This is a genomic window from Indibacter alkaliphilus LW1 (assembly GCF_000295935.2).
GTDB lineage: Bacteria > Bacteroidota > Bacteroidia > Cytophagales > Cyclobacteriaceae > Indibacter > Indibacter alkaliphilus.
In genome coordinates, this window is record NZ_ALWO02000044.1 from 1 (window position 1) to 43863 (window position 43863).

The window sequence follows — 43863 nt, forward strand, 5'->3', positions numbered from 1 at the left end:
CTTAAATATGCCTTCAATTAATGTTTTCCCAACTTCACTAATAACTACTCACTATTCACTTTTTCATCCCTCATCCCTCATCCTTCCTTCATAATTCGATATTATCCACGAAGAAAAGTAACAACCATCTTTAGGCAATGACACCCTTTAACCTTTAACATTTAACCCATAACTTTTAACTCTTCACTATTCACTACCAACTCACCTTATTTATCCAACAGCTTTTTTAAAAGTTCCACCTTCTCCTTCTCGGACTCCAACAAGCGCTCGTACAACTTTTTGTTTTCTTCGAACACTTCAATCAACTTATCTAATGGATTAAAATTAGGCTGATAGTTTACTGAGCTAGCTATTAATGTGGATTGGTCATTACTTTCATTATTATAAGTATTTGAAATAATATTGAAAGCAGCTTCCTCAGTAAAACTCTTGATAGCCTCAGCAGGAACTTTGAGCACTTCTGCTACTTGGCGGAGTAATTCCTCCTCGATCTGTTCTTTTTGCTCCAGAAGACTGACCTTTTTTTGAGTCCAGTCCTCTCCCAGTTCAATGGCCAGTACCTCTTGCTTGATACCCATCATTTCTCTAAAACGCTTGATATTTCTTCCGTGATGAATGCTTTCTTTCATGGTGCTGATTTATGTATGACTAAGTTAGTGATTTCTCTTGGATGTGTCCATCAAAAAAAACCGAATTACTCAGTTAAACAAAGATATTTTATTGCTTTTACCCTAGAAGATCGGAATAAGATATCAATGTCGTTTAGTTTAAGGTAACTTTTCCAAAGTTCGGATTTGTAAACAATGTTTGCTTTTACTTTTAACCCAACTTTGGAAAAGTTCAAAATTCAACTTGTAGTCTTATCTAAACGACATTGAATAATATATTCTCATTTTTAACTACAATATGCTGTTTTAGAATATTTTATCCCCTACTGTTTCCCAAAATTGGGGGTCTGAATAAATGAAAGTAAAATGGATCAACAGCAAATTCAAAATATCGATGAAAAGAGGTTCTTCAGGCTACCATTTGAAAAAAATACTTTTCGACTTTCTTTAAATACATTGAATGCACATTCAAATTTCAGAAAGCCTGCTAACTTCTATCAAATTGAAACAAAAATATTGAGCTTCAAAAATGAATTACTGACGGTTTCAGTGAAGTTGCCGGATGAGCCAAAAAAACTAGTCTATCTAAAAGTTACAAGGGAAGAGCTTCTTGTGAGTTGTAATTTTGATACAGACCAAACCTACTTAAGCAGGTATGCATATTATGCCATATTAGGCAAAATGGTTTATTCTGAGACAGCCAACTTTAAAGAGTACTATTGGCCAGACTTCTTTGATCCCAATACCGGAAGGAGTAAGTTTTTGAAAATTTTCAATGATCGAAGAGGGTTTGACATCAACTTAAAACCTAAATACCCATCATTCTATAAACCAGGAGATACCTTGCTAGAATTACAGCAAGATCAGGAAGTTCCAAAAGCTGGCAAACCTCTCAATAGCTTACCGGAAGAACTGCCAATCTCTGACAAGGTCATGGGATTTGCCCTAGCGGATACAAACCTGAGTTCTATTCATTCCAATCACTATCCATTTTTAGTGCCTTTCCATGGAATTCTTACCAAAGACAGAAAAAAAATCAAGTACTATTCTTCTTTTCATTTGAATGAACATGATAGCAGTGAATTGATATTAAGTGAAAATCAAAAGCAGCTCACAAACATCTGCTTTAAAATGCGGGAATTAGCGCCAGTCAGGAACTTAGGTTGGCAGGATAAATTTGTTCCAAATAAAGAGGAGTTAGAAAACGGAAAAAAACTTTTCCTATTGTGGCACCATGCCTTTGAGCTCATCCAATCTCAAAAGCATTTATACTTTGCCTGTACTATGGGGTTGAAAAATTTAAAGCGGAAACCCAGTAGATCGTGGATGAATCCATGTGAGTTCAAAAAAGAAAGACCTCAGTTGGTTATCAAAAGAATAGACAAAGGAGATTATTTCCAGATAGAGTTGGCCTTTAAGATCAATGGAAAACTAAAAACCCTATATTATCCAGACCTGGCTTTTTTTGTAAGGCCAAAATCAAATTGGCTGCACAAGTACCTCTTAGGCAGTTTCAATGACTACTTATTGACATCCTTCTTTAGAAAAACATGCAACAAATTGGCTGTATTAAAGCCACACTATGCAGGTGACTTCGAGAGTTTTATGAATAAACTGGAAGAAAAATATGAAATTATTGATTTTTGAAACCTTCTCCGATATTGAAAGTGAATTTTAAATAGACCACCAAATGATAATTGGAAAATCAGATTTCATCTTGGACAATCAGACCGTAGGTAGGAACATCTCCCAATTCCGGAACTTAAGGCAGAAAAAAGCCCTTGAAGTAGCCGATCATTTGGGTATCAAAGAAGCTGCTTATACCAAATACGAGCGAGGTGAAACCAAGATCACCATTGATTTTATCCAAAATGTCGCGGAGTTCTTAGAAGTAGATCCGGTTCATATCCTTTTTTCCAACCCCGAAAAGCTTCTGGAGGGCCTGTACCAAAGTTCAACAAGCGTCGATTTAAAGTCAAACCCTGCTCATTCGAATAATTGTAATCAAACTGTGCTTCAACTATTAGAATGCATTTTGAGTTTGAACCAATCCATCAAAGAAATTTTAACGGCTGGCAAATAAATCTCCTTTAATTCCTTTCAAAACCCCAACAGCTCTTTTTCCAACCAGCTCATTCATCTTCCCATTTACCTCCTGCAAAAAAACAATTCCCATAACAATAAAAAGGATTTCTTCTTCCCGAAGCTCGCTGCCAAAGTCCAGTTCCAGCATTCCAATGAGCTCAAGAGAAGCGTCTATGCCAAAAGCCTTCCCTTCATACCTTTTATTTGCGGTTTTTGCGCTGACTTCATTCATCCTGCAGCATACAAAATCCACCCGGTAATGGGTTGCTCCTGCTGGAATGCAATTTTTAACCAAGCTTTTAGTCCCGGTAAAGTCTATTTGAGCAATTTGGCCTTGTTGGCTTAAAGTTGGGAGGCTTATTAACAGCCTCTTCAAAGGCATTGCTTCAAAATCAAAGCCTACCATCAAATCCAAATTACCAAACCGAAGTCTCCTGGATCCATATTCACTAACAGGATCCGTTTGAAGCACTTTCTGCAAACTCGCCGTCATTCTCCCGTGCAGCCCGTCATGCCTACCCGGATTGAGAAGGCCAACACAGGAACGGGAAAGCTTTGCAGCGAATTTTGAAGCATGTCCGAACTCAGAACTTACCCTTCTTGAGTTTTCAAATTCTTTTCCATGTTTTAACTTTTTCCTGCTGGGGCTTCCTTTTGATCTGCTGTAATACTTACCATTTCTCTTGTAGAAGATCACATTTCCTATTGTTCCTTCAAGGTTAAAAGGTCCGGTTTGCTTTGCCATCTTTCTATTTGTTTTATTGACCTTAAAGTAATGATAATCTATGATTTACACAATACAAATCAGTATTAACTCCGTATCATACACGTATCAAGCCAGTATTAAATATGTATCAAAGTTTATGCTTAAACAGTGCTATTGGAGATTTGAGATGTGAGAATCTAAAGACATAAGACGCTAGACATAAGATGAGATCCCTACTTCATTATTCCTGCCCGAAGCAGGCGGGCATTGTTCGATATTCGAAACTCGATATTATCCACAAAGAAAAGTAACAACCATCTTTAGGCAATGACACCCTTTAACCTTTAACAATTAACATCTCCCATTCCTCAGTTAAACAGTTAATCAATTACACAGTTAAACTTTTTCCCGCAGGAGGGATGTGGATTAGTAATCTTAAAAAGGAGACCAATTTTTGCCACGGAGGCACGTAGAAGCACGGAAGGTGTTTGATGAATGTGATCAGTTGATACCTCACCAATTTGTTCATGATGGGAAATTGATTGCTATGTGTTTTTCAATCTAGAATCTTAAATCAACAATCTAAAATCCTCTTGTGCCAGAGGCACAACCCATTGGTAGAAAAAAATAACGGTTGAGGGTCCATTCCGTCCTGTAGGGACGGCCCAGCTTCGCACTTATAAAAAGGATTGAATTGGTCCAATATCCATAAGTATCTATTAGTATCCAATTAAACTATTTCAGGCCTCTTGTTTGGTTTGTGTAATGTTCTGTGAGGACACAGAACATGGCTTTGGCATTTAAACCCCAGATTTCCGTGAACTCCAGTCCGGGCTATCACAGAACAGCCTTTCAGGCTTAAATATGCCTTCAATTAATGTTTTCCCAACTTCACTAATAACTACTCACTATTCACTTTTTCATCCCTCATCCCTCATCCTTCCTTCATAATTCGATATTATCCACGAAGAAAAGTAACAACCACCTTTAGGCATTGACACCCTTTAACATTTAACCCATAACTTCTAACTCTTCACTATTCACTCCACACTCCTCACTCTTCACTTTTTTCTCCCGCAGATATCGCAGATGACGCAGATTTCGACTAAAGTCGAAGGGGACTGATCCCAATGAGCGAGACCGCCGGCTAAAGCACGGCGGAAATTGGTAACCACCATTATCAATTAAAATTAACCGCAGATCCTACAGATCTACACAGATAAAGCTTCGCTTTTGGATGAAAGCAGATGCCTCACTGCGTTCGGCATGACAAGGCAAAGCCTTCTTCTCTTTTGCCCATCAAAAATCATTATACCCAATCCTATACCTTAAAAATCCAATCCTTCAACTTAGTCTAACCCATATTTCAATCTTATCTCCACCATATTTCCACCATATTTCAATTTAATATCACCCCAAATCAGTTAATCAACTCCTCAGTTAAACAGTTAATCAATTCATCAGTTAAACCTTTCATCCAAAAAAAAAAACCGCCTTGCGGCGGTCTCTGTTAATTTTCGTTGATCTTTATTTTCCTCAGCATCTTGGGATGTACCTGAGGCTTTTTCTTTTCTCTTTTTACCAATACAGGAGGACTTTCTGCATTGATCTTTTTCACCCTTCTGAGGGTAACAGTATCCAGCCTCAACCCTATCAATACCGCCATGATCAAAACAGCAGGTAATAAAATATTATCCCCCCAGCCTTGGGCAAGGAAAATAATCCCAATAAAGAAAAGCTTCACTCCTACCAATAACAAGGTGACCTGATCGTGCCTTAAGCCCATGCGCAACAGAAAATGATGTACGTGACTTTTATCAGGGGACATAGGGGATTTTCCTTTGGCCGCTCTTTTCAAAAACACCCTAAGGGTATCATAAATCGGAACAATCAAAAGTGCAACACCCGTAGCTATTGGCGCGGCAAACTTCATTCCTTTGGCACCAATCATGGTTCCATCAAGATCAATAAACAAAACGGTTAAAATTGACAGGGCAAACCCCAAACTCAATGAGCCTGTATCTCCCATAAATATCTTGGCAGGATGCCAGTTGAATATCAAAAAGGACAATACCCCTCCTACCAGGGCAAAAGAGAAATAAGCATAGGCATCATAACCTGAATACATAAACCACCAGCCTAAAAACACGAAGGAAACCAGACTGATTGATCCGGCCAAACCGTCCAGTCCATCAATCAGGTTGAAAGCATTGGTAAGTCCTATGATGGTAATCAAAGTCAGTCCATAGGAGGTGTAAAGCGGTAATTCGTGAACGCCCATAAAACCGTACAGTCCGGTAATCCTGATATCTGACATGATGATCACCATCAATGCTGCAACCACCTGGGCTCCCATTTTCTGTAAAGCCGAGAGATTGACCATGTCATCCCTTAAGCCCACAAAAAACATCAAACCAAAGGCAGCCAAAAGATACCTGACTTCGATGAGGTTTTCGTAGGAAAACCAGATCAGAATAGATATAAAAGCTGCTGCTACAAAACCTATCCCTCCCATGGATGGAATGTAACCTGTATGGATTTTTCTTCCTCCAGGTGTGTCCATCAATTTCATTCTAACCAATAATTTGATCAAAACCGGATAAATCAAGAACCCAATCAGGAAGGATGTTAGTATTATTTGAAAAACAAGCATAAAAATTTAATTATTCGTCAAAGTTAAAGGTTAACGTTTTGAAAAACCAATTTTCGAAGTGAAATTTATTACAATAATATTATATATTTTTTTAATTGCACTTTAACAGGAAGCAAGCGATTCTATTTTATTCAAAACAAATTTCTGTTTCCCGACAGTTATTTGCATTTGTTAACAAATGTTAACACAAAATCAGTGCCTTGATGGTTTTGGGTTACTAAAAATGTTTATATTTTCTTAATTGCTGTTTAACTGAGGAATTGTTTAAAGATTAACTGAAATCCAAACCCTAATCTGAAATCTTAAATCTACAATCTTAAATCCACAATTGTGTAACTGTGTAATTGTTTAACTGATTAACTGGAAATCAAACTTTAAACTCTAAATAACCTATAATCTGAAATCTTCAATCTGCAATTGTTAAAGGTTAACATCCAACCCTTAACGTTTAACCCTTAACCCTTAACCTTTCCCTTAACGCACTCCTCACCCTTCCTCCTTTCTTTCAGTTCCACAAATACACCAAACTCACCTGTCCGTGCAGGGAGTTAAGGTTTTGGCCACGGGGAAACTCAGGGGTGGAGCTAGGGTCTAGCTGCCACTGATAATTGCGGCCATGGATAAACTGCAGCTTGGAACTGAACAAGAGCCTCTCCCACTGATGGTCAAAAAGCAGGCCTAGGGATAAGTCCACCCAGGGGCGGTGTTCCGGATCGTCTAAAAATGCACGATAAAAGAAATCCTGCTGGTTTTCAAGCCGCTCGAAAATCAGGCCTATTTTGTTGTAGTTTTCCACCATAGCCAGTTCCAGGGTCTGTACATTGGAACTTAAGCCTAAGCCTACTCCCATGGGCATACCATAGTTACCAAAACCCCTGGCACGGGTATGGGTATGCCAAGTCAATCCTCTATTGCCCCTATTTCTGACATAAGTATTCACAGATTCGGTCTGCTGCACCATTTCACCTCTCACCTGAACAAATTTCCCAGTTTGATCCAGTGGAAACAATTTCTTGAAACCCATTAAATAGGCTCTGGCATGTTCGGGACTGATGGTCAGGTCCCTCCAATTGAATGGATGGTCTCTTCTTCCATATTCGGTGTACAATTCAAAATTGGCTTTAGGGAAAACCAACCTCACATAAGCAGTAGCTTGTTGATCAACACCTTCCTGATCAAATTCAACGGTAGATCCTGTTTCATCAAAAAACTGTTCCTTTTGGAGTCCTTCAAATACCCGAAAATAATCTATAAACTCGTTCCCCATATTTTCTCTGTAAACCTGAGCTGTGCGGGTAACACCTATCGTCAACCCTGGTATCCACTTGGGAGAATAGATCAGATTGATCGCGTTTAAATATCGCCAGTCCCCTGAAAATGGTCTGGCAAAACGATCATTCAGTTCACCCTTCATCGAAGGTAAAATTCCTGAGTCTTCTACCCTTCCCATGATCAATTGGCCCTCAAAACTTCCCAGAAAAGTCTTTGCAGGTTTATGGGTATTCAGTGTAAGGTGTGGGAAACCCTGTGCATTGTTAGTAAAAATGAGGGCATTCCATTGGCCTGGCCCCCACCAAAGATTCCTGCTGGAAACCCCAATTTCAAAAGCACCCAAGGCTGCTGTCAGGCTGCTTTGTCCCCATGAGAGTCCAGCCCTTCCCAAGGCAGATAAGTCTTCGGGATAGTCCCCATTGTTCCAGAAAAAGAACTTTGCCCTGTTTACAGGATCAGGGAAATCCGAAGGAAATCCTGAATATGGCCTAAATTGACTGGCCCGGAACTCCGGCTGGAATTGAAATCTCAAAAATCCCAATTTGACAAATACCCCCGCAGAAGCATATTGCTGAAAGCCCCTATTGGTCGGCAGGCCATAAGCCCCCCATCCATAAGGTCTGCCTCCATTAAATCTGGTCATGGCCAGAACCGGTAGTGCTGCAAACTCAAACCCCAGTTTGTTTAAGAAAGAATCACCAACATCTGATTTCCATAAAAGGTCATCCCCAAAAGTAAGCGTCCGGTTCGCAAAAGATTGAGGGACTGAGTCCAATCCAAAAAGCAACTGGGATCTTCTTGCGTTTTCCTCAAGGATTGGATAACCTACAGGTAAGAATTGTGCCTGTGCCTGTAAAGCAAAAAAGATAAGCACCAGGCTTATCCATTTACAATTCAATAATTTGCACCATTCAACCATCTCAATTATACTAATTTTAATTCATCCAAGAGGCTTGCTGCTATTTTTTTCCGCTGAAAATCCCAGGCCAACTTCCGGCATCCTTCGATATAAGGTTCTAAATCACAAGTCACCCCACATAGCCTTTCCAAAGCTTCCATAAAGGAATCCTGATTTTCCGGTTCAAAGACCTCTCCCGCATGATATGCTTCTATCATTCCTTTTGTCTCTCCCTCCAAACCAAGTAGAATGGGCTTTTCAACAGCTGCTGCTTCAAATATCTTGGAAGGAATTACCGTCTTGAAGGTATCGGATTTTTTCAGGTTTACCAAGGCTATATCCATCAAATTTAAGTAATCCAATACTTCCTCTTTGGGCACTGAATCTACGAAGATTACATTGGTAATAGATTCCTTTCCGGCCTTTTCCATCAACTCATTTTTCTGAGCGCCATCACCCACAAACATGAAAACCAGGTCGGGACGTTTGAGTTGAAGCGTGTTGGCACAGTCCAAAATAAAAGAAAGACCATGAGCCATGCCATGCGTACCGATGTAGGATATCACCCTTTTCCCTTCCAAATTGTATTGCTTTACCAGATCGGGATTTTTTGCGGCGGGCCTGTATTTATCCAATATCACTCCGTTTTTGTAAACCTTGATCTTTTTTGCAGGTATGCCTTTTGCTTTGATTTTTTCTTTAAAAGTGTCCGTGACCACCACTAATTTATCAGCGGACCGGTACATGCGGAGCTCCATCCATTCCAAAACAGCAATCACCGCCCTATTGCTCATTGCCCCTACTGCAATGATTGACTCCGGCCAAAGATCCCTTACTTCCATTACCCATTTTTTCCCTTTGAAAAAGGATAACTGCCAAGCTGCCACAGCAGTAAAAAACTGCGGGGAGGTACCTATAATCAAATCAGTTTTCTGAAATAAACCTGCCCAAAAAGCCGAAAAACCAAAACTGAGGTAATCCAGTATCCTTCTAATAGTGCCTGAATTTGCAGAAATATAGGACCAAACCCGGATCACCTGAATCCCATCTATCTCCTCTTTTTGGTAAAGTCTGTTTTTGTATCCTTCAAATACAGCTCCTTTAGGAAAATTTGGCGCACAGGTAATGATGGTGACTTCTGCCCCTTTTTTCACCCATTCCCTACAATGCTCATAAGTCCTGTTGGCAGGTGCATTGATTTCCGGTGGAAAATTGTCTGTTAAAAATAAAATCTTCATGGATTTTTATATATCCTCGTTTCTAAAACATTACTCTCTAATCTGATCACAAGCTTTTGGGCTTTTTTCAATAAATTATACCCCAAGGCTTGTTCGTAATTGTCCAGGGTAATACTGGATGCTCCTTGTACCTCAAGCAATACACTTTTATTTAATAAAAATCTATGCTCATCCACAGGTTCCAAATCCACTTCAAAGTGAAAATGTAAATGTGCCTCCGCTTTTTGAAAAGATCCCTGAAGCTCATCCCGAACAACAAAAACCAACTCATTACATTGAAAACCCCTCTGATGAAGGCATTTGCCATAGCCGTCATGAATGCCAATAACTTCATCGGGACTGTCTTTTACAAAAGTCACTTTAGCCCGCTTGCCTACCCTAAATCCTGCCCAAACCTCAGAGGAGTTTTGGTCATCTATACAAACCGTATTATGGGCTGCTGTAGATCGCTCCCAATCTCTTCTTGGAGAAATATTGTATGTTGAAATGCCGGGATCCACTATCAGCGGATTTTCCCCGTCCTGCAATACAAATGAAAAGGTATCCGCATGAGCATGACCGGGTTGATAGCTGGGTTGAATGCCTTCCACATCTGCAATCAATACCATATTTTCTACCTCCATTCTTCTATATCCTGAAGCTCCAAGCAATAGTCTTTCGGTTGCTTCTATTCCAAGTACATCCGCTTTCCTCTTCAAGTGCTGTGGTGGGAGAGCAATCTTTTCCGTGCTGTCATTGAAATAAGGAAAACTCCCATCCTCAAAAGTCATCTGCTGCATCCAGGCCAACATATTTCCGGCACAGGTTTTCAAAGTCTGATTCAACACAAAACTTACCGGAGTGTAGTGATAGGCTTCCAGCACCCTAAAAAGAATGATCTGATGATACATGGGGGCCAATTCGTAATGGGCTCCGTCCGGTAGGATCTGCTCCTCCAACTCCTGGGACAAAAGCTTTTGGGCTTTGGCAATCCAGTTTTTGTTGTCAAAATAATGGGCTGCCATCCAAAGGGCAAAGGCATTTTCCAGAAGGTGATTGGCCAAGAGGTGGTATTCCAGGTTCTGGGAGAGGTAGTTGGCTTCTGCCTGCAAGTACCGCTTAATCGCAGCTGCATCTTCATTTTGAAGTTCATGGCTTTCCAAAAAGCGGATGATATTCATGATCCTCAAAGAAGCCGGATAAGGTTCCAAAGGAAGCCTCCCATCCCAAAGCCAGGAATACAAGTCCAAAATCACCTTGACTTTTATGGAAGTATCCAGGGATTCCAACTTCAAGTAATCCAGGTACTGAAGATTATAATTCCAGAGTTTGCCATGGCTTTGGTCGTTCCAATCTACCTGAAGTCCGTATTTCTTTCTCAGGTTCAGAAAGTGAAACAAGTAACCATCAGGCTCCACATTCAGCTGCTCCTCATGGGGCATTACTTTGAAAAAAGGCAGTGCATTTGTCTGCTTTTCTTCCATCGAAAAAGCCTTCAAAGGTTTCTTGGGAAGTAACCTGTTCTTTACCTGGTAAACCGCCTGAATGGGTTTGAGGTAAGAAAGGGTATGGAGTAAGGTTTTAATTTTCGGCAATTTGAATCTGTATAAAAAAGTGCTATTCTTGGACTTAGAGTTTTTTTTCTAGATACGGTTCTTTATTTCTCGCGGCGATCGCAACGTTTTTACGCAACGAGCGCAAAGAATTTTCTATTTCACGCAGCGGGCGCAGCGATTATTCGCAAAGAGCGCAGCGTGAATTATTTTTTTATTTCTCGGGGCGTGGGATATTTTTATTTTCCGTAGCGTTCGCTGCGTGTTATTCTCTGCGTTCGCCGCGAGAAATTACGTTGCGTGCGCTGGGTGAAACCCACTAAAGCCCATTTGCCAGACGATGTATCCCGTCTTTGAGCATCTTAGTATTGAAGTTTAGAAGGAGTCCAAGTTTGTGTCCTGAGAGCTTAAGGTAGGTAAGTGTCTGGGCAAAGTGAACAGGAGCAAGTGTTTCTACGGCTTTGACTTCGACGATGACCTTGTTTTCGACTAATAGATCAAGCCTAAACCCTGCTTCGAATTTGATTTCTTTGTAAACCAGGGGCACTGGCAACTGCGCATCCACTATCAAACCGGCCTGAAGTAATTCGTATTCTAATGCACGCTCATACACTGATTCCAAAAGTCCAGGACCGAGGTTTCTATGAATCTCAAATGACTTATCTAAAATGATGGTTGCGATCTCATTTTCAGTCATAAACTCATCAGTTTTTTAAATTTCTCGCGGTGAGCGCAAAGATTTTTTTACACGCGGCAGGCGCAGTATTGATTGTTTTTTTTTCTCGCAGCGGTCGCAGCGATTATCGCCGCGCTCACTGCGTGAATTATTTTTTTATTTCTCGCGGTGAGCGCAAAAGGCCTCGCGGCGAATGAAATGATTTTTTTCACGCGGCGGGCGCAGCGATTATTCGCAACGAGCGCTGCGTGAGTAATTTCTATTTTCCGTTGCGTTCGCTGCGTATTATTCTCTGCGTTCGCCGCGTGAAATTGCGTTGCGTGCGTTGCGTGAAACAACAAATCAATCAACCGCCACCCAAGCACCCGTCTTCAAGCTCTCAATCGCAGCAAAACTGGCTTTAGTAGTATTCACCAATTCATCCATTGGGATTATGGCTTCCCCTCCCTTTTGAACCGAATTGATCAATAAATCAAACTGATTCTGATGCCCTTTATCCTGTTTGGATGAGGCAGAACTGAAATTCTTGAACCCATAGCCCTTCAGCTTTCTCCAATTGTCCATCACCAAAGTCCTGTCCTGATGGAAAACCTCCACCCTTTCCTTGGAATAAGCTTTGGATCCATTGGCGAAATAGTTGATCACCGCATTGGTTCCGTTTTCATATTTTAAAAGTATGCTGGCATTATCGGTATTTTCCTCCGGATCGGTGCCCATGGCATTCATGCAAACCGCCTTCACCTTGGACCCACAAAGCGAAGTGATCAGATCAATAAAATGACAGGCCTCCCCAATGATCCTTCCCCCTCCTACTTCCATGTCATGCACCCATACATTGGCAGGAATAAAACCCGCATTCATGGTAGCCGTGATGTTCATAGGAGTATTCCCTGAACCCAAGGCCTTTTTCATCTGCAAGGCCAAGGGAGCAAAGCGCCTATTGAATCCCACAGAAACTGTCTTACCCGATTCCACATAGGCCTCCAACACTTTATCCAGTTCATCTTGAGTCAGCGCCAATGGCTTTTCCACAAAAACATGTTTCCCTGCATTCAGCGCTTCCACTACCATGCTTGCATGGGCATTGTGTCTGGTAGTCACCATCACCAAATCTACTTCCGGATCAGAAAAAATCAGTTTGTTATCCGTAGTAGACTGGGCCACATCAAATTTCTTGGCCAAGGTAGTCCCAGAGAGACCTCCTGAGCTTGAGATAAATTTCAGATTAGCGGGTGTCTTTTTCAGACAGGGCAATATCATAGCCGAAGTGAAATTCCCGGCACCGATGATCCCCACTACCCCTTTACTTCCAGCAAAGGAATGGCTAATCAGAGCAACCGAACGCTGAGGGTCTGTATTTTTCTCAGGGTACACCAAGATAGAGGCAATGGACTTGCTGTTCCCCATGTCCCCATATATCTGCTTGTATTCTGACAAAGGTACCCGCTCAGTAATCAATGGGCCCACCTGTATGGACTGAGTGGAAATGGCCTGAAGGATGGCTTCGAAGTTTCTTTTTTCTGTCCATCGTACATAAGGCAAAGGATAATCCTGACCCTTCTGCTCGTAAGACTCATCATAGCGACCTGGGCCATAGGAACAGGAAACCTGGAAAGTGAGCTCCTTTTCAAAAAAGTCTGCACGGGATATATCGAGCCCGATCACTCCCACCAAAACAATCCTTCCCTTCTTTCTGGACATCTTAGCAGACTGGGAAATGATTTCATTGCTTTTATTGGAGGCAGTGATGATCACTGCATCAGCCCCAACACCCTGTGTGGCATTGGTAACATAAGCCACTTGGTCAGTCCCTTCACCTGGATTTACTGCATCTATACCCAAAGACTGGGCAAGGGCCACCTTGGAGGGGTCAAAATCAAAGCCTATTACCTGACATCCATTGGCTTTCAGAAGCTGTGCGGTGATCAAGCCTATCAGGCCTAATCCAACCACGACCACAGATTCCCCAAAAGTAGGATTAGCCAATCGAATGCCTTGCAGCCCAATGGCTCCGATAACGGTAAAGGCCGCTTCTTCATCACTGACATTATCAGGGATTTTGGCCACGAGATTCTTGGGAACAGATACATATTCCGCATGATGCCCATTGGAAGCGACCCGGTCCCCTACCGAAAACTCCGCCACTCCTTTTCCTACGGCGATGACCTTACCTACATTACAGTATCCTAAGGGAAGGGGCTGTCCCAATTTATTAAATACCGCATTGATGGTAGGCTGTAAACCATCCGTCTTGACCTTATTGATAACTTCCTTAACCTTATCCGGCTGCTGTCTGGCCTTTTCCAAAAAGTTAGCCTTTCCAAACTCCACCAACATTCTCTCCGTACCCAAAGACACAAGGCTTCGTGTAGTCTGTATCAGCACCTGCCCTGCCTTTACCAAAGGCGCCGGTACTTCTTCTAAAATGGTATCTCCGTTTTTAAGGTCTTGTATGATTTGTTTCATTTATTTTTTGATTTCCTCCTAGTTCCTTAATAAATTTCAAAGTTTCATCAGCTGTTTTTTTCCACGAAAATCCTTGTGAGTACTCGTAAGATCTTTGAGCTATTTTTTGCCTTTTTTCTGGATCAATTAATAACATTTCTAAATTCATGGTAATACTCTCCACATCAATTGGATCAAAATATATACCTCCATCTTTTAAAACTTCGGGCATTGGACCATAATTAGAACACAATATCGGAAGTCCCGCAGACATCGCCTCTACCAAAATATTTGGCATATTTTCACAAGTAGATGCGAAAATAAAAGCGTCAGCATTTTTATAGGTGGATTCTATTTCTTCATATGGCAACGCCCCTTTGTAATAGATAAATGAATCGGTACCATTTAAAACTTTGGCCATTCTTTTATTTAAACCTTTATAGATTGGTCCAACTAATTCTAAAACAATTGGAAATCCTTTTACACGTAATCGAGTCACTGCTTCAATAACATTCCATTGGTGCTTGTAATAGTTTATTATCGAAACGTATAAAAGTTTAAAGGGCTTTTCTTGAGAATAAAATTCTAATGGTTTTTGCTTTTTTGGTTTTTGTCTAAAATCATTTGAAATACCATGGTAAATCACTTTAGACTTTTTTGACTTCAATTCAGGATACTTTGTTTCTACATATTTTTTAGCATATTCAGAGATATAAATAATGCCTTTTGAATTCAAGTAAGACCTCAATTGAATCCTTTCTAAAAACAGATATCTAAGCCAAGTGAAAGAAAAGGGAAATCTATTTCTTTCTACTTCTTCAAAAACCAACATGTTTCTACACATTGTAATATATGGGGTTTTTTTTGAGTAAAAAGATCCACCTGGTGCAAAAACTATATCAAAATTTGCTAATAATTTAGGTAGTTCGAACCTTTTGAAATACTCTTGTTTAAAAATTGATGAAAATTCTTCTCTAAATACATGTTTATTTTCAGATTGTACCTGCTTTATCCAATCCCCACCGAACAAATGAATCTCAATATCTTTACTATTGTAAATTTCCTTAGAAATTTGTTTTAAATGTGATAAACCACCGCCTGATTTAAGGTTTGTGGCATCTATGGCTATTTTCATTTTATTTTTCCCTTGACAAATACAAAGTCTCTAACATGTGTTTCGAGTCAAAATATTTCCTTATATTTCCTGTGAGTAACTTCCTCGTTCTATAAAAAAATTATATTGATCAATTGTTCCTTAGCTATAATTTTTTTAAAAAAATTGATGCAACTTTCGACCTACTAATATTTTGAAGTAGTTAGGAATTAAAAAACACATGATCGTCTGCTTTCTTACCAATAGAATATACAAACGGTTTAAAGCCAATATCTTTGTATCGGGTTTATAAAAGGCCCTTTTTAAATTGATTAGTGGTCTAATTGCGGATATAGATGAAAAACATTTTTATTTACAGTTTTCCAAAAAAAAATTTAAATATTGATTAGCAATTTTCTCACTATCAAGCCTTTCAATAATTGATTTCGAATTTCTACCCAGAGTAGTTCTTAAATGTTCATTTTCTATTAATTCTTTTAATTTTTCTGTATAACCATTTATATCTTCAACATTTACTAAAAGTCCATTTATTCCATTATCAATTATATCACTTGGTCCCGCATTACAGTCAAAACTAATGCATGGCAATCCAGAAGCCATAGCTTCTACTAAGGAATTAGGGAACCCCTCTGAAACAGATGAAAAAGCAAATATTGAAGCTTTTGAATACCATTCATCAACATTTTTAACTGAACCCTGTAATGAAACTTTGTTATCCAGACCTAAGCATTTAATTTGACCTTCTAAATCCTCCTTAAGTGGTCCTTCGCCCAGAATTACAATTTCCCAACCTCCTTGGTCATTTAATTGCGAAAATGCATCTAATAAAAATTTTTGACCCTTCTCAGGAACTAGTCTACCTACATTTAAAATAATTTTTTCCTTAGTTTTTTTTAAAATATTTTGATCTGATTTTAATGGATTTGGTATAACCTTAATATTTTTATGATTTATTCTACATTCTAGTACTGATTTCGCAAAATGAGTTTGTGCAATTATTCCAGTTGCAAAATTATAGGTTAATTTTTTTAAAATTTCCGTGGATTTTGGGATCTTCTTTAAAGGGTTACTCCTGTCTGAAACAAATACTTTTAAATCAAGAAAAGCAGAGGATAAAATTGTAAAAATATTATACTTATCCATAAAACTTAAAATAATATCTGGCTTATTTGATTTTAATAATTTTCTGAGTTTTACAAAAGTTGTAAATTCTGAGAAAATCTTACCAAACCTTCCATTATTCTGATATCCCAATCTATGAATAGTCACATTATGATTTATAAAATAAAAGTCTTCGGACTTAGCAAGTAAAATAAGATGAACTTCCAAAAATTCTTTCTTTGCAAATTGATTACTCAATTCAGCCATAACTCTTTCAGAGCCTCCTTGTTTTAAGGTAGGTATAATAAGATAGATCTTCATATTTACCTAAAAACAAATTTTTTACTTATTATAAAGTAGATTAGAAAACCCCATAAAATTGGCCGATACATCACAAAAAAACCTGCTCTACTTAAAGTTAAAGTAAAACTTGCGACAAAAACACCTATTAATAACCATTTAAAATTAAGGTTATGAATTAGAGTACTATAAATTTTTTTAAAAAAGCAACCTAATAAAAACATAAAAGAAAAAACGCCTATGGAGCCAAAATTTAAATATATATCAGCAATTAAACTAGTGCCTTCACCTGAGTGTGGATTGTTTCCAAAGGTAAGAAATGTAATGAAATGAGAAGAAGATATATCTGAATTAGTTAATCCTGAGAATTTCAAAAATAAAGATTGCGCAAAAGGAATAGGGCTTAAAAAAGAACTTAACCATAATTGGCCATAAAAAAAATCATAGTTAGACGGAACTTCTGAAACAGATTTAAATAATGTTCTAACACTGTTTGCCAAATTCAAAGTAAAATCATATCCTGAATCCAATTCAAAATTTTCAACCCCTGCACTAAAAATTCCAATACCAGAAGATTGGCTTCTCCCTAGGCCTATTATTGTCAATAATAAAGCTCCAAAAATCAAAATAGAAGTAAATTCAATGAATTTAATTGGGCGTACCAAAATTGAAATTAAAAAACCTAATGAAATTATTAGGGATAAAGGCCCGCCTCTATCACCTATTAAAAAAAATAAAATAATATAGGTTAAAATTAATGAGAGATATAGTTTGTCTAATCCAAGAAACCAAGAAACTATATTTCCATTATATTTTTCCCTCGCATTATAAATTACTATTAGAGAAAGTAAAATTATAGAAATTGAAAAAAGTAACTGAATATATGCTGCTACCCCTTCACCTACAGAACTTCCTCCCGAACCTTTATAGACACCGCCTGATAGAAAATCGGAACCTGCTGTCAAAAGAAATAAAATAAAAAGTAGCCAATTAAAATATGTGAAATTTTTCCATTTAGAAATTACATAAAAATTCGTTGTTTTAAGTTTCTTCCCTTTGAAAAAATGAAAACCAAATAACCAAGAAACTCCTCCAATCACACTTAGCCATAAACTATAATTCACGTAGAATTCATTCACCCAGATTCGATCAAAATTATCTGGAACTAATCCACTTACAGAAAACATTAAAGGCCATTGAAAGTGAACAATAAAAAAACCAATTAAAAATATAATATCAATCCTGAAAAAATTTTTATCAAATTTACTTACATAAAGAACATGAGTTACAATTGAAAATAAAAAAAGAAGTGATAATACTTGTACGAAATATGTATTCAACTCCGAGTGGGTACTTGGTTTCACTGCCATCAATATTAATAGAATAACAAAAAAATATATACTTAATTTTCGGTTCATAGAACTTTTATAAGAATATTAGCTGAAAATTTCTGAATAGACATACATAATCTTCCCTGTTGAGGTTAAGTTAATTTTTTCTACAAACTTAACTTCTATTTGAGTATTAGGTAATTCTTTATTCAATCTAAGAATAATATCATTTAACTCTATTTCGGAAAATTTATTAGATTTTACTATAAAAAGATGGCAGAGAGTTTTCGTTTTTTGAACTAATTGAAAAGAGCGAATGCCTTCTTTACTAAAAAATAAAGTTGTAAAAAATTGACCATCTATTGAAGTCCCATCCTCCTTATAAATAACCCCTAGAGTTCTTCCAACAACTTTTTCTAACCTTAAAGTTCCAAAATCTATATTATCACCTTTAATGGCACGATCCCCTATTTTATATCTTATCAATGGCATATAAAAATTATTCAAAGTTGTAATATAAATTTCTCCTTCTTCACCTTCTTTAACAGGTATAAAATCATTATTTAAGATCTCTACAAATACATTATCGAAAAGAACATACATACCTTTTTTATCTAAAACTTCTGTAGCTATAGCAGATACTTCTCTTGACCCATAGAAACTATAGATATGACAATAATTAAAGGCTTTTTCGATTTCCAATTTCATTTCTGGATATAATGGTCCTGTGGAACAATGTATTATAGGTTTAAAAGAAATACTGACTTTATTTATGTTAATAAACTTAGCAATTTCATAAATTGAATGTACATATGCTTTTATAAAATTTGGTTTAATCCTATTTAAATAAAATATATATTTTTTAATAATTTCATTATTTAAAACAAATGTATTTAATTGAATTTTGTTATGTAACAATTCACGGATATTGAATTTTAATTTACTATTATACATATCCCTTTCTGCACCCCACAAATCAACGGACTTATCTAAAAAATCCACATTATTTAACTTTAACGCATATAAATAATTTGAATGACCTGACAGCTTTTGAAAATCTGTTTGAAAAAACTTTACAGGCTCTCCTGTTGAACCACCAGAAGTATTTGCTTTAACTGAAGCGATATCTTTATAATTTTTGCTGATTAATTCCCTTACCTCATCACGAATATTATCCTTAGTAAGGATAGGAAGTTTTGAGAATTCCTCGTAGGAAAATTTTTTTAAGCTGATTTTACAGTTACTGTAGTAAGGTACATTTTTAATAGCAGAAAAGACTAATTTTTGAAGCTTCCACTGTTGATAAGCATGGTTAACTTCAAAATTAAGAATTTCAAATTTTGACAAGTCTTTATAATAATTCAATATTTTCTTTGAAAATAAATTATAATATATAGTTGATAAAATTTTAAAATTCATATTTTTAATAATGTTTAGAACAAAATTCTATAATTATATTTATAAATTATTTTAACTATTGAGATAAAATCAAAAGACTTTGCACAACTCAATACTTTCATTTTTAAAAGTTTCCTTTTATATTTTTTTTCAGAGTTGGTACAATTTTGAAATCTTAAAGAAAGAATCACGGAGTTCTCAATTTTGAGATTCTTTTTCGTCAGCTTATTTTCAGAACTTTGATTGTAAATTGCTGTTATGTCATATGACCTGATAATTTCAAATTTCTTCCCAATTCTTATCCATAAATCTAAATCTTCCCCACGAACTAAATTGGGATCGAAATTACCTGTAAGCTGAAAAACGCTTTTATTAAGACAAACCACTCCCGTCCAAAAAAAATGATAATTAATAGCTTCAACAAAATAATCTTTTATGATTTTTACACCTTTTAAGGAGTTATTTAAATCAAATTTTCTATTCGAACGCACATACGAGGTACAAAAAGCTTGATACTCTGGGTATCTTAAAATCATCGCATTCAAGGAAACCAAATGCCTCTCCATCCATAAATCATCTGCATCCAAAAAGGTAATCCATTCATTCTTAGCTTCTACAATTCCTTTATTTCGAGCTGCTGAAACCCCTGCATTTTCTTGGTGTATCAAACGGATTCTTGGATCTTTAAAGGCTTCAACTTTTTCTACGCTTTTGTCCGTAGAGCCGTCGTTGACAATTACTACTTCAAAATCTTTGAATGTTTGGTTTAAAACCGATCGTAGCGTATTGGTAATGCTTAATTCTTTGTTATATAGGGGTATGACTATGGAAAACATTATAGATCTACTGTACTAAAGTTTAGTAATGCTTTGTTTTTCATTTCTTCTATGAATAACGGTGCATCATAACAATCAAAATTATTCATTATTGTCAAAATTCGATTTGATGTTTTTTCAATATCTGTTTCCATATCAAAAACTCTTAGGTTTTCATTATATCCTACATCTTCAAGAAAATCGCTGCATTTTTTATGATATTCGACCAACATAAATGGGGTTTGTGCAAAACACGCAAAAATAGCACCATGTAACCTTGTAGAAAGCATAAAGTCACAACTTGCAATGCTTTGCCACATTACCTTAGTTTCACTATTATATTCAACAACTTCAAAAGTATTTTTAAAATTTGCTTCTTTAATTGTTTTTAAAGTCAACTCACGATCACCATTTCTTTGATTCCCATTAATGACTATAAATTTAAAATGAAGATTATCATTTTTATCTAGTTGTTGAATTAATTCAGAAAGTCTTTTAATTCTCTTTATTTCATTTTGGATGTTTCCTTTTGTAAACCTTTCTGAATAGCAAAGACTAATGCCTATTGTTTTTTTATAATTTTTGTATTTCTCAATTACATATATACTAGGAAGCAACGCTGCCATATCAAAAGATTCAACTGGTTTACAACTCAAATCTAGAGATTTAACATATTCATAAGAACTTTTATCTCTAACCGTTAAAAAGTCTAATTTTTTCAAGTATTCAGTTATACTTTTTTCTGCAACTTTTGATTTAAAAGGTCCAATAGATACACCAATTGCCCCAATTTTAAAATTATTATCTTTCAACTTTTTTTGCAAAGCATAATATTTTGGATTAGTTACTTGTAACTCACTGTGAAATACCGAGCCTCCAGCAGAAATAAATGCTTTAGTTTGATTAATTAATATTGTTTGTTGGAAACTATATGATTTTGGAAATGAAAAAGGATATCCTCTAATTTTATATGTAGTCTGTGGAAGATTCTTCTTTATTGCAAGGTATTTTATATTTTTCTTCCGCCAAATCGTGTTTGCAGCCCAAGATGTTACTTCCACAAAAGCATCGTCTCCTGTATTTTTTTGACCATAATAACCGTTAAAAAGTATATCTGAATTTAGCATAGAATTATTATTTTTTCAATAAAGATATGGCAGTTCTAACGAGTGATTTTTCAAAAATTAGCAAAGCCACAAAATAAACGGCAAGAAATAAAGTTGTGACACCCAATATATTGAGAAAGTTAGAGTCAACTTTAAACAAAGGGAAGACCAAATAGGTCCCAATACTAATAAGAATTCCAAGGAGATAAAGTAGGCTAATATCTTTTAACTGCTCTGCGAACTTATAATTAATTAGTCTTCCTGATGCAATCATATTGCTCAATACAAAAGTGTATGAAACTACTGTTAATGAAATCACCATTGCCATAATCCCAAAAGGAAGTGCAACTGCAATGGCTATGACACCAAATATTTTTTTTATTACTTCTACTTTTAAAAACAAATCACTTCGACCTTTTACTTTTAAAATATTGAGGTTATAGCTACTAATTGGTCTAACAATAGACGCAATAGAAAGAATTTGAAAATATGGTACCGCTGGTAACCATTTTTCCCCAAATAATAACAAGAAAAAATCTTCAGCTACAATTATTAATATGAGCATCATTGGTATTACAATACTCAATACGAGTTTCATTGTTTTTTTATAAGCATTTTTAAGTTCTGCATCCGTTTTGATATTCGCAAAAAGCGGATAGGTTACTTTACCAATTACGGAGCCTATCTGTCCTACCGGAAATAAACGCATTGTTTCCGCTTGCGTAAAAAAACCAACTTGGGCAGGAACAAAAAACTTACCGATAATAATGTTATAAGCGTTGTTATATATCCTATCTAACAAGCCAGACAATGTCATTTTATAGCCAAAGTTAAAATGATATTTCCATTTACTTTTATCAATTTTAAAACCAGGTCTCCAACTAGAAAAAAGCCAATATTGTACGCTTAATGCCATAGCTTGTGATATGTTAAGCCAAACCAAACTCCACACACCATATCCTAAGATAGCCATTATAACTCCTGTTGCTCCACCTATAAGCGTTGAAGGAATTTGAATGGTCATCTGTTTTTTGAAATTCATTTCTTTAGTCAGCTTAGCTACGTGTACCGCCACAAAAGCATTTATGACAAAACTAAGGGCAAATACCCTTACTAAATCTGTTAAGATAGGTTGTTCATAAAATGTACTGATAAAAGGAGCTCCCAAGAAAATTAAACCATATAGCCCTAGACTTACTAAAATATTCGTACTGAAAACTGTAGAGTAATCTAGGTGATCGGGATTTTCAGTTCTTATGAGAGATGTCGTCATACCACCATCCATTAACAATTGGCCAATAGCAATAAAAACATTGATCATTGCAATAAGTCCAAACATTTCAGGCAATAACAACCTAGCAAGAATAATTTGGACACCAAAACTTATAATCTGAACTCCAGATTGCTGCGCAAAAGTCCAAACTATTCCGCTTAACGCTTGCTTTTTTAAACTCATTTAAAAAAAGTTGAATAAGAGGCAGTAGTCTGCACAATACCAACTTGAAAGGAAAAAATTGGCTTATAGTTTAAATGTTTGTTAGCCTTTTCAATACTCGCCAAAGAATGCGGAACATCCCCCTTTCTATTCGGGCCAAACTTAATTTCTAAATCCTTGATTTTCGGATCGTATTCCGCTAAGTATTTTTTTAATAATTCAACCAATTCTAAAAGTGTTGTCCTCTCCCCAGCGGCAGTATTATAAACCTGATTCAGCGCCTCTTGATTCTCTGTAGTCAGGCACAGCAAATTCATCAAAATCACATTATCGATATAGGTAAAGTCTCTGGAATAAGATCCATCCCCGTTGATGACCGGACTCTCATGATTCATCAGTTGCTTGACAAATAATGGAATAACAGCTGCATAAGCACCATTGGGATCCTGCCGTCTTCCGAAAACATTGAAATACCTTAATCCAATGGTATCCAGGCCATAGGCTTTATGAAATATATCTGCATACAATTCATTCACGTACTTAGTAATAGCATAGGGTGAAAGTGGCTTTCCAATTTCATCTTCTATTTTTGGGAGTTTTTCAGAATCTCCATAGGTAGAAGAACTCGCTGCATAAATAAAGCGCTTCACCCCATTATCTCTTGCCGCTACCAGCATATTCAAGAAACCGGAGACATTTACCTCATTGCTTGTGATGGGATCATTAATTGATCGAGGTACTGAACCTAAAGCCGCCTCGTGCAGTACAAAGTCTATATCCTTGCAGGCTTTTTGGCAAGTTTCCAGATCTCTGATATCTCCTTCGATAAGGGTAAAGTTATCCTTCGATAAAAACTCCTCTATATTATGCCTATGTCCAGTCGCAAAATTATCCAGACAAACTACCTTGGCTCCCAAACCTAAAAGTGCTTCACATAGGTTGCTTCCTATAAACCCGGCCCCACCAGTCACCAAAATTCTTTTGTCTTTTAATTGCTGGAATTGGGGATTGGTACTAAAGTCGTGCATGGTTTTTAATTATGGTTAATGATTAAAGATGTAAGACAAAAGACGTAAGACATAAGATTAGAAGCGAGAGGCGAGAAACCAGAAACGAGAAACGATAATTAACGCGCAAGAAGCATCAACTTCACTCTGCCTCTCGTAAATCTTCAATCGTAATTCGTAAATGAGACACAAGACATAAGACGCTAGACATTAGACTTGAAGGGATAGTTTAACGCTTAACGCTTAACTTTTAACAATTCACTAATTTTGCTTCCCTGTTTTTGGCGAGATGCACTATTTACTCTCACTCTTTTTGCGGCCAAAAAACAATTCAACTTCGCAATTGGATCCTCGGGTTGAAACCCGAGGCTATTATATCTGCGCCCTTACAGGGCTACAGGCCACTCCTCTATTTTAAATTTTTCAATTTAATTTCCTTAATGCCCAATATTAATCCTTAACAATTAACTTCTCCCTTTTCTTTCATTTCCGCCCGGATGACTTGGTCGGACAAGAATGGTAAATTGAAATGAGGTGTGAGCCCCAATAACTATCTAAGGAGAAGCATTAAATTAACTCTGCCCCTTGTAAATCGTAAGTCGTATTTCGTAAATGAGATGTGCGACACAAGACGCTAGACATAAGATTAGAAGGGATAGTTAACGCTTAACGCTTAACATTTAACTATTAACTAATCACTATTAACTAACAACTAATCACTATTCTCTACTCTCCCCCTCAATACATCAATCCAAAATGCCAGAGCGGTATGGTATTGTGATAGCCGCTTTCTATATCGTCTTTGACCAGGTATCCCTTTTGGGCTGATTTGATCTGTTTGATGCCTTTGTCTTTTCCTCCAAGCTCAAATTCCATGTCATTCACCCTAAAATCACCCAAGGATGAAGTCCAGACTTGGTGGCTTACTTTCAGTTGATTGAGGAAAAAGGTCTCTCGGATATTCCCCGTATTTTGGTTTTCTCCTGCCAGACTGTACACCAGATTGGTATTTTCCAGGTACACTTTATCGACTTTGCCCAATGCGCGAATGCCTGCTGTTTGGCCTCTCAATTGTGCAACCATTCCTGCATCTTCCATATATAGCAGGTAGTCGGCTAACTTGAAAACACTATTTCGCACTATGACAGTGCATTTTTTGCTGAATTTTGCACTATAACAGTGCGTTTTTTTTTTTTTAGATTAGATATGAGACACAAGACATAAGACTCGAGACGAGAAGCTAGAAACGAGAGACGATATTTATCGGGGAAAAAGCATCAACTTAGCTCTGCCCCTCGTAAATCGTAATTCGTAAATCGTAAATGAGATGCCAGACATAAGACCCTAGTCATAAGACGCGAGACCTAAGATTAGATGGAATAGCTTAACGTTTAACCCTTAACGCTTAACATTTCACTATTCACTCTCCTTCATCCTTCCTCCCTCATCCTTCATCCCTCATCCCTCATCCTTCATCTTTCCTCTCCCTCATCCTTCATCCTTCTCTATCCACTATTCACTTTGTGCTAGAAACTCATGTACCGGCATCATAATAACAGTTAAACCGTCCTTTTCTAGGATATCACTTTGATTCATGGTCACAATATAGCCAAGGCTGATTTTCAAATCCTGCATGGCTTCCATCACTCCAAAAAGCTCTCGGTTAAAGTTCTCTTCACTGACGTTTAGGCATACCTGTATCGCTTCCTTTAATTGGCCTCTTTCCATAGTGACAAAGTCACATTCACCTTTATTTTTGTAATAAAACAGCTGTTTGTATCGCCGACGAAGATCCAGAAAGACTAAATTTTCCAATCGCCTCCCCATATTATCACTAGTAGAAACTGATACCTCTGAATAGATTCCCAAGTCCATAACATACACCTTTTTGGGATTTCGGGCCTGTACTTTCAAGGAATGATCAAATAGAGGCACAAAGTCCAGTAAATAAGCATCTTTCAGGAATGAAAAGTACTCTAAAAATGTGGTTGCCGATTTGATTTCAAACATTCCCACTAGTTTATTGGCGGATACCAAATTACCTATGTTACTGATAAGGTAAGCAGCCAATTGCCGCAAGGAATTGATATCACGCACAGAATGCCTAAGCGCAATATCCCTAACCAATATATCATCCACTAAAGTATAAATGACCTCAGAAAAAGATGTTTTAATAAATTCGGGTATGCCTCCTGTTTTGAGATAGGATTCGACTGCTGTTTCAGAACTCTTAATGCTTTTATAGTTGATATATTCAGAATAGGAAAATGGGAATAACTCCATAGATAAGTGTCTTCCAGTCAAATGAGTCCCTAATTCCACACTCAACATCGCTGCATTTGATCCGGTAACAAAAACTTTGTATCCCTCCCTTAACAGCTGATTTACAAAAGTTTCCCAGTTATTAATGACCTGTATTTCATCAAAAAAAAGGACTTGAATACCACGCTTTTCTATTTCCCGATGAACCCGTACAAAATCACCTGTTTCAAATGCTGAAAAACGGATATCATCAAAATTGAGATAAAGTGCATCCTGATAATCTTTGCGAAGTAACTGTAGTAATAAAGTACTTTTCCCACAACGTCTAATACCAGTAATGATGGTTGCAAATGAATCTGCTATAGGAATATGATCCAGGGCATCACGTTTAAAACCGCTTTCCTGTTTGAGAAACACTTCCTTTTGTGAATTTATCACCAATGCTATTTCCTCTTGCCTGATCATGCAATAAACCTTATTCCTATATACCTTTCATTACAAATGTAAGATAATTTACAGTACGATGGAAGATTTTATTCTGATGTTTCTTTTTGAAGATGTAGGATTAGAGGCAAGAAGCTAGAAACGAGAAACTAGAGACGATAATTATCGGGGAAGAAGCATCAGCTTAACTCCGCCCCTCGTAAATCGAAGTTCGTAAATCGTAAATGAGATGTGAGACATAAGACATAAGAAGCTAGACTTAAGATTAGAAGGGATAGTTTAACGTTTAACTTTTAACTTTTTAACATTTAACCCTTAACAAATCCATTTCATCATTTGATCAATTAAACAATTCCACCTTTCATCATCATCCTCGAAGCCATATATCCCAGGTTTTTAATCCATTTCCCAAAAAAATCAAGATTGAGCCTTCAGTTTCCATCGCATTTATGCGGTAGTTTTTTGCCCTGTATAGAAGGGTATGGGCTTCAGCCGAAAATATTTCGACTAAAGTCGCTAAGCATTCCGTTTCCGCCTCCGGCCACCGGCTAAAGCACGGTGGAAATTGATTTGGAGCACAACTCACTATTCACTAATCACTATTAACTTTTAGTAAGAAATTCATGTACCGGCAACCGCTATTCTACTTGCAATAGCCACAACCATACCGGCATGATGTTTATGACCTTATCATCTATCGTCAACTGATCACTTTCATCTTCAGTTAAAATCAGCCCCTCTTTGAGTTGATAAGCTGTCATGGCATCCAGCAATCCATTGATCTCCCGCTGTTTTGTTTGGTCATCGTAAATAGACCAACAAACCTGAATGGCTTGAGTGATGCTGTTTCTTTCTTTGATCACAAAATCACATTCCCCTTTGTTATGATGATAGTAAACCGTTTTTGTTTGTCGTTTCAACTCTAAAAACACCAAGTTTTCGAGCAGTCTCCCTTGATTTTCACTATGCTGAAAACTGAGTTGCCGCATTAATCCTAAGTCTATTCCATATACTTTTTTGGGATTATGAAGCTGCTTTTTTACAGATGCATCATATTTCGATACCAAGCTCAACATATAGGCATCTTGTAGGAATCCCAGGTACTGCTTTACGGTGGTGGCATTTTTAACACCGATTACTTTTGCCAAGCTATTGTAAGAAATTAATTTACTCGTATTGCTCGTAACAAAAAACATCAGTTCCAAGAGTTCTTGTTCATTTGTTATGCCATTTCTCACCATAACATCCCGATATAAAATACTTTCATAAAGAGATTTTAAGTATTCAGTATGCTTTGATTTTAAAAAAGCAGGGAATCCACCTAATTTAAAATAGTCATTAAATGATGCTTTGAGTAGGGCTTTATTGTCTGTATTGAAATAGTCCAGTGAATTGGGTTCAATTTGATTTAGTTTCAGGTATTCTCGAAACGAGAACGGGTAAAGTTCCACTTGCTGATAGCGCCCTGTTAAATGGGTGCCTAACTCTTTGCTCAACATAGAAGCATTGGAACCCGTGATATATACTTTATTCCCATAGTCATGCAGACGTCTGACAAAACGCTCCCAACCGCTAATATTTTGTATTTCATCAAAATAAAAGGTGGTTTGCTTACCAAAACGTTCTCCAAAAAGTTCTAAAAGCAGTTGGAAATCCTCTACCTTAAATTGAATTAACCGATCATCATCAAAGTTGAGGTAGTAGTCTTTTTCTTTATTTTTTGCACGTATCGCCTGCAATAAGGTGGATTTACCACAGCGTCGAATCCCTGAGATCACAACCACACTATCATCCTTTAAAATAGATACATGCTCTCGGTCAATAGAAGATGGTTCCCATTTTAAAGCATTTTGATCACTGATTACTGCTTGAAGTAATGATTTTTGCATGCGTATTTTTTTATTACAAATCTAACAAGTTCCTATTGATAAAAGAAATTTAATAAAAATAGTCACTATTTGTAATAGCAAACACTTGTTATTATCGGGGAAGATGTGCTCTCCCGGTAGCTATCGGGAGAGCCATAAGACTCAAGACATAAGATTAGAAGGGATAGTTTAACGCTTAACATTTAACTCTTAACTCCTCACAAATTCCGCTTCCCTGTTTTTGGCGCGATGCACTTTTTACTCTTACTCTTTTTGCGGCCAAAAAACAATTCAACTTCGCAATTGGATCCTCGGGTTGAAACCCGAGGCTATTATATCTGCGCCCTTACAGGGCTAAAGGCCACTCCTCTATTTTAAATTTTTCAATTTAATTTCCTTAATGCCCAATATTAATCCTTAACAATTAACTTCTCCCTTTTCTTTCATTTCCGCCCGGATGACTTGGTCGGACAAGAATGGTAAATTGAAATGAGGTGTGAGCCCCAATAACTATCTAAGGAGAAGCATTAAATTAACTCTGCCCCTCGTAAATCGTAAGTCGTATTTCGTAAATGAGATGTGCGACATAAGACGCTAGACATAAGATTAGAAGGGATAATTTTACGCTTAACGCTTAACATTTAACTCTTAACTAATCACTATTCACTCCTCACTATTCACTCTCCTTCATCCCTCATCCTTCATCCTTCATCCTTCATCCCTCATCCCTCATCCCTCATCCTTCATCCCTCCTCCCTCATCAAAGTCTCCCATCCACCTTGCTCTTCTCCAACACCGATTTCACATCAAATACGACCTGATTGTCGGAGGCGGCTACAGGCCAGTCTTTGAATTCTTTGTGGGCTACGGCAAGGATAATGGCTGAATACTGATCAAGCTTGTCTTTGGTATTTCCATTGATCACCTCAATTCCGTATTCATGCATGACTTCCTGAGGATCTGCCCAAGGATCATATATATCCACGTCCATATCAAAGGTCTTCAGCTCCTGAAAGATGTCAATCACCCGGGTATTCCTTACATCCGGACAGTCTTCTTTGAAAGTGAAACCCAAAATCAAGACTTTGGCATCTATCACCTTCAGGTCCTTGCGCATCATAAGTTTAATGACTTCAGTGGCCACATGTTTGCCCATGGAATCGTTCAGCCTTCTACCGGAAAGGATGATTTCGGGATGATAACCTACTTCCTGTGCTTTTTGGGCCAGATAATACGGATCTACACCTATACAGTGACCCCCAACCAATCCAGGACGGAAAGGAAGGAAGTTCCACTTGGTTCCCGCTGCTTCCAATACTTCTTGCGTATCAATGCCCAAAAGGTTGAATATTTTGCTCAACTCATTCACAAAGGCAATGTTGATGTCCCTTTGGGAGTTTTCTATCACTTTGGCTGCTTCAGCCACCTTGATGCAGGAAGCTTTGTGTGTACCTGCGGTAATCACAGACCTGTACAATTCATCCACATAGTCTGCTACTTCAGGGGTGGAACCGGAAGTCACTTTCAGGATTTTGGTTACCGTATGTTCCTTATCTCCCGGGTTGATCCGCTCCGGAGAATATCCGGCAAAAAAGTCCCTATTGAAGCTCATACCGGATACGGATTCCAGTACCGGCACGCACTCTTCCTCTGTTACCCCAGGGTAAACGGTGGATTCAAAGATCACCACATCACCTTTTTTCAAAAGTCTGCCTATCATCTCCGATGCTTTGAGCATTGGTGTGAGCACAGGCTTATGGTGTTTATCTGTAGGGGTAGGAACGGTGACAATAAAGATATTGCAATTGGAAATAGCCGCCAAATCATCGGATACCAAAAGGCCTTTACCGGCATCTTCCAGGGCGACTGGGTTCTGAATTAGCACTTGCTGCAATTCAGCATCAGCCACTTCCAGGGTCCTGTCCTTTCCTTTTTGGAGTTCATCCACACGCTTGCCATCTATGTCATAGCCTACGGTTTTATATTTTTCCGCAAAAGCCACTGCCAAAGGAAGACCCACATAGCCAAGGCCTATGATTGCGATTTTGGATTCTTCAAGAGGCAGGAGATTTAAAGACTGATTTTTCAAAGCTTAAATAGTTTAAATATGTTTAACTGAGTAATTGTTTGATGAAATGTTTAACTGTGGAATTGTTTAATTGATTAACTGAGTAGTGGTTGAATTGTGGAACTGAGTAGCGGTTGAATTGTGGAATTGTTTGTTGAAAGTTTAATTGGTTAATTGTTTAATTGATCAACTGAATGCCTCAATTTGTCGATTCCCCAGTTCATCAGTTCATCAATTATTTAATTTTAAGTTTTGTTTTTAGATTATCAGATTTTGAAATTTGATATTTGTATAAAGCATTTAACTTATTGATAATTTCACCCAGCTTTTGCCTTAAAGTAATATACAATTCCTCATTGAGATAAGTCATGTCGAATGCGTAAATGAGATGATCTATAGTTTCCAAAGCACTTGAATAGGATATATTTGTAAAGTGTGCTTGATCATTAGAACTTGCTCTACCAGAACCTTCCGCCAAATTCGTACCTATACTTGAGGATGATCTTCTAATTTGAGAAGTCAGTTCAAATTTTTCGTCCGATGGAAAACTGAGTGTAAGTCATTTAATTTCAACCCTAAACTTCCTGGCCAATTGATAAACATCCAACTTCTCAAAAGCATATTGATGAAACTTATTATCCATACAATCAAATTAAAGGCCTACTACCCATATCAGTTAAACAATTAACTAATTACACAATTAATCTGTAATTCAGTTAAACGATTAATCAATTACACAATTAAACCGCTATACAATTTTCAGTTAAACAGTTAATCAATTAACCTTTTCAACCCTTATCCTTCCACCTTCATCTTTTCTTGTACTTCCCTGTTTTTGGCGAGAGGCCTTATTCACCTTTGACCTTATTGCGGCCAAAAACAAATCTAACTCCTCATTTGGGATCCTCGGGTTAAAACCCGAGGCTATTATATCTGCGCCCTTACAGGGCTTATGGCTACTCCTCGATTTTTTATGTTGCTTTCAACATTCAGTCCTTCGGCAAGTAAATACGGATAAATTATGAATAACAATTTACGGGAATCGATGTACAATGAACCAAGTACCTATTACTTGTTTTAGAAATCCAACCCTTCAACTTAATCCAAACCAATATTTCTATTTATCCCGAATCGTTTCACTCTCGGGATCTCCGCTTCACTTAGATTTCGCGAAGCATATTTCTACCATATTTCATTTTATCTAACCCTTAACATTCAACCTTTAACAATCTTTACCTCATCAGTTAAAAATTAAACTCTCCATCCTTCCCACAGCTTCGCCCTTTCAGTCCCATTTCAGGAACCTAAGAGGTATTATTTGTCAGAAAGTATACAGGTGATTATTTTTTTCAATCATTGGCAGCCCAGGTAGCACCAAAAAGATCACTTGTACAAAAAGGGTCAAATTGCAGGCACAAAGATAGGACTTACATCTCTAATAAAGCCCGTGATTTTTACAATTTATTAGTGGAAAAAACATAATTAAACTTTTATTATTATCAAATGCTTTTTCCTGTTTTTATAATGCTCCTAGCCGGATTTGAAACCTGGCTAAAAGGAAAAGAAATTTGAAAATTAAATCCCTTTCAAATTTTCAGGACAAAGAGTGATATTTTCAAAAAAACGCTCTTATCCTGTTTCTTTTTGCAAACAAAGCGTCATTTCCTTACAAACCTTCTTGTAGCCTTGTGTATCGTGGATATAGAAAATATGGCTGTGTACAAACTTCTCTATAAAACAGGCCTCTTTTTGGGAATTATAAAAAAGACATCCTGCATTTACCAATTGCAAGTCAGGGTATTGACTCTTTTCAATTCCATGCAGTACATTTTCAAGAATAAGAGCTTGAATATTATTCCCATAGTCATACTTTTTATTGAGAAAAGCCAAGGGTTTTTCGTCTAAAAAGATGACATACAGTGAAGTGGTTCTTTTTTCTTCTCTCAAAACCAATCTTCTGATTTCAATCTCACCGGCATCCAAGCTGAATTTCACAATTACTTTGGGCTTTTTATCCCTTGCTTGATCTAGAATGCCCTTAACATGCTGAAATTGGGTATCAAGTGTAAACTGAGATGTTTCCGGTACCTGTTCGATTTTGTAATAATGATCCAGAATCATTTTGAAAGGATCAAAAATCTCGGTGTCATGCCTGTAAGTGAAATATACCTTTTTGCCGTATAGGTTTTTTCTTTTCCTCACATAGCCGGTAGCTACGAATTTAAAATAATTGAGAAGGTTCATAAATATAAGAGTTGTGGTTGCTGGTTGACTTAATAAAAGTCATTGGTCAAAAAAGGGCTTATTGGTATAATTGTATTATTTCTTTTTTTTATGTTACTACTATTTTTTTCACATGTACAAAAACTATTTTTTGGTAATAAATCATTGGAACTGCAATGTACATCAAAATAAATCAACGTGTAGAAAAAATGTATATTCGTATGGATTTTACAATTATTCGTGGCTTTTTGTAGGACGCTTGCAATTTTTTGCGCTTCGTGTCATGGTTTTTAGTTCTTATTTTTAGATCACACAACAAGTAATTTGAACCAAAGAAAGTACTTAATTCTAATGATTTTCCTGGCTGAACACCATAAATCCCAAACCCTGATAATGCTATATATTCTATGAATTATTAAATTAATTACACCTTCTAAACATAGAATAACTATAAATACTGCGCTGGTCGAGCGCTGGCAGGTCTAATCGAAGCTGAGGTCAATCCCACTTTGTCAAAGTAAAGGGTTCGGCTAAATCTGTCAGATTTCCCCCTATCATTTGCTAACCTGATATAGCGAGGTTAATAATTGATTTTATATATTTTCTGAAGTTGTTGACAAATATTATTATACTGACTCAACCGGGTTACATAAAAGACATGGGAATGAATGAACTTCTCTAAATATAAAGCATGGTCAGCAGATGAAACGAAAAGCACAGGCTCTTCTTCATGTTGCAAAGCAGGGTTACTCTTCAGGTTGGTACCGAAAATTTCATTTTTGATAATGCTGCTGCGTTCTTTTCCATAATCATACTTTTTATGCCAAAAGGCCAAAGGTTCTTCATTGAGTAAAATAGAATAAAAAGAGGTAGTTCTGTACTCTTCTCTAAGCACAAAGTACTGCACATTCAATAAGCCCAAAGGCAAATTAATCAGACAGTCCAATTTAGGTTTAAGTCCTGCTAATTTTTCAGAGAAATCAGAATGTTCAAAATTGTATTGATCTACCTTGACTTTAAAAGTATCACTGACCATATGAATCTTAAAATATTGGTCAAGAATCATGGCAATGGGGTCAAAAAGTTCTGCACCATGGTGGTATTTGAAATGCACCTTGATCCCATTTAGGACTTTCTTTTTTCGGATATATCCGGAAAAGATAAATTTAAAATAATTGACCAGGCCGCTCATGGTTGTTGTGGTTTTAATTGCTTTAGCTGCTGCCATACCTATCATCAGGCATCGCAGACATATCTTAACATAACTTAACAATAACCATACCCGAAACAATTATAATGCACGATTAACATTTTAATTATATATTATCAATATTTCATATTATTTATAAATGATAACATAAAATTGATTTGAAGTTCAGGGAATTGATTTTTGTACAGGGATTACTGGCATTGGTAGAATGCGAATTTTTTAGAAAAAAGTGGATAGTTGAATGTTAAAAGTTAAATGTTCAATAGTTACCCGGATTTTGGTCGGCAAGATAGAGGAATGCTTCACTTTGTCATGTTAAGCAAAGTGAAACATCTGATTTCCTCCAAAAACGAAGCTTTATCTGTGTAGATCTGTAGGATCTGTGGTTAATTTTAATTGATAATGGTGGTTACCAATTTCCGCTGCGCTTTAGCCGGCGGTCTAGTCCATGGAGATCAGCCCCTTCGACTTTAGTCGAAATCTGCGTCATCTGCGATATCTGCGGGAGAAAACAAAAACTGGATATTGGCGGATACTTAAGGATATTGAACTAATTCAACCCTACTTTTCAAAGCGAAGCTTTATCTGTGTAGATCCGTGTCATCTGTGGTTTTGATTTTTTCGATATTGAAAAGTGTAGATAGATACTTCCTTCCTCAGTATGACAAGGTGAAGCTATTCTTAGTCCTTTACCGTGGCTTTGTATACTCTACTCCAGCCTTTTTTAAAAAAATCATAAAAATCTGAGATATCTGCGGGCAAATAAAAAACCCTCGAGGATTGAAATACCTCAAGGGTTTGCGTATTCTAAAACCTCCTTGCCGGATGGTAGGCCTAAGATTTAAAATCTTGTATGGGCCGTCCCTACAGGACGGTATAGAACCTCAACCCTTATCTTTTCTACCAATGGGCTGTGCCTCTGGCACAAGTGGATTTTAGATTGTTGATTTAAGATTCTAGATTGAAAAACACATAGCAACCAATTTCCCATCTTGAACAAATTGGTGCGGTATCAACTGATCCAATTCATCAAAACCCTTCCGTGCTTCTCCGTGCCTCCATGGCAAAAATCGGCCTCCTTTTTAAGATTATCAATCCTCACCCCTCCTGCGGGGAAAGGTTTAATTGTGTAATTGATTAACTGTTTAACTGAGGAATGTTAAAAGTTAATTGTTAAAGGTTAAATAGTTACCCGGATTTTGGTCGGCAAGATAAAGGAATGCTTCACCTTGTCATGTTAAGCAAAGTGAAACATCTGATTTCCTCCAAAAACGAAGCTTTATCTGTGTAGATCTGTAGGATCTGTGGTTAATTTTAATTGATAATGGTGGTTACCAATTTCCGCTGCGCTTTAGCCGGCGGTCTAGTCCATGGAGATCAGCCCCCTTCGACTGTAGTCGAAATCTGCGTCATCTGAGATATCTGCGGGAGAAAAAGTAAAGAGAAATCTGATTTCTCTGCTATCCTTGGTCTCTTCACTGCCTCCATTTCTGATTTTGTTGAACGGGTATTGGGTAAAAGTTAAAAGTTAATGGTTAATTGTCCGTACCCCTTAAAACTTAACATTTAACCCTTAACAGTTCATCAATTCATCAACTCTTCAGTTAAACCGTCAATCAATTAATCAAAACCCTTCCGTATCGTCTCCGCAATTTCCGCCAGTTCCTCCTTGCTGAGCTTGAGCTTTTCTCTGTTGAAATTGATGTCATCCATACTTCTCAAAGGAACCAAGTGAACATGCACATGTGGTACTTCCAAACCAATCACTGCTACACCTACACGTGTACATTTGATAGTTTTGTCCATTGCTTTGGCCACTTTTTTTGAAAACAAATGCAAACCTGCCAGTATTTCATCCTCAAGATCAAAAATGTAATCGACCTCCACTTTCGGCACTACCAGTACATGCCCTTTGACCAAAGGCATAATATCTAAAAACGCAATATAATTATCATCCTCTGCTACAATATGTGCAGGGATCTCTCTGTTGATGATTTTTGTAAATATGCTTGCCATAGCGATAAAAATAAAAAATCCCGATTGGTATTACCATCGGGACAGAAAATTTATTTAATAGGTAATGTCCAGTACCTCAAATTGGAGGGTACCTGCTGGAGCTTTGATTTCAGCAACTTCACCAACAGTCTTTCCCAGCAATCCCTTTCCAAATGGCGATGCCAAAGAAATTTTCCCTGCTTTGAGGTCAGCCTCTTCCTCCGATACCAAGGTATAGGAAACAGTCATCCCGTTTTTGACATTTTTGATTTTCACAGTACACAGGATCCCAACTTTGGAGGTATCCATTTTGGAATTGTCCATTACACGTGCATTACCTACTACAGCTTCCAGCTTGGCGATTTTCAACTCCAACAATCCTTGCGCATCCTTGGCAGCATCATATTCCGCATTTTCACTGAGGTCACCTTTATCCCTTGCTTCTGCAATTTGCTTGGCAATGTCAGATCTGCCTTTTGTCTTCAGCTCATGAAGCTCATCCTTCAGCTTCTTTAATCCTTCTTCGGTGTAATACTGTATTTTACTCATGCTTATTTATTTTACTATGGCTATGAAAAATAAAAGAACGGTCTCATTGCTGAAACCGTTTCCTTGTCCTTGTTTTCTATGTAACTCTGCAAAAGTAACAATTCTTATCAGACAAACCAATCTCAGGTGGTTAAAAGAAATATTTATCCTTCTGATTAATTGTTCAAAAAAGTGATTTTTTCAAAAATTAAAACCTCATAACAGGAGGAAGATACTTTGCTACCAAATCTTCATAATAGGGCATCAAAGCTTTGACATCAGGTGCCACAGGAACTTTGGAATACAGGTCGTAAGGATTGAATTTGTCCACCCATTTGAACATTTCCCTATCATGCGCATTCAATAAGTGATCATAGGCCCCTTCCCTATGCTGCGCATAAAAAGAGTGGTAGCGGATCATGTACAGTGCCGGTTCGGGGAGGTAATCTTTTACTATTTGATACAGGTACTCATCATGCCCCCAAGACATCATTACCTTTTCCAAACCACATTGTGATTCATAGATACCGTACTTTGAATTGTACCGCTCATCCTGACTGTCCGGGTTGAGATCAAAAAACTCAGGGTACACAATCTTATCAGAATGTCTGCAACCTACAGGGAAAGTATCTCCGACTACTGCCCATTGGGGTTCTCCAAAAAGACATAGCACCTTTCCCATATCATGGATAAAACCGGTAAGTACAAACCAGTCCGGATGCCCATCTGCCCTAATGGCTTCTGAGGTCTGCAAAAGATGTTGCAACTGGTCCAAGTCTGTATCCGGATCTGAATCATCCACCAAAGTATTGAGAAACCTGATGGCCTCCCAAAAAGGCATTTCCCTTTTGTCAAATTTTAAATACTCTTTTTCTTTGGCACAGACAAAATCATAAGTTTGGAAGGTATGGTTCAGCCTGTAAAATTCCCTGACTGTGTCCACCCGCTCCGAATCCGTATAATTTCTGTAAGCTACTTTGGTTTTTGATTGCTTTCCTTTTGGTTCGGGATACCTGACCAAGAGATCGTCTTCCCATTCTTCCAAGGATTTCAATGGCTGATTGCCTTTATTTTCAAATTGAGCCCCCATGACTGAAATTTAGTTTTCTTCAATTTAGAAAAAAATATATAAATAAGAAAATAACTGTTTGAGGATTAACCTTTTAATAGGCTTATCATTGATCGGAAAAGGCCTCTTTGATTTTTTGGACCAGCACCTGATTGATCTTTTCATAAGACTGAAAAGTCCAGCCAGCTATATGCGGGCTGAAAATCACATTTTTTCTAGCTGCCAATCTCTCAAAGGAGTTTTTTTGCTCCGAAGTGAAAGTGTCAAATTTCTCATTTTCCAGCACATCCAAAACTGCCCCCTTGAAAATCCCTCTGTCCAAGGCTTCATTGAGGGTGTCAAAACTGATGATTTCCCCCCTTGCAGTGTTGATGAAATATATGGGTTTTTTGAATCTTTCCAGGAGATCCATATTCAGAAAATTCCTGGTTTCCAAGGTTAAAGGCACGTGCATGCTTAATACATCAGTTTCTTCCAGCAGCTGTCCCAAAGAGGCTTCTCTGACATGAAAATTACCAAAGCCGGATTTATACTTGTCATAGGCCAAAATATTCACATCAAAGCCTCCCAATTTCCGTGCAAAAGAAGAACCCATATTGCCATAGCCAATTATTCCTACAGTTTTGCCCTGCAATTCCTCTCCTCTGTTTTCCTCTCTTTTCCAAATCCCTTTCCTTACCTCAGCATCAGCTTTGCTGATATGGTTAAACAAAGACAAAAGACCTCCAATTGCCTGTTCGCCCACAGCATCCATATTCCCCTCAGCTGCATGGAACAGTTTAATATCATGCTGCTCCAAATAGTCCAGATCTATTTTGTCCAAGCCTGCTCCTGCCCTTCCTATAAATTTGAGTTTCTTTGCTTTTAGGAGCAATTCACGGTCTATGGGTGTTTTGGATCTGATGATAAGGCCTACAAATGCCTCTATTCTATCCAGAATTTCATTTCTACTTATTTCAGGACTGTACTCCACCTCATATCCAGCTTCTTCCATAAGCGAAAGGATAGAAAGATGCATTTCGTCTATAATCAGTACTTTATTGGGGGTCATTGAAGGGTGATTTAGATAATTTAAACTGCTTTTTGTCTAAAGGTTCAGCAAATACATGGCAACTGCAAAATATACAGCCAGTCCCAAAAGATCATTGGCTGTTGTAATAAATGGCCCTGAGGCTATTGCAGGGTTGATTCCGAATTTATCCAATACCAAAGGAGTCACTGTACCCATAAAAGAGGCCATCAGGACCACAAAAAACATAGATAAACCAATGGTAAATCCAAAAATAGAATCAAAACCATAAATAAATTTGACTACCGTAAAAACAAATAATCCCAAGACCAGGCCATTGACCAAGGCAATCAGCAGGCCCTTTACAAAACGTTGCCAAGGGGTATCGTCAAAAACAGATTTTGAGGCGAGGGTCTGTACCACCAAAGAGGAGGATTGTATGCCCACATTTCCCCCAGTTGCAGCTACCAAAGGAATGAAGGAGGCCAGAGCAATGTACTTGCTCAAACCTTCTTCAAAAAAGGTGATGATCTGGGCACCCATCAGCCCGCCAACAACACCGATCACCAGCCAAGGCAGACGGGCTTTGGAAATCCTCCAAATACTATCCGATTCCTCCACATCTGCCGAAATACCTGTCATGGCCTGAATATCCTCTTCTGATTGCTCACGGATCAAATCCAGGATATCATCCACCGTAATTCTCCCAACAAGCTTATTTTTTGCATTGACTACAGGAACGGATTCCAGATCATACTTACGCATGATCTCGGCCACCTCTTCACCTTCCATATGAGTGGGTACAGAGATAAGTTCCGGCTCATAAATATCCATAATCTTGGTATTGGATGCTGCCAGAATAATTTTCTTTAAGGAAACCCTTCCCAAAAGGTGTTGCTTGTTGTCCACTACATAAATGGAGTATATTTTCTCCACTTTTTCTGCCTGCCTTCTGATTTCTTCAATGGTCTGAATCACGTTCCAGTTTTGATTGGCCTTGATATATTCTTTGGCCATCAGTCCACCTGCGGAATCTTCATCATAGCGAAGCAGATCCAGTATATTGGCAGACTTCTCTTTTTCCTGAAGGTGACTGATCACATCCTCCCTTTCTTTGGAGGGCATTAGGATTAAGATATCGGCAGCATCATCAGAATCCATTTCATCGATCAGGGAAGCCAATTCAATCGCCTCCATTTCACGGATAACCTTGTTGACAGAGTCTTCATCCAGCTCTATCAGAATATCCGCAGCAGTCTCATGAGACAATAGTCTCAATACATAAATGGCCTCTTCTAAATTCAACTCATCCAGCAATGCAGCTATATCGGCAACATTGACCCCTTCGAGAGATTCCAGAATAAAATCATTCTGTTGCTCTTCGATCCCAGCTCTAAAGCTCTCCAGGTACTCTTTGGATAATTCAAATGTCTTTATTGGTTCCAAGATTCCTGTATTTTATTGGTTAATAGTATAAAATCCTGCACATCCAGCTGCTCAGCCCTCAGGTTGAGCATGGGGTCTTCATGTAGGCTGTCTTTGAGACCCATCCCCTTCATGCAATTACGAAGAGTTTTCCTCCTTGTACTAAAAGCTTGTTTGACCACTTTGAAAAACAGCACTTCATCACATGCCAATTCCGGGACATTATTTCTAGTCAGCCGGATCACACCTGAATTGACCTTGGGAGGAGGGTTGAAGACACCGGGTGGTACAGTAAATAAGTATTCAATATCGTAAAAGGCCTGGAGCAAAACAGACAAAATCCCATAGCTTTTATTGCCTTTGGGAGAAGCTATACGCTCTGCTACTTCTTTTTGCAACATACATACTACTTCCTTCACTGAGTTTCTTTCTTCGAGAATTTTGAAAAAAATCTGGGAAGAAATATTGTACGGGAAATTACCGGCCACGATATAGGGTCCTCCCATAACAGTGGAAAAGTCCCTCTTCAGGTAATCAGCCTCAATAATCTTTTCTCCCAGGTCAGGATATTTTTGATGCAGGTAGGCTATAGATTCCTTGTCAATATCCACAAGGTAAAGCTCCCAGTTTTCCTCTAGGAGAAAATCTGTCAAAACTCCCATTCCAGGACCAATTTCCAAAAGCTTGTTTACACCCTCATGTCCCTTTACTGCCTTGGCAATTTTTTCCGCAATACTCAGATCCGTCAAAAAATGCTGTCCAAGGTGTTTTTTGGGTTTGACCTTCTCCATGTGCTTTCCTTTGATTATTTTCTATAAATTGCATGTCAAAAATAAGAGAATTATCACAAAGCGCGACAAATAATTCTAAATCCCCTGAAAGCATGGGAAAGCAAGCTTTTAAACTTGATTTTCCTACTATTTTAAAGTATGGGAGATGCTGGAGCCGATAAAACTCTTGTTATTCTTGTCATTTTGAATCTGAATAATTTAATGAATCAAAGAAAAAATAAACCCGTCATAGGAATCAGTATCGGAGATATCAACGGCATTAGCGCCGAAGTCACCATCAAAGCACTTTTGGACAACAGGCTACAAAGGCTAATTACCCCCGTTATTTATGCGCATGGCAAGGCCATGACTTTTTACCGCAAGCAGTTGGAATTGGAAGACTTCAACTTCATGCAGATCAAAAGTATCTATGAGGTTCATCATAGAAAAATCAACTTGATCAATGTGGTGGAAGAAAGTCCGGAAGTCATCCCAGGTGTAGAAACTCAAGAAGCTGGAAAAATGGCTTTGGCAGCGCTTGAACATGCCATCACTGACCTCAAGTCAGAAAAACTGGACGCCTTGGTCACTGCTCCTCTGAATAAAAACAATATCAATAGCCCTGAAAAGAAATTTGTCGGGCATACCGAGTTTTTGACTGAAGCATTTGAAGTAAAAGAAAGTTTGATGTTTTTGGTTGCCGAAGACATCAGGGTAGGCCTGGTGACGGGACATATCCCTGTAAGTCAGGTAGCGCAGAGAGTGAATGCTGATAATATCCGTAAAAAGTTACAATTGATGCTGGATTCCCTTCAAAATGACTTCGGCATCAACAAGCCAAAAGTAGCTGTTTTGGGACTCAACCCTCATGCTGGGGAAGATGGACTTTTAGGTGATGAAGAGGAGAAAATCATCAAACCTGTTGTAGCTGAATTCAAAGACAAAGGTCATTTGGTTTTTGGTCCTTATCCTGCTGACGGCTTTTTCGGCATGCTCCACCACAAAAAGTTTGATGGGGTTTTAGCCATGTATCACGATCAGGGGCTGATTCCTTTCAAGACATTGGCTTTTGAAACCGGCGTCAATTTCACAGCTGGCCTGCCCATTGTCCGCACTTCACCTGATCATGGCACTGCCTATAACATTGCCGGAAAAAATATTGCGGATGAAGGGTCAATGCGTGCTGCCATCATGGAAGCTTATGATATAGTCCGCAGCAGAAGGGGCTGGGAGGAAGAAGATGAAGGATGAGGAAGGAAGGGTGAAGGATGAAGGAGGAAGGGTGAAGGAGGAAAGAGGAAGGAGGAAGGAGAAGGATGAAGGAGGAAGGAGGAAGGAGAAGGAGGAAGGGTGAAGGATGAATATCGAATAATGAAGTTGAGGCCTGTCCGACTGGTTATCAAGGCGGAAAGGAAGGGTGAAGGATGAGGGAGGAAGGGTGAAGGATGAAGGAGGAAGGGTGAAGGATGAATATCGAATAATGAAGTTGAGGCCTGTCCGACTGGTTATCAAGGCGGAAAGGAAGGGTGAAGGATGAGGGAGGAAGGATGAGGGATGAGGGATGAATGTTGGCCAAATGATCGATTTGAAGGAGGAAGGATGAAGGATGAAATTGGGTCTGACTTTGTTTGAGGGAATCCCTAGCCCTGTAAGGGCGGATTGTATAATAGCCCAGGATTTTAACCTTGGATTGTAATTTAGAACCGAGATTCAAGTCAGGGTTTACCATTAACATATATCCACTAAAGCTACCATTGACATCGATCGGGGCGACACGTCACCCTGAGCGAAGAGAAGGGTCTCTTGATAAAAAAGGTAGGAGATTCTTCGTTCTTTCCTCACTACCATTGCCAGATATGGAGGGATCGTCATTCTGAACGCAGTGAAGAATCTCCTACTTTTAAATAGAGGAGATCTCGAGACTGTAATCTAAACTCTGTCTAAAACTTTGAAAATTAGTTAAAGTTTATAAGATAGAGTATTATGAAAGAACAAGAGAGTGCATTTAAGAAGAAAGTATTAGATCAGTTTTTATCAGGAGAGAACCTTTTCGGTAAGCAAGGAGCCTTAGCGCCGATACTGAAGGAGTTTTTGGAAGAGGCCCTTCAGGCAGAGATGGAAGATCATCTCCGTGACGAAGAAAAGGGTTGGCCATCGGGAAACAAACGAAACGGCACAGGCAGTAAGACTGTTAAGAGTGCTCTTGGTGAAGTGAAGCTGGATACACCACAAGACCGTAACAGTAGCTTTGAGCCGAAGATCATTGAAAAAAGACAACGTATATTGGCCGACAGCCTTGAAGACCAGATTATAGCCCTTTATGGCATGGGAAGCAGTATGCGTGATATATCGTCCCATATTAAGGAAATGTATGATACAGAGGTATCCACGGAGGTTATCAGCGATATTACAGACAGGGTTATTCCCAAAGTTAAGGAGTGGCAAAATCGTCCTTTGGATGAAGTTTACTGCATCGTATGGCTAGACGCCATGCATTTCAAGGTGAGGGAAGAAGGTAAAGTCCGTCACAAAGCCCTTTACAACATATTGGGAATCAACAGAGAAGGCCGAAAGGAAATCATGGGGATGTATCTTTCGGAAAGTGAAGGAGCTAACTTTTGGCTCCAAGTACTAAGTGACCTTCATCACCGTGGGGTAAAGGATATCCTGATAGCCTGTACGGACAACCTTACAGGTTTTCCCGAGGCAATCAGGTCAGTTTTCCCCAAGGCTGAAGTACAGCTCTGCATTGTCCACCAGATCCGCAATAGCCTTAAATATGTGGCCAGCAAGGAACAGAAGGAGTTTGCACGTGACCTTAAGCGTATTTATGGGGCAGATACCAAAGATCAGGCAGAATCAGAGCTATTGGAGCTGGAGGAAAAATGGGGGAAGAAATACCCAGTAGTCATTCGTTCTTGGAACAGCAACTGGGAGAATTTGAGTACCTTCTTTGCCTATACCAAACCGATAAGAAAAATGATTTATACCACAAATGCGGTAGAAGGATACCACAGACAGATAAGAAAAGTGACAAAAACCAAAGGGGCTTTCCCAAGCGATATGGCACTTCTGAAGCTGGTTTATCTGGCTACCAGAAGGATCGAGAGGAAATGGTCGTCTCCTCTTCAGAATTGGGGCTTGACAGTCCAACAATTAGCCATTAAGTTTGAGGGGAGATTGAATTTGGATATATAGAAAATTAAACAATTAGTTCCCTTCCCCAGGGGTACCCCTGGGGAAGGGAAGGACAGAGTTTAGCTAACACTCCC

At 38.1% G+C, this 43863-nt stretch carries 32 protein-coding genes and 1 pseudogene; 4 read left to right on the top strand and 29 right to left on the bottom strand.

The window, feature by feature from the left end; genetic code table 11:
* Positions 1 to 206 precede the first annotated feature (206 nt).
* Complete coding sequence (locus A33Q_RS15690; RefSeq protein WP_009035862.1) at positions 207 to 629, bottom strand: helix-turn-helix domain-containing protein; 423 nt, start codon at positions 627 to 629, stop codon at positions 207 to 209.
* A 345-nt stretch (positions 630 to 974) separates the two neighbouring features.
* On the opposite strand from A33Q_RS15690, the gene A33Q_RS15695 reads away from it, so the two are divergent.
* Both A33Q_RS15695 and A33Q_RS15700 read left to right on the top strand, forming a co-directional pair.
* Positions 975 to 2255 (top strand): hypothetical protein, encoded by a 1281-nt coding sequence (locus A33Q_RS15695; protein WP_009035863.1) that lies wholly within the window; start codon positions 975 to 977, stop codon positions 2253 to 2255.
* A gap of 43 nt (positions 2256 to 2298) precedes the next feature.
* Positions 2299 to 2691, top strand: coding sequence for a helix-turn-helix domain-containing protein (locus tag A33Q_RS15700; RefSeq protein ID WP_009035864.1), 393 nt, complete (start codon positions 2299 to 2301; stop codon positions 2689 to 2691).
* On the opposite strand, the gene A33Q_RS15705 is transcribed toward A33Q_RS15700, so the two are convergent.
* From A33Q_RS15705 to rsmA, 28 genes and pseudogenes are all read right to left on the bottom strand, one after another.
* Complete coding sequence (locus tag A33Q_RS15705) at positions 2674 to 3438, bottom strand: hypothetical protein (RefSeq protein ID WP_009035865.1); 765 nt, start codon at positions 3436 to 3438, stop codon at positions 2674 to 2676. The two genes, A33Q_RS15700 and A33Q_RS15705, sit on opposite strands and share 18 nt — an antisense overlap.
* 1471 nt (positions 3439 to 4909) lie before the next feature.
* A complete protein-coding gene (locus tag A33Q_RS15710) occupies positions 4910 to 5971 on the bottom strand; it encodes an MraY family glycosyltransferase (protein ID WP_016255396.1) in 1062 nt (353 codons plus the stop codon).
* A gap of 586 nt (positions 5972 to 6557) precedes the next feature.
* On the bottom strand, positions 6558 to 8198 hold the full coding sequence (locus tag A33Q_RS15715; RefSeq protein ID WP_235062811.1) for a capsule assembly Wzi family protein: 1641 nt from the start codon (positions 8196 to 8198) through the stop codon (positions 6558 to 6560).
* A gap of 50 nt (positions 8199 to 8248) precedes the next feature.
* On the bottom strand, positions 8249 to 9460 hold the full coding sequence (locus A33Q_RS15720) for a glycosyltransferase family 4 protein (RefSeq protein ID WP_009035868.1): 1212 nt from the start codon (positions 9458 to 9460) through the stop codon (positions 8249 to 8251).
* Positions 9457 to 11034 carry a heparinase II/III domain-containing protein gene (locus A33Q_RS15725; protein ID WP_009035869.1) on the bottom strand — a complete coding sequence of 526 codons (1578 nt, stop codon included), beginning with the start codon at positions 11032 to 11034 and terminating at the stop codon, positions 9457 to 9459. Before A33Q_RS15725 ends, A33Q_RS15720 begins: the two co-directional genes overlap by 4 nt.
* A 277-nt stretch (positions 11035 to 11311) precedes the next feature.
* The gene (locus A33Q_RS15730) at positions 11312 to 11689 is read right to left on the bottom strand and encodes a GxxExxY protein (RefSeq protein WP_009035870.1); all 378 of its coding nucleotides are present in this window, start codon (positions 11687 to 11689) and stop codon (positions 11312 to 11314) included.
* A gap of 321 nt (positions 11690 to 12010) precedes the next feature.
* Positions 12011 to 14134, bottom strand: coding sequence for a bi-domain-containing oxidoreductase (locus A33Q_RS15740; RefSeq protein ID WP_009035872.1), 2124 nt, complete (start codon positions 14132 to 14134; stop codon positions 12011 to 12013).
* Positions 14109 to 15248 carry a glycosyltransferase family 4 protein gene (locus tag A33Q_RS15745; protein ID WP_009035873.1) on the bottom strand — a complete coding sequence of 380 codons (1140 nt, stop codon included), beginning with the start codon at positions 15246 to 15248 and terminating at the stop codon, positions 14109 to 14111. Before A33Q_RS15745 ends, A33Q_RS15740 begins: the two co-directional genes overlap by 26 nt.
* 327 nt (positions 15249 to 15575) lie before the next feature.
* Positions 15576 to 16649, bottom strand: a complete 1074-nt coding sequence (locus A33Q_RS15750) for a glycosyltransferase family 4 protein (protein WP_040490568.1) — start codon at positions 16647 to 16649, stop codon at positions 15576 to 15578.
* A 2-nt stretch (positions 16650 to 16651) separates the two neighbouring features.
* Positions 16652 to 18046, bottom strand: a complete 1395-nt coding sequence (locus tag A33Q_RS15755; RefSeq protein ID WP_009035875.1) for an O-antigen polymerase — start codon at positions 18044 to 18046, stop codon at positions 16652 to 16654.
* An 18-nt stretch (positions 18047 to 18064) separates the two neighbouring features.
* The gene (locus tag A33Q_RS15760; protein WP_009035876.1) at positions 18065 to 19378 is read right to left on the bottom strand and encodes a phenylacetate--CoA ligase family protein; all 1314 of its coding nucleotides are present in this window, start codon (positions 19376 to 19378) and stop codon (positions 18065 to 18067) included.
* Positions 19379 to 19392: 14 nt separating this feature from the next.
* Entirely contained in the window at positions 19393 to 20193 is an 801-nt protein-coding gene (locus A33Q_RS15765; protein ID WP_009035877.1) for a glycosyltransferase family 2 protein, read from the bottom strand.
* Complete coding sequence (locus tag A33Q_RS15770; RefSeq protein WP_009035878.1) at positions 20193 to 21299, bottom strand: polysaccharide pyruvyl transferase family protein; 1107 nt, start codon at positions 21297 to 21299, stop codon at positions 20193 to 20195. Before A33Q_RS15770 ends, A33Q_RS15765 begins: the two co-directional genes overlap by 1 nt.
* 7 nt (positions 21300 to 21306) lie before the next feature.
* On the bottom strand, positions 21307 to 22734 hold the full coding sequence (locus A33Q_RS15775) for a lipopolysaccharide biosynthesis protein (RefSeq protein WP_009035879.1): 1428 nt from the start codon (positions 22732 to 22734) through the stop codon (positions 21307 to 21309).
* On the bottom strand, positions 22731 to 23741 hold the full coding sequence (locus A33Q_RS15780; RefSeq protein ID WP_009035880.1) for an SDR family oxidoreductase: 1011 nt from the start codon (positions 23739 to 23741) through the stop codon (positions 22731 to 22733). The genes A33Q_RS15775 and A33Q_RS15780 overlap by 4 nt, the downstream gene beginning before the upstream one ends.
* A gap of 717 nt (positions 23742 to 24458) precedes the next feature.
* Positions 24459 to 24860: an ATP-binding protein gene (locus tag A33Q_RS15785; RefSeq protein WP_200862471.1), complete on the bottom strand. Its 402-nt coding sequence runs from the start codon at positions 24858 to 24860 to the stop codon at positions 24459 to 24461.
* A 372-nt stretch (positions 24861 to 25232) separates the two neighbouring features.
* The gene (locus A33Q_RS15790; protein WP_009035882.1) at positions 25233 to 26447 is read right to left on the bottom strand and encodes an ATP-binding protein; all 1215 of its coding nucleotides are present in this window, start codon (positions 26445 to 26447) and stop codon (positions 25233 to 25235) included.
* A gap of 617 nt (positions 26448 to 27064) precedes the next feature.
* Complete coding sequence (locus tag A33Q_RS15795) at positions 27065 to 28315, bottom strand: ATP-binding protein (protein WP_009035883.1); 1251 nt, start codon at positions 28313 to 28315, stop codon at positions 27065 to 27067.
* A gap of 739 nt (positions 28316 to 29054) precedes the next feature.
* Positions 29055 to 30383, bottom strand: coding sequence for a nucleotide sugar dehydrogenase (locus tag A33Q_RS15800; protein ID WP_009035884.1), 1329 nt, complete (start codon positions 30381 to 30383; stop codon positions 29055 to 29057).
* A 214-nt stretch (positions 30384 to 30597) separates the two neighbouring features.
* Positions 30598 to 30909 (bottom strand): annotated as a pseudogene (locus A33Q_RS22610) (four helix bundle protein); the annotation flags it as partial.
* A gap of 1082 nt (positions 30910 to 31991) precedes the next feature.
* Entirely contained in the window at positions 31992 to 32606 is a 615-nt protein-coding gene (locus A33Q_RS15810) for a hypothetical protein (RefSeq protein WP_009035886.1), read from the bottom strand.
* A 559-nt stretch (positions 32607 to 33165) separates the two neighbouring features.
* On the bottom strand, positions 33166 to 33777 hold the full coding sequence (locus A33Q_RS15815; RefSeq protein WP_009035887.1) for a hypothetical protein: 612 nt from the start codon (positions 33775 to 33777) through the stop codon (positions 33166 to 33168).
* Between the two features lie 1638 nt (positions 33778 to 35415).
* A complete protein-coding gene (locus A33Q_RS15820; RefSeq protein ID WP_009035888.1) occupies positions 35416 to 35811 on the bottom strand; it encodes an HIT family protein in 396 nt (131 codons plus the stop codon).
* A 54-nt stretch (positions 35812 to 35865) separates the two neighbouring features.
* Complete coding sequence (greA, locus tag A33Q_RS15825; protein ID WP_009035889.1) at positions 35866 to 36339, bottom strand: transcription elongation factor GreA; 474 nt, start codon at positions 36337 to 36339, stop codon at positions 35866 to 35868.
* 187 nt (positions 36340 to 36526) lie between these two features.
* Complete coding sequence (locus A33Q_RS15830) at positions 36527 to 37408, bottom strand: inositol oxygenase family protein (RefSeq protein ID WP_009035890.1); 882 nt, start codon at positions 37406 to 37408, stop codon at positions 36527 to 36529.
* Between the two features lie 85 nt (positions 37409 to 37493).
* On the bottom strand, positions 37494 to 38438 hold the full coding sequence (locus A33Q_RS15835) for an NAD(P)-dependent oxidoreductase (protein ID WP_009035891.1): 945 nt from the start codon (positions 38436 to 38438) through the stop codon (positions 37494 to 37496).
* A gap of 36 nt (positions 38439 to 38474) precedes the next feature.
* Positions 38475 to 39842, bottom strand: coding sequence for a magnesium transporter (gene mgtE / locus A33Q_RS15840; RefSeq protein WP_009035892.1), 1368 nt, complete (start codon positions 39840 to 39842; stop codon positions 38475 to 38477).
* Positions 39830 to 40612 carry a 16S rRNA (adenine(1518)-N(6)/adenine(1519)-N(6))-dimethyltransferase RsmA gene (gene rsmA, locus A33Q_RS15845; RefSeq protein ID WP_009035893.1) on the bottom strand — a complete coding sequence of 261 codons (783 nt, stop codon included), beginning with the start codon at positions 40610 to 40612 and terminating at the stop codon, positions 39830 to 39832. The genes mgtE and rsmA overlap by 13 nt, the downstream gene beginning before the upstream one ends.
* Positions 40613 to 40813: 201 nt before the next feature.
* Between rsmA and pdxA the strand changes: the two genes are divergently transcribed.
* Positions 40814 to 41842 carry a 4-hydroxythreonine-4-phosphate dehydrogenase PdxA gene (gene pdxA, locus A33Q_RS15850; protein ID WP_016255400.1) on the top strand — a complete coding sequence of 343 codons (1029 nt, stop codon included), beginning with the start codon at positions 40814 to 40816 and terminating at the stop codon, positions 41840 to 41842.
* 732 nt (positions 41843 to 42574) lie between these two features.
* A complete protein-coding gene (locus tag A33Q_RS15860; protein ID WP_009036496.1) occupies positions 42575 to 43789 on the top strand; it encodes an IS256 family transposase in 1215 nt (404 codons plus the stop codon).
* Positions 43790 to 43863 lie beyond the last annotated feature (74 nt).

What these genes read in the sequence shown, in the direction of transcription:
- rsmA (WP_009035893.1), bottom strand. Translation starts at nt 40,612, where the DNA reads ATGGAGAAGGTCAAACCCAAAAAACACCTTGGACAGCATTTTTTGACG.
- pdxA (WP_016255400.1), top strand. Translation starts at nt 40,814, where the DNA reads ATGAATCAAAGAAAAAATAAACCCGTCATAGGAATCAGTATCGGAGAT.
- A33Q_RS15780 (WP_009035880.1), bottom strand. Translation starts at nt 23,741, where the DNA reads ATGCACGACTTTAGTACCAATCCCCAATTCCAGCAATTAAAAGACAAA.
- A33Q_RS15720 (WP_009035868.1), bottom strand. Translation starts at nt 9,460, where the DNA reads ATGAAGATTTTATTTTTAACAGACAATTTTCCACCGGAAATCAATGCA.
- A33Q_RS15790 (WP_009035882.1), bottom strand. Translation starts at nt 26,447, where the DNA reads ATGATCAGGCAAGAGGAAATAGCATTGGTGATAAATTCACAAAAGGAA.
- A33Q_RS15745 (WP_009035873.1), bottom strand. Translation starts at nt 15,248, where the DNA reads ATGAAAATAGCCATAGATGCCACAAACCTTAAATCAGGCGGTGGTTTA.
- A33Q_RS15710 (WP_016255396.1), bottom strand. Translation starts at nt 5,971, where the DNA reads ATGAAATTGATGGACACACCTGGAGGAAGAAAAATCCATACAGGTTAC.
- A33Q_RS15740 (WP_009035872.1), bottom strand. Translation starts at nt 14,134, where the DNA reads ATGAAACAAATCATACAAGACCTTAAAAACGGAGATACCATTTTAGAA.
- A33Q_RS15730 (WP_009035870.1), bottom strand. Translation starts at nt 11,689, where the DNA reads ATGACTGAAAATGAGATCGCAACCATCATTTTAGATAAGTCATTTGAG.
- A33Q_RS15830 (WP_009035890.1), bottom strand. Translation starts at nt 37,408, where the DNA reads ATGGGGGCTCAATTTGAAAATAAAGGCAATCAGCCATTGAAATCCTTG.
- A33Q_RS15795 (WP_009035883.1), bottom strand. Translation starts at nt 28,315, where the DNA reads ATGCAAAAATCATTACTTCAAGCAGTAATCAGTGATCAAAATGCTTTA.
- A33Q_RS15820 (WP_009035888.1), bottom strand. Translation starts at nt 35,811, where the DNA reads ATGGCAAGCATATTTACAAAAATCATCAACAGAGAGATCCCTGCACAT.
- A33Q_RS15815 (WP_009035887.1), bottom strand. Translation starts at nt 33,777, where the DNA reads ATGAGCGGCCTGGTCAATTATTTTAAATTTATCTTTTCCGGATATATC.
- A33Q_RS15690 (WP_009035862.1), bottom strand. Translation starts at nt 629, where the DNA reads ATGAAAGAAAGCATTCATCACGGAAGAAATATCAAGCGTTTTAGAGAA.
- A33Q_RS15755 (WP_009035875.1), bottom strand. Translation starts at nt 18,046, where the DNA reads ATGAACCGAAAATTAAGTATATATTTTTTTGTTATTCTATTAATATTG.
- A33Q_RS15760 (WP_009035876.1), bottom strand. Translation starts at nt 19,378, where the DNA reads ATGAATTTTAAAATTTTATCAACTATATATTATAATTTATTTTCAAAG.
- greA (WP_009035889.1), bottom strand. Translation starts at nt 36,339, where the DNA reads ATGAGTAAAATACAGTATTACACCGAAGAAGGATTAAAGAAGCTGAAG.
- A33Q_RS15770 (WP_009035878.1), bottom strand. Translation starts at nt 21,299, where the DNA reads ATGCTAAATTCAGATATACTTTTTAACGGTTATTATGGTCAAAAAAAT.
- A33Q_RS15700 (WP_009035864.1), top strand. Translation starts at nt 2,299, where the DNA reads ATGATAATTGGAAAATCAGATTTCATCTTGGACAATCAGACCGTAGGT.
- A33Q_RS15695 (WP_009035863.1), top strand. Translation starts at nt 975, where the DNA reads ATGGATCAACAGCAAATTCAAAATATCGATGAAAAGAGGTTCTTCAGG.
- A33Q_RS15750 (WP_040490568.1), bottom strand. Translation starts at nt 16,649, where the DNA reads ATGAAGATCTATCTTATTATACCTACCTTAAAACAAGGAGGCTCTGAA.
- A33Q_RS15810 (WP_009035886.1), bottom strand. Translation starts at nt 32,606, where the DNA reads ATGAACCTTCTCAATTATTTTAAATTCGTAGCTACCGGCTATGTGAGG.
- A33Q_RS15775 (WP_009035879.1), bottom strand. Translation starts at nt 22,734, where the DNA reads ATGAGTTTAAAAAAGCAAGCGTTAAGCGGAATAGTTTGGACTTTTGCG.
- A33Q_RS15705 (WP_009035865.1), bottom strand. Translation starts at nt 3,438, where the DNA reads ATGGCAAAGCAAACCGGACCTTTTAACCTTGAAGGAACAATAGGAAAT.
- A33Q_RS15765 (WP_009035877.1), bottom strand. Translation starts at nt 20,193, where the DNA reads ATGTTTTCCATAGTCATACCCCTATATAACAAAGAATTAAGCATTACC.
- A33Q_RS15860 (WP_009036496.1), top strand. Translation starts at nt 42,575, where the DNA reads ATGAAAGAACAAGAGAGTGCATTTAAGAAGAAAGTATTAGATCAGTTT.
- A33Q_RS15835 (WP_009035891.1), bottom strand. Translation starts at nt 38,438, where the DNA reads ATGACCCCCAATAAAGTACTGATTATAGACGAAATGCATCTTTCTATC.